Source organism: Nocardioides sp. NPDC004968 (assembly GCF_040608935.1).
Classification (GTDB): domain Bacteria; phylum Actinomycetota; class Actinomycetes; order Propionibacteriales; family Nocardioidaceae; genus Nocardioides.
On sequence record NZ_JBEXJF010000039.1, the window covers coordinates 1 to 49,999 of the forward strand.

Genomic DNA, 49,999 nt, shown 5'->3' on the forward strand with positions numbered 1-49,999 from the left:
GGCATGGGCCGCGAGGGCGGCCGCCAGGCAATCCACGATTATCTCAACGTCAAGCTGACGCATTTCATGGCGATGTGAGCTGGCCTCGACCGGGACACGAGCCTACGGATTGTCGAGATCCCGCGCCCTGAACGTGTCACAGCCGGCGATCGAGTCGGGGGTGGTCAGGCCCTTCCTGAACCAGGCGATCCGCTGCTCGGAGGAGCCGTGGGTGAACGACGAGGTGTCGACGCGGCCGGTGGTGCGGGACTGGATGTGGTCGTCGCCGACGGTCTTGGCGGCATCGATGCCCTCGGTGATGTCCTGGTCGGTGATGTCGTCGACGAACCCGTCGTCCTCGGCGGCGGCGGTCCACATGCCGGCGTAGCAGTCGGCCTGCAGCTCGAGGCGTACGGCGTCGGAGTCGGGGCCCTGCTGGGTGCGGACCTGGCCCATGGTGCCGAGCAGGTTCTGGATGTGGTGGCCGTACTCGTGGGCGAGCACGTAGGCGCGTACGAAGGTTGTGTCCTGGCCGCCGAGCTGCTCGAAGATGGAGTCGAAGAAGGTCGGGTCGAGGTAGATCGTCTGGTCTGCCGGGCAGTAGAACGGGCCGACGGAGCTCGACGCCGAGCCGCAGCCGCCGGTCTGGACCTGGTCGGAGAAGATCACGACCGCCTGCTCGGGCTGGAACCGGCCGGAGAGGTCGCGCTGGGAGTCCCAGTAGCCGGTCATCGAGTTCTCGAGGGCGACGAAGGCGCAGTTCTCGTCGTTGTTGGCGTCCTCGCCGGTCTGGCACGACCCGAAGTCGCCGGTCTCGCCGCCGTCGGCCGCCTGCATGCCGCCGAAGGTGCCGGTGCCGACGGATGTGGAGCCTCCGCTGTCGCCGAGGACCTGCGGGCCGACGCCGGTGCACTGGGTGATGAGGAAGAAGATCAGCAGCACGATGACGGTGCCGATGCCACCGCTCGCCTTGCCGCCGGGGATCGGGATCCGGCCGCCACCCCCACCACCGAACCCGCCACCGCCACCGCCGCCGGAGGTCCGGCTGGTGTCGAGTCTGGCCTTCGGGTTGAACCGCATCTTGTCCCCCTGGAGGTGGTGATGTGTGGGACCGAGTGCCCCGCCCATACACTAGTGACGGAGATGATCACTGCCCATGACCTAGAAGTCCGCGTCGGCGCCAGACTTTTGATGGAGAACGTCACATTCCGAGTCGGACCCGGCGACAAGGTCGGGCTCGTAGGCCGCAACGGCGCTGGGAAGACGACCCTGACGAAGGTGCTCGCCGGCGACCACTTGCCTGCCTCCGGAACGGTGTCCAACACCGGTGAGATCGGCTATCTGCCCCAGGACCCGCGGGTCGGTGATCCCGAGGTGATCGCCAAGGACCGCATCCTCTCCGCAAGAGGTCTCGACGATGCCGTACGCCGCATGCGGATCGCCGAGGAGGAGATGGGATCCGAGGATCCCAACGTCCGCGAGAAGGCGATGAAGCGCTACCAGCGCGCCCATGACGAGCTCGACGCGGGCGGTGGCTACGCGGCCGAGACCGAGGCCCTGCAGATCGCCCAGTCGCTCGGCATCCCCGACCGGATCATGACCCAGCCGCTGAAGACGCTCTCCGGTGGTCAACGACGCCGGGTCGAGCTGGCGCGCATCCTCTTCTCGTCGGCCGAGGTGCTGATCCTCGACGAGCCGACCAACCACCTCGACGCCGACTCGATCATCTGGCTGCGCGACTGGATGAAGTCCTACAAGGGCGGCTTCATCGTGATCTCCCACGACAACGACCTGCTCGCCCAGACGGTCAACAAGGTCTTCCACCTCGACGGCAACCGCGAGGTGATCGACATCTACAACATGCCGTGGAAGCAGTATCTGACCCAGCGTGAGACCGACGAGGCCCGGCGCAAGCGCGAGCTGATGAACGCGCAGAACAAGGCCAAGACGCTCACCGACCAGGCCAACAAGATGCGCGCCAAGGCCACCAAGGCGACCGCCGCGCAGAGCATGCTCAAGCGCGCCGAGAAGATCATGGCGGGCGTCGAGGGGGAGCGGCAGCAGGAGAAGGTCGCCTCGATCAAGTTCCCCTCACCCGCGCCGTCCGGCAAGACCCCGCTCACTGCCAACGACCTCTCGAAGTCCTACGGCGCGCTCGAGGTCTTCACCGCCGTCGACCTGGCCATCGACCGCGGCACCCGCGTGGTCATCCTCGGGCTCAACGGCGCCGGCAAGACGACGATGCTGCGCATCCTGGCCGGCGTCGACCAGCCCGACACGGGGCAGGTCGTGCCCGGTCACGGGCTCAAGGTCGGCTACTACGCCCAGGAGCACGAGACCCTCGACACCAAGCGGTCGGTGCTGCAGAACATGCAGTCATCGGCACCGCAGCTCACCGATACCGAGGCGCGCACCGTGCTGGGTGCCTTCCTCTTCAGCGGCGACGACGTGCACAAGCCGGCCGGGGTGCTCTCCGGCGGTGAGAAGACCCGGTTGGCGCTTGCGTCCCTGGTCGTCTCCGCGGCCAACGTCCTCCTGCTCGACGAGCCCACGAACAACCTCGACCCGGCTTCCCGCGAGGAGGTGCTCAACGCGATCCGCCGCTACGAGGGCGCGATCGTGCTGGTCACCCACGACGAGGGCGCCGTGCACGCGCTGGAGCCCGACAAGGTGCTCATCCTCCCCGACGGTGTCGAGGACCTGTGGAACGAGGAGTACGCCGACCTGGTCTCGCTCGCCTGACCCTCAGGTCAGCGTGCGGACGAACGTCACCGGCATCGAGGTCGGGTAGCGGTAGGAGAGCGAGTCGGTGTTGCGCTCGACCTGGTCGGCCGGCACCGCGAGGGAGACCTCGGGGAGGCGCTCCAGGACGGTGCGTACGGCCGCCTGGACGATGATCGTGCCCGGCCGCTGGGCGGGGCAGGAGTGGGGTCCGGCGCTCCACGACATGTGGGCGCGGTTGCCGATCTCCAGCCACGGGTCACCGCCGGTCATCAGCGGGTCGACGTTGGCGGCCGCGATGCACGGCACCACGGCGTCGCCCTTGCGGATCAGCTGACCGCCGAGCTCGACGTCGCGCAGCGCGAACCGCGGGGTGATGTTGTAGCAGGGTGGGTCGCGCCACATGACCTCCTCGATCGCCTGGTCGACGTCGAGGCGGCCGCCGCGCAGCCGACCGGCGAAACGCTCGTCGGAGAGCATCAGCAGCAGGGTCTGGGTGATGGTCGCGATGGTCAGCTCGTTGCCGGCGATGATCATCACGATCATCGCCTCCATGACCTCGTTGTCGTCCCACAGGCCCGGGTCGTCGATCAGGTGTGAGGTGACGTCGTCCTGGGGCTCCCTGCGGCGCTTGGCGATGTGGTCGACGATCTCCACGGCCAACTCGATGACCCCCTCCTGGGCGAGCTGGCCGCCCCCGAGGACCTTGTGGGCGGCCTTGCGCATCGAGTCGCCGACCTCGTGGCCCATGCCGAACATCGCGGCGACCGACAGCAGCGGGATCAGGACGGCGTAGTCCTGGACCAGATCGGCCTCGCCGCGTTCGAGCATGTCGTCGACGAGGTCGTTGCAGATGCTGCGTACCTTCGCGGCGTAGCCGTGCTCGTCGACCCGCGAGAGCGCCCGGTCGACCGGCGAGCGCAGCCGCCGGCGGAGCTCGCCGTCGTTGTGGAAGGAGTTCTGCCGAGTGGTCACGAAGGGATAGATCGGCATGTCCGGCAGGATCTTGCCCTCCTGCACCGCGCTCCAGTTGTCGCCGTTGCGGGAGAAGACGTCCTCGTTGCGGATGACCTCGCTGAACTCGGCATAGCCCATCGCGAACCAGAGGCGTACGCCGGGGGAGAGCTCGCCGGGGGCGACCGGGCCCCATTCGGCCCGGAGCCGTTGGTGCACCTCTCTCGCCCGAGGCCCGACGGTCTCGGGCGCCTGGACGAGGTCGGTGAGGTCGGCGAGCCGTACGGTGCGGGTGGGAGTCATCGCGAGGAGTGCCTGTCGGTCGTGGATCGGGGGTCAGTGCGTCTTCAGAGCGTGGCGCACGAGCGCGGCGAGCGCTCGGGCGCAGGCGTTGCGGTTCTTGGCGTTGCACACGACGATCGGGGTCTCGTCATCGAGGTCGAGCGCCGTGCGGATCTGGTCGGGCTCGTAGTTCGGCGCGCCGGGGAACTGGTTGATCGCGACCACGAACGGCAGGGACGTACGCGTCTCGAGCTGGTCCAGCACCTCGAAGGAGTCGGCCAGCCGGCGGGTGTCGACCAGGACCAGAGCGCCGGCGGCACCCTCGGCGAGGCCGGACCACAGGTCCCAGAAGCGGCGTTGCCCGGGGGTGCCGAACAGGTAGAGCGCGATCTCGTCGGTCAGGGTGATCCGGCCGAAGTCCATCGCGACCGTGGTCGTCGTCTTCTCCGGGGTCGCCGCGACCTCGTCGATCCCCTCGCTGGCCTGGGTGATCGTCTCCTCGGTGCGCAGCGGCTCGATCTCGCTCACCGAGCCGATCAGCGTGGTCTTGCCGACTCCGAAGGAGCCGACCACCAGGATCTTGACCGACTCGACGACCGTCGGCGCCAGATAGTGGTTGCCGTCAGAGGTGGTTGAGAGCATGCAGGACCTTCTGGAGGGTTTCGCGGGAGGGGCCGGCGGCGGCGTCGCTGTCGGGACGTACGCCGATCAGGCCGGCGTCGATCATGTCCGAGGCGATCACCGCCAAGACGCTGACCGGCTGGCCGAGATGGACGGCCATCTCGGCCATGGAGATCACGCCGAGGCACTGGGAGAGGATCTCGCGCTCCTGACGGCCCACCGACGAGTCCGTGGCCGCCGGGCTGGTGTGGCCGATCAGGAGCGTCGCCGGCGTCAGCCGATGGGTCGGACGGGCACGACCACCCGTCCGGACGTAGGACCGGATCGGGTGGTCGACGTAGTCGTCAGAAGCGTCGGGCATCGGCTCGGATCGGCTCAGATCGAACGTCTCGGGGTGCTCATCGCGCGCTCCCCGAGCATCAGGACGGTCGCCTGCATCTGCTGGGCGACCAGCGCCGGGTCGATGCTCATCTCGGTGACCACCGCGAGGCGGGAGCCGTCGCCGGCGCCACGGATGAACAGGAAGCCGCCGTTGAACTCGACCATCACCTGACGGGGGTGGGCGTCGGCGCCGAACTGGCGGCTGATCCCGTGACCGAGCGAGGTCAGGCCGGCGCACGCCGCGGCCAGCTTGTCGGCCTCCTCACGCGGGGTGTGGCTCGTGCGGACCCGGACGAGCCCGTCGGCGGAGAGGACCACGACATGACGTACGCCGCGTACTCCCGCGACCAGCTCCAGCATCCAGCTGTTCTCATCGGTCATGGTTCCTCCAGTGGTTCTCGGGTGCGGAATCGGTCTCCGCGGCGGTGCTGTCGTCCTTGGGCTCGACGGCCTGGTGCGGGATGGTCGTGCCGGCCGGGGGCGTGGCCGGGGTGCTGAGGAAACTGCTCATCCAGGCGCCCGCCTGTTCGGCTGTCGGCTCGGGGCGCGCCGGGACGGGTTGGCTCGTCGCGAGCTGCTGTCCGGTCGCGAAGCGCTGGCCGCGCTTCGAGCGGCGCTGCGGTAAGCCGTCGGAGGTGAACAGCGACGGCTCGCGCTGCTCGTGGTCCGGCACGGGATCGGGTGCGTTCGGGGTGCTGTGGACGGGCCAGGCGGGCGGCGGGGTCGTTGACGGGGGCGGTGCCTTGGGAGCCTTCGTCAGGAGCGCTGCGGGGATGGGGGTCGATGTCGGCGTACGCGGCGCGACCGGCTCGAGCGCGGCCGGGCTCAGCGGGGTGGTCATCGCCTCGGGGACCAGCACCGCGACCCGCAGGCCGCCGTGGACGGACTCGGTCAGGTCGACGCGGAACCCGTGACGGCGTACGTAGGTGCCGACCACCGCCAGGCCGGTCTGCGGGATCTCGCCGAGGTCGTGGAGGCGAACCTGCCGAGTGCCGGAGGCGATCTCGCGCATCCAGGCCAGGTTGGTCTCGTCCATGCCGACGCCCGCGTCATCGATCTCGAGGGCAGCGCCGCGGCGTACGGAACGGATCGTGACCAGCACCGCCGTCGCCGGCGGCGAGGACTGGGTCGCATTGGCGAGGAGCTCGGCGACGAGGTGGATCAGCGGCTCGACGTACGCACCCTGGACCGCGACCGGCGGGTCGCCCTCCACCCGGACCCGGCGATAGGCCGTGATCCGGCCCGCCGCGCCACGTACGACGTCGGCAATCGCGAGCGGGTCGCGCCAGTGCTGCCCGGGCTGCTCACCGCACAGCGTGGCGATGCTCTGCGCCAGCCGCGCCTGCTGTGCCGCCGCGTGGTCGACCCGCATCCCCGCCTCGAGCACGTCCGGCTCCGCCGGGAACTTGGCCACCATCCGCGTCGACTCCTCCTGGATCCGGTGCGCCGACGCCTGCACCTTGCGAGACAGCGACAGCACCGCCACCCGCATCCCGGCATCCCCACCCCGCCCAGCCGAGACGTCAGGTACGTCGGCCGAGACGTCACCCGCGTCGGTCGAAAGGTCGGGTACGTCGGCCGAGACGTCACTCGCGTCGGCCGAGGTGTCATCCGGTGCCCACTCGGCCGACGCAAGTGACGCTTCGGCCTGCGCGTCCGACTCTTCGACCGACGGGACTGACGCCTCGGCCGGCCGGGGTGACGCCTCGGCAGGGGTGGTGTCGTAGGCCATCGCGGTGAGCCACAGGGTGAGGGCGACGACGGGTACGCCGGCGAGGATCCACGGCCAGAACCACTGGTCACCGGAGGCGGTGACGAAGATGACGGGGGAGAGCGCGACGAAGAGGAGGATCGCGGTACTGCAGAACCATGGACCGGCTCGGTGGAGTCGGGCCGGGAGTGGTCGGGTCATGTCAGGGCACCTGGTGTGGGGGTGAGCAGTCATGGCATGAACCCGCGGGTTCAGGGCGGTCTGGACGAATCCTGATCCAGCCCCCGGAGACCGGCGCACACACGCGCTCCACTTCATACCACCAACAGAGCGCTTGGTCACCTACCCGAGGTGATTTTGACCATATTTCGACGAACCATCCCGAAGCGGCCGAACATCGCCGGGCGAACTAAGGTGACGGGGTGTCACAAATGGGTCCAGGCTTCGGTGCCGGCGGCGGGGCGATGGGCGGCGGCGGAATCATGCGCAACCTGCGTGCCGACCGGACGGTTCTCCAGCGTGGGTTGCCGAAGGGCACGCTGAAGCGCGTCATCTCCTACGCCGGGCCTCACCGCGCCCTGATCAGCGCGTTCCTGGTGTTCACCGTCTTCGACGCCGCGCTCGTGGTGGTGACCCCGCTGCTGACCCAGCGCCTCATCGACGACGGTGTGCTCGAGCAGAACGTCTCGCTCGTGGTCTGGCTCGCCGCGGCGATGGCGTTGGTGGCCGTGGTCGACATGGGCTTCGGGATCGTCTCGGGCTGGCTCTCGACCCGCATCGGCGAGGGACTCATCTTCGATCTGCGCACCCAGGTCTTCGGCCACGTCCAACGTCAGTCGCTGGCCTTCTTCACCCGGGCGCAGACCGGCGCGCTGGTCAGCCGCCTGAACACCGACGTGCTCGGCGCGCAACGAGCCTTCACCTCGACCCTGTCCAACAGCGTCTCCAACCTGATCTCGCTGGTCGTGGTCGGCGCGGCGATGCTGGTGCTGTCGTGGCAGGTGACGCTGATGTGCCTCGCGCTGTTCCCGATCCTGTTCCTGACCTCGCGCTGGGTCGGCCGCCGGCTGGCCGGCCTGACCCGCGAGCAGATGGACGGCAACGCGGCGCTGGCGACGACGATGACCGAGCGGTTCAACGTCGGCGGCGCCCTGCTGCTCAAGCTCTTCGGCCGTCGCGAGGAGGAGGACGCCGCCTTCGCCGAGCGAGCCGATGTCGTACGCCGCCTGGGCATTCGGATCGCGCTGCTGACCCGCCTGTTCGGGGCGACCATGCAGGTGGTCCCGGCGCTGGCGACCGCGCTGGTCTACGGCGTCGGCGGCTGGATGGTGATCCAGGGCGACGTCACGCTCGGCACCCTGACCGCGCTCGGTCTGCTGCTGGTGAGGCTGCTGGGGCCGCTGCAGGCGCTCTCCAACGTACGCATCGACGTGATGACCGCGCTGGTCAGCTTCGACCGCGTCTTCGAGGTCCTCGACCTGCCCTCGCTGATCAAGGAGAAGCCGGACGCGGTCGAGGTGCCGCCGGACGCCGCTTCGGTGCGGTTCCGCCATGTCGCCTTCACCTACCCGCGTGCCGACGAGGTCTCGCTCGCCTCGCTCGAGACGATCGCGCGCCCGGAGAGCCGGGAGGTGCGCGAGGTACTGACCGACATCGACTTCGTGGCCGAACCGGGGCAGATGGTCGCCCTGGTCGGACCCTCCGGTGCCGGGAAGTCGACGATCACCCACCTGATCGCACGGCTCTACGACGTACGCTCCGGGTCGGTCGAGGTCGGCGGCCTCGACGTACGCGAGGTGACCCTGGAGTCGCTCGAGGCCGCGGTCGGCTACGTGACCCAGGACGCCCACATGTTCCACGACACCGTGCGCGGCAACCTGCTCTACGCCCGCCCCGGCGCCTCCGACGGCGACGTCTGGGCCGCCCTGGAGGCAGCCCAGGTCGCCAACGTCATCAAGGGCCTCCCGGACGGCCTCGACACCGTCGTCGGCGACCGCGGCTACCGACTCTCCGGCGGCGAGCGCCAGCGGCTCGCGATCGCCCGGCTGCTGCTGAAGGCGCCCCACATCGTCGTGCTCGACGAGGCCACCGCCCACCTCGACTCCGAGTCCGAGGCCGCGGTTCAGACCGCTCTGGACGCCGCGCTGGAGGGACGTACGTCCATCGTCATCGCCCACCGGCTCTCCACCATCCGCGCCGCCGACCGAATCCTGGTCGTCGAGGACGGACGGGTCGTGGAGTCCGGTACCCACGAGTCGCTGCTCGCCGACGGCGGGCTCTACGCGGAGCTCTACGAGACGCAGTTCCGCCGCTAGGGCCTGTTGGGAACTCGGCGCCGAGCCAGACGTCGTCCAGCGTGCGGCCTGGCAAGGCGCCGCCTCGATGGCATACCGGGCGTCTGTTGAGAGGCGGCAACGCCGCCAGGGCGTGCGCTGGGCGGCGTCTGGCCGGCGCCTTCCGAGTTCTCAAACAGGCCCTGGGCGGTCAGGTCTTTCCGCTGCGTTCCTTCTCGTACGCCGCCTGGTAGGCCGCCTTCACGGCCTGCTTCTGGGCGAGCTTGGCGGCCTTCTTGCGGGCGCGCTCATCGGCCGGCTCGTCGCCGTCGGCGGTGTCATCGTCTTGTGCAGGGTGGTCCTGGCGCTGGGTGCGCCGCTCGTCGTACATCAGGTAGAAGAAGCCGGCGATGGCGAGGACGCCGAAGAACCACCACTGCAGCCCGTAGAAGAAGTGGGGGCCGTTGTCGAGCTCGGGCAGGTCGGCCTGGCGCAGTTGGGTGGCGGGCTCGGGGGACTCGGTGTCGAGGTGGAGCCAGCCGGTCAGGAGCGGCTCGTCGACCACCTGCGCGACCTGGGTCGAGGAGAGCGCGCGAGTGGCGTGGTAACCGTCGACCTGGGCGACGTCGGTGGAGTCGCCGGTGCCGTCGGCGCGGACCCAGCCGGTGATCGTGACCTCACCCGACGGCGGCGCCGGGAGGTCCTCGAACTCGTCCTGCGACTTGGTCTGCAGCCAGCCGCGGTCGACGAGCACCGCGCTCCCGTCGGCGAGCACCAATGGCACGACGATGTCGACACCCTTCGCGTCGTCGGGGGTGCGGTAGCGCCAGATGATCGTGTCGTCGACCGCGTAGGTCCCGGTCGCCGTCACCCGCCGCCACTCGTCCTTCTCGGCGACCTTCTGGCCCGGGGCCAGTACGTCGGAGACGGGCGCGGGCTCGGCGTCCTCGTTGACGCGGACGATCTGGTTGCTGGCCTTGCGGTCCTCGAGACGGTCGAACTGCCACTGGCCCAGCCACCAGGTTCCGTAGGCCAGGATCAGCACGAACACCGTGAAACCGGCCCAGCGTCGGCTGAGCAGGAAACGGAACGAACTCACCGTATGAGACTAACTGGCATGCGGTCCTCACTCACGATCCGGGTCGAGCCTGCCTAGACTGGTGTGATGACGACCTCCCCGACAGATCAGACCCAGCAGAGGCTCGTCGACCGGTTCGGCCGGGTGGCGACGGATCTGCGGGTCTCTCTGACCGACCGCTGCAACCTGCGGTGCACCTACTGCATGCCGGCGGAAGGGCTCGACTGGCTGCCCGGCGACGAGGTGCTCACCGACGACGAGGTGGTGCGGCTGATCGGCGTGGCCACCGGTCAGCTCGGCGTTCGCGAGGTGCGGTTCACCGGTGGTGAGCCGCTGGTGCGGCGCGGGCTGGTCTCGATCGTCGCGCGTACCCGCGAGGTCGCTCCCGAGGCGGAGCTCTCGATCACCACGAACGCGCTAGGGCTGGCCAAGATGGCCGGGTCGCTCGCCGAGGCCGGGCTCGACCGGGTCAACGTGTCGCTGGACTCGATCCGGCCGGAGATCTTCGCTGAGATCACCCGTCGCGACCGGCTGGCCGACGTGGTCGCCGGGCTGGAGGCCGCGGCCGACGCCGGCCTGGGACCGATCAAGATCAACGCGGTCCTGCTGCGGGGAGTCAACGACGACCAGGCGGCCGAGCTGCTCGGCTGGTCGGTCGAGCGTGGCTACGAGCTGCGGTTCATCGAGCAGATGCCTCTCGACGCCCAGCACGGTTGGTCGCGCGACAAGATGGTGACCGCCGACGAGACCCTGGCGGCGCTGTCGGCGGCCTTCGAGCTGACGCCCGCCGAGGAACCCCGCGGCAGCGCCCCCGCCGAGCTCTTCCACGTCGACGGTGGCCCGGCCAAGGTCGGCATCATCGCCTCCGTCACCCGCCCCTTCTGCGGCGACTGCGACCGGGTGCGCCTCACCGCCGACGGACAGGTGCGCGACTGCCTGTTCGCGCGCTCCGAGTCGGACCTGCGTACGCCGCTTCGTGCCGGCGCCTCCGACGCCGACCTCGCCGCCCGGTGGGTCACCGCCATGGCCGGCAAGCGCGCCGGCCACGGCATCGACGACCTCGGCTTCCTCCAGCCCGACCGCCCGATGAGCGCCATCGGCGGCTAGCCACCAGCCGAGACGTCACTCGCGTCGGCCGAGACGTCATTGCGGTGACGCCTCGGCCAGCGGGAGCGACGCCTCGGCCGACGTACCTGACCTCTCGGCAGGTCAGCTGCCGACGCGGTCGACGGCGTCCAAGACGAGATCCCAGTACCCCTCGACGTCGAGGGTGATCGCGACCTGGGCGTTGGGCGGCTCGTCGAGGCGTCCGTGCAGGTCGACGACGGTCGCGCCGCGGGTCCAGCGGCCCGCGGTCTCGGCAGCTACGAACGACTTGTGCCAGGTGATCAGGCCGGGGTCGATGAGGGCCACGATGGTGCAGGGGTCGTGGACCGGGGGAGAAGCGAAGTCGAAGACGTCGGAATAGGTGCCGCCGAAGAAGCCCATCAGGTCGGCGCACGCCCGGCCGACCGGATGATCCATGGCCCGCATCCGCGCGACGACCTCCGGAGTGGCGAGCGCCTGGTGGGACAGGTTGAGCCCGACCATCCGGGTCGGCAGGCCGCTGGTGAGGACGAGGTCGAGCGCCTCGGGGTCGGCGTAGGCGTTGAACTCGGCGGCCGGCGTGGTGTTGCCGCGCTCGGTCGAGCCGCCCATGAAGACGATCTCGGCGATCTTCGGACCGACCTCGGGATGGTCGCGCAGCAGCACCGCGACGTTGGTGATCGGTCCGGTGGCGACGACGGTGACGGGGTCCGGGGCGGCCAGGAGGGACGTACGCAGGAACTCGACCGCCCCGACCGCGGCAGGGGGAGCGAGCGGTTCGGGAAGGTCGGGCCCGTCGATCCCGGTCGCGCCGTGGATGAAGTCGCCGATGTGGGTCTCACCGGCCAGCGGCCCGGCGGCACCGGCGGCGACCGGGACATCGGGCCGGCGGGCCAGCGCCAAGATCCGCTGGGCGTTGTAGGTCGCCTTCTCCACCCGGCAGTTGCCGAACGTGGTGGTGATGCCGAGCAGGTCGATGTGCGGGCTGCCCAGCGCCAGCAGGATCGCGATGGCGTCGTCGTGGCCGGGGTCGCAGTCGAGGAGCACAGGGATCGGGTTCATCGCACGACCTCTCCGGGGGAACAGCTAGTGAGGGACGACGTCCTTGAGGAATCCGCGCGCGCCCAGGAAGTCGCTGAGCGACTCCTTGTGCGTCTCGCACGCGAGCCAGATCTTACGCCGGTCGGCCGTGTGGATCTTGGGATTGTTCCACTGCAGCTCCCACGAACCGGAGTCCTGGCAGCCCTTGGCCGAGCACAGGTCGGAGTCGAGCGCGCCCATCAGTCCTCGTCCTTCTCGCGCAGCTGCTGCTCGCGTCCGCTGGTGAGCTGGCGCGGGCCGTAGGGCGAGTCCATCAGGTTCATCTCGTCGCTCTTGGTGTTGGTCGCGTTGGCCATGACGACCGCGACGTAGGGCAGGATCAGGGCCGCCGCGATCAGGATCGGCCACAGCCAGCCGATACCGGCCAGACCGGCGATCACGGCACCGATGAAGCACAGCGAACGGATCGACATCGAGATGGCGTAGCGCTTCTGGCGGATCGCGATGTCCTCGGCGCGGCTACGGCCGGCTGTGGTGATCCTGATCGGTTGCGCCTTGGACATACCGCCAGTCTAGGTCGTGGCCGATGGCACCCGGTCAATGGTGTGGTCCCAACAGGGGCGCTCCGATGGACTTTGGATGGTTCTCACAAGCAAATCCAAGACATTGGTCGTACGCCGAAGTAATCGCTACCGTCGCGCCTGTGACTGACAGTGAAAACCCCACAACCAAGGCACCGCGCTCGGTGCTGGTGACCGGCGGCAGCCGCGGCATCGGCCGGGCGATCGCCGAGGCCTTCGTCGCCAACGGCGACAACGTTGCCGTGACCTCCCGCAAGGGCGGGGCTCCGGAAGGGGCCCTGGACCTGGTGTGTGACATCACCGACCCGGCCGCCGTCGAGGAGGCGTACGCCGCCGCCGAGGCCGCCCACGGACCCGTCGAGGTCCTCGTCGCCAATGCCGGGATCACGAAGGACACCCTCGTGCTCCGGATGTCGGAGGAAGACTTCACCTCCGTGATCGACACCAACCTGACCGCGTCCTTCCGGCTCGCCAAGCGTGCCTCGAAGGGCATGCTGCGGCTGCGCCGCGGGCGGATCATCTTCATCTCCTCGGTCGTCGGGCTGATGGGCAACCCGGGCCAGGTCAACTACGCGGCGTCGAAGGCCGGGCTGGTCGGCATGGCCCGATCGCTCGCGCGCGAGCTCGGCTCGCGTGGGATCACCGCCAACGTGGTCGCGCCTGGTTTCGTGGAGACCGAGATGACCGCGGTCCTCACCGATGAGCAGCAGAAGGCGATCACGGAACGGGTTCCGCTGGGGCGATATGCGTCACCGGACGAGGTGGCCACGGCCGTTACGTGGTTGGCTGATGCGGGTTATGTGACCGGGGCCGTGATCCCGGTCGACGGCGGACTTGGAATGGGGCACTGATCATGGGTTTGTTGGACGGCAAGACTGTTCTCGTCGCAGGGGTCACGATGGACTCCTCGATCGGCTTCGCGGTCGCCAAGGTGGCCCAGGAGCAGGGCGCCCGCGTCCTGATCTCCAACTTCGGCCGCGCACTGTCGATCACCAAGCGGATCGCGAAGCGGCTCCCCGAGGAGCCCCCGGTCCTCGACCTCGACGTGACCAACCAGGAGCACCTCGACGGCCTCGCCGACGCGCTCCGGGCCGAGGGCGTCGAGCGGCTCGACGGGGTCGTCCACTCGATCGCGTACGGCAACCCGCAGACGCTCCTCGGCGGCAAGTTCCTCGACGGTCCCTGGGAAGACGTCTCCCAGGCGGTCCAGGTCAGCGCCTACTCGCTGAAGTCCCTCGCGATGGCGACCCGGCCGCTCCTGTCTCCGGGCTCGTCGATCGTGGGGCTGACCTTCGACGCGACGATCGCCTGGCCGGCGTACGACTGGATGGGTGTCGCCAAGGCCGCGCTCGAGTCGACCTCGCGATACCTCGCCCGCGACCTCGGTCCCGACGGGATCCGCTGCAACCTCGTCTCCGCGGGTCCGCTCAAGACCCTCGCCGCCAAGGCGATCCCGGGCTTCGAGGAGCTCGACGAGGGCTGGGGCAGCCGGGCGCCGCTGGGCTGGGACAACACCGACCAGGCCCCGACCGCGAAGGCCGTCTGCGCGCTGATCTCGGACTTCTTCCCGGCGACCACCGGCGAGATCATCCACGTCGACGGGGGCTATCACTCGCTGGGTGCGTGAGGCCATAGGGTTGCCGCATGCGGACCCTCGTCATCATGCGGCACGCCAAGGCGGAGTCGTCGGCACCCACCGACTACGAGCGCCAGCTGACCGAGCGCGGCCATGCCGACGCGGTCGCAGCGGGGGCGTGGTTGGCCGAGCAGGGCGTGGTCCCGGACTACGTGCTGGTCTCGGCGGCCGACCGCGCCACCCAGACCTGGGAGGACGTCGCGGTCGGGGCGTCGTGGGACCTGACGCTGGCGGAGTACGACCAGGGTCTGTACGCCGCTGGCACCTCCACCGCCCTCGACCTCGTCCGCGGGGTCGATGAAGGCATCTCGACGGTCGTGGTGATCGGTCACAACCCGACCGTGTTCTCGCTCGTGCAGCTCCTCGACGACGGCGAGGGCGACGACGAGGCCGGCAACGAGCTCGCCCTCGGCTTCCCGACCGCCGCCGTCGCCGTACTCACCTACGACGGTGACTGGTCCGAGCTGGACGAGGCCGGGGCCTCCGTCACCGCCTTCCACGTCGCGCGCGCCTGAGGGCCGAGTCGACGGGCTCTCAGATGAGGGGCGGGGCGGGGGTGACGATGCCGGCTTCGGCGTCGGCGGCCTCGATCTCCTCGCGGGAGATGCCGAGGAGATACATGATCGTGTCGAGGTAGGGGACGTTGATGGCGGTCCCGGCGGCCGAACGTACTGCGGGCTTGGCGTTGTAGGCGATGCCGAGGCCGGCGGCGGCGAGCATGTCGAGGTCGTTGGCGCCGTCACCGATGGCGACGGTGGCGGCCTCGGGAATGCCGATCTCGGCGGCGAACTCTCGAAGCGCGCGGGCCTTGCCGGCCCGGTCGACGACCTCGCCGACGACCTCGCCGGTGAGTACGCCGTCGACGATCTCGAGCTCGTTGGCGCGGGCGTAGTGGATGCCGAGGTCGGCGGCCAACCGGTCGGTGATCTGTGAGAACCCGCCCGAGACGATGGCGAAGCGGTAGCCGAGGCGGCGCAGGGTGCGGACCATCGTCCGCGCTCCCGGGTTGAGCTGCAGGCCGGCGTACACCTCGTCCAACGCGGTCGCGGGAACACCCTTGAGGTACTTCACCCGCCCCCGGAGCGAGTCCTCGAAGTCGAGCTCGCCGCGCATGGCCGCCTCGGTGACGGAGGCGACCTCCTTCTCGTAGCCCGCGTGGGCGGCGATCATCTCGATCACCTCGCCGTCGATCAGCGTCGAGTCGACGTCCATGACGATCAGGCGCATGCCGCGGCGGACGAGGTTGGCGGGCTGGACCGCGATGTCGACGCCCTGGGCGGCGGCCTCGGCCGCCAGGGTGACGCGCAGCTCGTCGGGAGAGGCGCCGGAGACGTGCAGGTCGAAGGCGGTGACCGGGTAGCGTGCCAGCCGGATGATCCGGTCGATGTTGCCGCCGGCAGAGGCGATCGTCCGCGTCACCGACGCGAGCGCGGCCGCCTTCAGCGGGAGTCCCAGCACCGTCACCCGGGCGCGGTCGGACGGCTCCCGCGGGGTGTCGCCGACGCCCTCCTCGATCTCGACGGTCATGTCGAGAGCGTGGGCGGTCTCCTCGATCGCGTGCTTGAGCGCGTCGGTGCTCGCCGCGTCGGCCGGCGCGGTCACCAGGAGCCCGAGCACGAGCCGCGCCCGCAGCACGATCTGCTCCAGGTCGACCACGTCGACCCCTGCCAACGCGAGCGTCGCCAGGGTGGCCGAGGTCAGCCCGGGACGGTCGTTTCCGGCGAGGGTGATCAGCAGAGTGTCGGGACGGCGCTCGAGCGCGTCGAATTCCTCGGTCATCGCTGCAAAGGATAGTGGAGCCGGTGCCCGCGTCTTAGTTCGGCGGCCACACCTCGGGCGATCCCGCTGCGGTGAGCGCCCTCCGCGCGGCGCGGTCGAGGCCGACCAGGGCCTCTCGCCGCCGCAGCATCTCCGCGGCGGACACGGCGCCGCCCTCGTCCTCGAGCGCCACCGCGACGATCTCCCGGGCCTGTACGCCACGAGCGGCGAGCTCCACGCACCGCGGCGGCACCCCGGGAGCACCGGCCAGCGAGGGCCGGTGGCGGAGGTTCATCAGCCGGTCGGCGACCTCGGGCCGCCACCGGGCGACGTCGAGCTCGGCGAGCGCGGTCGCGGACTCGGTCAGTGCGAGCCGGAGGGCCCGGTCGGCCTCGCCGACGTCGGGGAGCTGACGGCGCTCGGCCGGGTACGCCTGCCACTCGACGACCGCGCCGACCCGGACCGGCACGAGCCCGATCCCGGCGTCGCTCACCACCGCCTCGCCGGCCTCCATCGCGGCCGCGTTGAAGGCCCGGGGTCCGCCCAGCCCGACCGGGTCGCCCTCGGCAGGGAAAGCGGCCCCGACACAGGTCGCCCCCTCCGTACGCAGCCGTCCCATCCCGCTGACGAAGGTGTCCGCGACCCCCTCGGTGCCACCGAGCCCGAGCATGGCCAGCCCGCTGACGGTGTGGGTCGCGTCGGGCCCGATCACCGCATCGAGCACCAGGTCGGTGACCGCCTCACCGCGCAGCCACGCCGTCACCCACCAGGCCACGCGCAGGGCCTCGGGGGTGGCCTCAACCGACTGGGGTTCGTCGACACTCACAGCGGCCTACCCTAACCCCGAGCCGGCCGACCCCTGCCGATAGATTTGCCGCCATGGCAGCCGTGCTGGAGTTCAACGACGTCACCGTACGCCGCGGGGGCAATGCCCTTCTCGACTCTGTGAGCTGGGTGGTCGAGGAGGATGAACGCTGGGTCATCCTCGGCCACAACGGCGCAGGCAAGACCACGCTGCTCCAGGCCGCCGCGGCCCAGCTCCACCCGACGTCGGGCGTCGTGAAGATCCTCGGCGAGCAGATCGGCCGGATCGACGTCTTCGAGCTGCGTCCGCGCATCGGCCTCACCTCCGCCGCGCTGGCCGACCGGATCCCGCGCCACGAGCTCGTCCGCGATGTCGTGGTGAGCGCCTCGTACGGCGTGGTGGGGCGCTGGCGTGAGCACTACGACGACCTCGACCACGACCGCGCCCAGGCGCTGCTGATCGAGGTCGGCATCAAGCACCTCGGTGAGCGAATGTTCGGCACCCTGTCCGAGGGCGAGCGCAAGCGCGTCCAGCTGGCCCGGGCGCTGATGGTCGACCCCGAGATGCTGCTCCTGGACGAGCCCGCCGCCGGGCTCGACCTGGGCGGCCGCGAGGACCTCGTCTCGACGCTTTCGACGCTCGCCTACGACCCCGACAGCCCAGCGACCGTGCTCGTCTCCCACCACGTCGAGGAGATCCCGCCCGGCTTCAGCCATGTCCTGATGATGCGCTCCGGCCGGATCACGGCCCAGGGGCTCATCGACGACACGCTGACCTCGGCCAACCTCTCCAAGACCTTCGGCATGCCGCTCGAGCTCGAGGCGAGCGATGGCCGTTACTGGGCCAAACGCCGCGCGCGCCACACCCGCTGAGTCGGCGTACGCGAAGGGCTGGCAGGCCGCCGACTACTGCTCGAGCGGCTCGATCGAGGACAGGAAGTCGTCCCACGAGTCGGCCAGCCGTTCCCGCGAAACCGGGCTGATCGCACCTGTTGCGTCGACGTCGGTCTCGCTGCTCTGATGCCAGACCGAGCCGCGGTCGACCCCTGCTACGGCCAACAGGAACAGACCGCCGCCGGCGTCGCTGCCGACCGGGATGAAACCCGCCGGAAGCACGTCGCTCTCCTTGTCGAGGAGATGCCACAGACTCGACCACCTGGGGACCTCGCCGATCCCAAGGATGATCTCGATGCCGTGGTTGTTGTAGCCCTCCAGCGCGCCACCGTCCTGCGTGCCCAGGTAGGCGCGGTACGGCTCGGGGAGCCGGGCACCCAGCCGCTGCTCGAGCTCCTCCAACCTGCTGGCCGGAGCGGCCGGGAACGTTTCCTCATAGGTCAGTGACGTCACTAGGAGCGTCCTTTCGCGATGGCGACGCCGCCGGCGTGCCGAACAGCGTCATGGATCTCTCTGGGTACGAGGAGCAACGTAGTGCCGTCCTGGTGATGGTGCCAGGTGAGCTCGTTCTCCCGCCGGTGGCGCGCGGTGACCCCGGCCGCGCGATCGGCAGTGGAGAAGTCGGTCGTGTGGTTTCCGTCGAAGTGCGGAGTGATCTTCGTCGTCTTCTCCGCGTAGGGCGAGAAGTCGGGATAGCCGTCGTCGGTGAAGCGGACTCCGTTCGGGTACTTCCTCTTCAGTTCCGCGGTCCAGCGGTCACCGTCATAGACCTTTCCGGCGTGGTGCCAGTTCGAGGGCAGCTTCCCGCTGGGCAGCCGCTGGACGCCTTCGGGGATCACGCGTCCACGGGAGTCCACCGATCGTTGGGGGACGGTGTTCGCGAGATCGTCGTCCTGGTCACGTCGCTGGTTCGCGTTGTCGCGGAGGTTGTCGGCCTCTTTGCGCTTGCGCTCGGCCAGCCTCACCATGACATCACGCAGCGTGCGTACCGCGGTCTCGCGGACGTCTTCGACGACGTCGTTCAGCTTGTCGGACACTTGAGCTCCTCAGGAGGCGAACAGCGGAAGCGCTGAGAGGCGGGCGGCGAAGGTGTAGCCGATCTCGAGCTGGTCTTGGCCACAGTCGTCGATGGCCTCGGCGATCTGGTCCATGAGGTCGAAGCTGAGCTCGATGCCGGCGACCTCGTCACCGCTGGTCACCAGCGGTGCTTCCATGGCCATGGTCGCGAAGTCGGTGATCGTGCCGGTGAGTGGTTCGATCACCATCGATGTGACCTGGCCGATCAGCTCGTCCATCGCGATGTCGGTGGCGATGTCGATTGCCTTCTTCCGCGCGGCGATGATCGCCGCGTTGGCCACCAGGCTGGCGCCAGCGGTGACCACCGCGGTGGCCGCGGCGGCGGCGATCTGCGCCGCTGTGATGGTCAGCTCGGCTATGACCTTGGCCTTCAGCGCAACGACTGCATCCGCCATGATGTCGATGCCGGACGCGACCTCGGGCAGCGCATCCAGCAACTGGTCGAGATTCGAGGTGCGGTTGTCGGCGTACGCCTGGATCAGTGCGTTGACCGACTTCGACTTGGCTCCCTCCTGAAGCTCGATCATCCGAGATTCGAGCCGATCCAGCGTGTCTCGCACATCAGCCTCGAGCTCCCGAACCAGATGTGCGGCGTCGCGGACCGCATCCTCATCGACGTTCGGCCACTCGTAGCCGAGCAGATCGAGGACATAGTCCAGCTCGGCCGGGATCGTCATCCCCATGCATGCACCTTCCCGAAAGATTCGCCCGGATCGAAGCCCAGGAACTCGGCTCCTGGGGGATGCGGAACGCTACCGGTAGTCGTCGGAACGACGCGACTGATTTCCGGTGCGCACGCCGGTGCGAAAACATCCCCACGTGACGAACACTGTGCCGCTAGGGTGGCGCCATGGACTGGCAGGACTGGGACTGGGCGATCTGGACGGCACTCGGAGCGCTGCTCGTCGTCGGAGAGCTCTTCAGCCTCGACCTGATCCTGCTGATGCTCGCCACCGGCGCCTTCGCGGGCGCGTTGACCGGCGCGTTCACCGACAGCTTCGTGATCCAGGCGATCGTCGCGCTGGTGGTCTCGGTCTCCATGCTCGCGGTCGTACGCCCGGGGCTGGCCAGGCGGCTCCACAACGGCCCGGAGATCCAGATCGGCGCGCAGAAGCTGATCGGCGTCCAGGCCATCTCGCCCGTCGAGATCAGCGCCCACAAGCCTGGGCAGCTCAAGCTCGACGGCGAGCTCTGGACCGCTCAGCCGTATGACGAGACGCTCGTGATCGCGGCCGGCACGCCGGTCGAGGTGCTCGAGATCAGAGGAGCGACGGCGTACGTCCATCCTCTTCCGGAGCTCGGGACTCCGTAGTTTCCGGGCAACCTGACGCACAACGAATAGACAAGGACTGATTGGCAATGGGTGGCATCATCCTGGCCCTTCTGGTCATCTTGGCGGTGCTGGTGATCACCACGCTGGCCAAGACGATCAAGATCATCCCGCAGGCGCGGGTCGGCATCGTGGAGCGCTTCGGCAAGTTCCAGTCGAAGCGTGACCCCGGCCTGAACGCCGTGATCCCGTTCGTCGACAAGGTGCGCTACATGATCGACATGCGCGAGCAGGTCGTAGCGTTCGCACCGCAGCCGGTGATCACGGAGGACAACCTGACCGTCTCGATCGACACGGTCATCTACTTCCAGGTCAACGACCCGGTGGCGGCGACGTACGAGATCGCCAACTACATCCAGGCCGTCGAGCAGCTCACCATGACCACCCTGCGCAACATCGTCGGTGGCATGACCCTGGAGGAGACGCTGACCAGCCGCGAGCAGATCAACTCCGGTCTCTCGATCGTCCTGGACGAGGCCACCGGCCGCTGGGGCATCAAGGTCAAGCGCGTCGAGATCAAGTCGATCGACCCGCCCATGTCCATCAAGGACGCGATGGAGAAGCAGATGCGCGCCGACCGCGACAAGCGCGCCGCGATCCTCACCGCCGAGGGTCAGCGCCAGTCCGCGATCCTCTCCGCCGAGGGAAACAAGCAGTCCGCCATCCTCAACGCCGAGGGTCAGCGCGAGTCGCAGATCCTCGCGGCGCAGGCCGACCGTGAGGCCGCGATCCTGCGCGCCCAGGGTGAGGGCCAGGCCATCCAGACCGTCTTCCAGGCGATCCACGACGGTCGTCCCGACCAGTCGCTGCTGGCCTACCAGTACCTCCAGATGATGCCGAAGATCGCCGAGGGCGATGCCAACAAGGTGTGGATCGTCCCGAGCGAGATCGGCAAGGCTCTCGAGGGCCTCGGCTCGACGATGAACAGCCTCCAGGGCATCCCGGACGAGGTCGAGGGCCCCGTAAAGCGCGTCGACATGGGTTCGGCCGAGCCGACGGTCGACCTCGAGCAGTCCTCCGCGGCCGCGGCCGTCCAGGAGGCGCTCGCCGAGGCCAAGCAGGCCGAGGCCCCCAACCGGCCGAAGCCTCCTGCCGAGCCGACCGCCTAGGTGGATCCACTTCAGTCCGCCCTCATCCTGATCGCCGGGGTGGGGGCGGGCACCATCAATGCTGCCGTCGGTTCGGGGACGCTGATCACGTTCCCGACGCTGCTGGCCTTCGGCGTACCTCCGGTCGTCGCCAACGTGTCCAACACGATCGGCCTGGTGCCGGGCTCGCTGGCCGGTGCCTGGGGCTATCGTCGCGAGCTCTCCGGGCAGCGCGGACGGATCCTGCGGCTCGGGGTCGCGGCCCTCATCGGTGGCGCGGTCGGCGGGATCCTGCTGCTGGTGCTTCCGCCGGGTGCCTTCGAGGCGATCGTCCCGGTGCTGATCGGGCTCGGTGTGGTCCTGGTGATCACCGGCCCGCGCATCTCCCGCTGGGTCGCCAAACGGCACGGCGACCTGCCCGACGATGGTAGCGAGCGCTGGTGGGTCTGGCCGGCGATCGCGATGCTCGGCGTCTACGGCGGTTACTTCGGTGCCGCTCAGGGCGTGCTGATGATCGCGATCATCGGCATCGGGGTCGCCGAGACGCTGCAGCGTCTCAACGGGCTCAAGAACGTCCTGGTCGCCATCACCAACGGCATCTCCGGGCTCATCTTCGCCCTCGTTGCCGACGTCGACTGGAAGATCGCCGCCCTGATCGCCGTCGGCGCGACGATCGGTGGTCTGCTGGGTGCCAGGATCGGCCGCCGGCTGCCGCCCAACGTGCTCCGTGGTGTGATCGTCGTGGTCGGTATCACCGCGCTGGTCGCCTTCCTGGTGGGCTGAGCCTGGGCTGAGTCTGCTGGGATGGAGCCATGGAGCTCTACGAGGCGATGCGGACCACCCATGCCGTACGCGACTTCACCGACGACCCGCTGCCCGACGAGATCCTCGCCAGGATCCTCGACAACGCCCGGTTCGCGCCCTCCGGCGGCAACCGGCAGGGCGGCCACGTCGTGGTCGTACGCAGCCAGGAGACCCGCGAGCGTCTGGTCGAGCTGACCGCGACGGGCGCCCGCAGGTACATGGCGCAGCAGAAGGCGGGGGAGATGCCGTGGAACACGGTGCACCCGACAGCAGTGACCGACGAGCAGATCGCCGCGACCCGGGTCCCGCACGCGATGACCGAGCCACTGCGTACGGCTCCGGCGGTGCTCGTCTTCCTCGTCGACCTCGGCGCGGTCGCCTCCATCGACTCCCAGCTGGACCGGGTGGGAGTCATCTCCGGCGCCTCGGTCTATCCGCTGGTGTGGAACACGCTCCTCGCGGCCCGCAACGAGGGCTTCGGTGGGGTGATCACCACGATGGTGGTCGCCGAGGAGCCAGCGGTGCTCGAGCTGCTCGGCGCCCCTGAGGGCTACGCCGTCGCCGCGGTCGTCCCACTGGGCAAGCCGGTCAAGCAGCTCACCAGGCTGCGCAGGCAGCCGGTCGAGGAGTTCGTCACCCTGGAGACCTACGCCGGGACCCCGCTGACAGACGACTGATGGCGGGGTCCCGGAGGACCCCGCCATCAGCTGCCGTGTCTTATCAGGCCTTGTCGGCAGGAACCGCGGTGGCGGTGCCGTCGGCCGAGGCCGGCTCGCCGCCGTTGCTGTGGTCGTCCTCGACGACCGCGAGCGCGAAGTCGTCACCATGCTCGGTGACGCCGGTGATGACGGCCTGCTCGACCGCCTCCGCGGCGTACTGACCACGCACGATCAGCGGGTCATGGGCCAGGTCGCGCTGCAGCGAGACCGCCAGCCCGACCATGATCACCACGAACGGAAGTGCCGCCACGATCGTGATCGTCTGCAGACCTGACAACGCATCCGCACCACCGGCGATCAGACCCAGGATGGCCACGACACCTGTCGCGACACCCCAGAAGACCACCGTCGGCCGGCTCGGCTCCTCGGCGCCACGCTCGGAGAGGGTGCCCATCACGATCGAGGCCGCGTCGGCGCCGGAGACGAAGAAGATCGCCACCAGGACCATGACCAGGATGCTCATCACGGTGGCCAGCGGGAACTGGTCGAGCGTGGTGAACAGCTGCGACTCGACCCCGCCGAGACCGGCGATGTCGACGGTGCCGTCACGCTGCAGGTCGATGGCGGTGCCGCCCATGATGCAGAACCAGATCACGCTGACGGCGCTCGGGACGAGGAGCACGCCGGCGACGAACTGCCGGATGGTGCGCCCACGCGAGATCCGCGCGATGAACATGCCGACGAACGGCGTCCAGGAGATCCACCAGGCCCAGTAGAAGACGGTCCAGGAACCGAGCCACGCGGAGGTCTCCTCGCCGCCGACACCGGTGCGGGCCGACATCTGGGCGAGGTCGCCGATGTAGGTGCCGAGCGAGGTCGGGATCAGGTCGAGGATGAAGACCGTCGGGCCGACCACGAAGAGGAACAGTGCCAGGAGCAGGGCCAGCACCATGTTGATGTTGGAGAGCCACTGGATGCCCTTGGCCACACCCGAGACGGCGGAGATCACGAAGCAGACCGTCAGGACCGCGATGATCCCGATGAGGACGTTGTTGCCGACCTCGCCGAGCCCGGCCACGATCTGCAGGCCGCTCTCGATCTGGATCGCGCCCGTGCCGAGCGAGGTGGCGGAGCCGAACAGGGTCGCGAAGATCGCGAAGATGTCGATCGCCTTGCCTGCCGGACCCTCGACTGTCTTCTTGCCGAGCAGCGGCGTGAAGGCCGAGGAGATCAGGCTGACGCGGCCCTTGCGGTAGGCGCCGTAGCCGATCGCCAGACCCACGACCGCGTAGATCGCCCACGGGTGCAGCGTCCAGTGGAACATCGTGGTCGCCATCGCGTGCTGGATGGCCTCGGGGTTGCCCGCCTCGCCGGTGCCCGGCGGCGGAGTGACGAAGTGCGAGATGGGCTCGCTGACGCCGTAGAACATCAGACCGATGCCCATTCCGGCGCTGAACATCATCGCGATCCAGGAAGCCGTCTTGAACTCCGGCTTCTCGTCGTCACGGCCCAAGGGGATGTTGCCGTACTTACTGACGGCGAGCCAGATGATGTAGATGACGAAGCCGCTGGCGGTCAGGACGAAGACCCAGCCGGCCTTGTCCAGCACCCAGGTGAGGGCGTCGCCGGCGACCTTGCCCATGCCGTCGGTGTTGATGAAGCCCCAGGCCATGAACGCGATGGCGATGGCCGCCGCGATGCCGAAGACCACCCAGTCGATTCCCTTGCGTTGGTCCTGTTCGCTCGAGATCGGCAGGTCCAGCGCGGGGTGCGGGACGACTTCGCCCGTGGGAGACTTGATGAGGCCAGAGGGGTTGTGCCCAGAGGGATTCTGGTTGGCGGATTTCGGACTGTCTGTCTTCTTCTCAGAAGTCACACTGTTGTCCTTCCGGTTGGGTTCGGGACCACAGCACCCTAACGCGCACTGTCTTTGCCTTCCGTTCACCGGGGTGGCGCGGCTGCCGATTGAAAACGAGTTCTGGATTGGTTGTGTCGGCTCGGTTCGGGAGTTGTTCCGTGCCTGTGGCCCGTCATGCCCCCGCGACGCCCGCGCCTCACGCCGTGGAAATATTGCGGCTCTACCGTTGGTCTCATGCGATACCGGCAGAGTCTCCACGGGCACGGCTTCGAGTTCGACGGTCTGGTGGAGGTGCTGGCGCGGGCGACGCCGCTGCGCTCCGGCGACGTCCTGGCCGGATGCGCTGCAGGGTCCGACACCGAGCGGGTCGCGGCGCGGATGGTGCTCGCCGACCTGCCGCTGAGCGTCTTCCTCGAGGAGCAGGTGGTTCCGGCCGAGTCCGACGACGTCACCCGGCTGATCCTGGAGACGCACGACAAGGACGCGTTCGCGCAGGTCAGCGGGCTGACCGTCGGGGCTCTCCGGGAGTGGCTGCTCGACGCCGCCGCGCGGCGGGACACCGCCGCGCTGACCGCCGTCGCGCCGGGGCTGACCCCTGAGATGGTGGCGGCGGTCTCCAAGATCATGCGCAACCAGGACCTCATCGCGGTGGCGGCGGCGACCGAGGTGGTGACCGGCTTCCGCACGACGATGGGCCTGCGGGGGCGCCTGGCGACCCGGCTGCAGCCCAACCATCCCACCGACGATCCGGGCGCCATCGCGGCCTCGATCCTGGACGGCCTGCTCCTGGGGTCCGGGGACGCGCTGATCGGCATCAACCCGGCCTCCGACAACCCGCGTACGGTCGCCGACCTGCTCCGGCTCGTCGATGACGTACGTCTCCGCTACGAGATCCCGACGCAGAGCTGCGTCCTGACCCACGTCACCACCACGATCGACCTGATCGAGGCGGGGCTGCCGGTCGACCTGCCGTTCCAGTCGATCGGCGGCACCCAGGGTGCCAACGAGGGCTTCGGGGTGACCCTGGCGATGCTGGCCGAGGCTGACGAGGCGGCCCGGTCGCTGGAGCGCGGCACCGTGGGGAAGGAGGTCATGTACTTCGAGACCGGCCAGGGTTCGGCGCTCTCCACCGGTGCCCATCTCGGCAGTGGTGGCAGGCCGGTCGACCAGCAGACCCTGGAGGCCAGGGCGTACGGGGTGGCGCGGGCGTTCCGGCCGTTCCTGGTCAACACGGTGGTCGGCTTCATCGGACCCGAGTACCTCTACGACGGCAAGCAGATCATCCGCGCCGGGCTCGAGGACCACTTCTGCGGCAAGGTGCTGGGCGTGCCGATGGGCGTCGACGTCTGCTACACCAACCATGCCGAGGCCGACTCCGACGACATGGACAACCTGCTCACCCTGCTCGGCATCGCCGGGTGCACGTACGTCATGGCCGTCCCCGGCGCCGACGACGTCATGCTCGGCTACCAGTCGACCTCCTTCCACGACGCCCTCTACGTCCGCCAGGTCCTCGGCAAACGCCCTGCTCCCGAGCTCGAGGAGTGGCTGGCCTCGGCGGGTCTGCTCGACCCGGACGGTTCCGTACGCGACATCGACCCGGCCGCCACGGTTCTGAAGGAGCTGGCCCGATGAGCGACTTTTGGGAGCCGCTGCGACGTGCGACGCCGGCGCGGATCGGTCTCGGCCGCGCGGGCAACGCCCTGCCCACTGCCGAGGTCCTCTCCTTCGGAGCAGCCCACGCATCCGCCCGCGACGCGGTCCATCTCCCGCTCGACGTAGACACGCTGGTCGAGGCGCTCGCCGGCCTGGGACTGGGTACGCCGATGGTGGTCGCCTCCGCGGCGCCGGACCGGGCCACCTACCTGACCCGGCCGGACCTCGGCCGGGTGCCCGGCAACGACCTGGAGCTCGGACCGATCGGGGCCGAGATCGCGGTCGTCGTCGCCGACGGCCTCTCCGCCGAGGCGGTGGCGAAGCACGCGGTTCCGCTCCTGGAGCACCTGGTCCCGCTCCTCGACGGCGCCACGACCCTCGCCGCGCCGGTGGTCGCGACCCAGGCCCGGGTGGCGCTGGGCGACCACATCGGCCGGGCGCTGGGCGCGCGGCTGGTCCTGGTGCTGATCGGGGAGCGGCCGGGGCTCTCGTCCAGCGACTCGCTGGGCGCCTACCTCACCTGGGACCCACGGCCGGGCGTGCTCGACTCCGCCCGCAACTGCGTCTCCAACATCCGCCCACCGCACGGTCTGGACCATGCGACCGCCGCGCGCACCATCGCCAGCCTGGTCGCCGGCGCCCGGGCGCTCGGCGCGACCGGGGTGGTGCTCAAGGATGGATCTTTCACAGCGCCGTTACCTGGCGCGACCACGACCGCCACGGACCGTTTCTAGCCTCAGGCACATCCACCCCCACGAATTCCGGAGGCGTGCCATGCCTGAGGCACCTGAAACCGTCGAGCCGGCCCAGCTCGACGACGAAGCACATCTCGCCCGGCTCGGCTACAAGCAGGAGCTGGCCCGCACCTGGTCGGGGTTCTCGAACTTCGCCATCTCGTTCTCGATCATCTCGATCCTGGCCGGTTGCTTCACCACGTTCGGCCAGGCCTGGAACAACGGCGGACCGGTGGCCATCTCGTGGGGCTGGCCGATCATCTCCGCGTTCATCCTGATCATCGGCTTCACCATGTCCGAGCTGGTCTCGGCGTACCCGACCTCGGGTGGCATCTACTGGTGGGCGGCCAAGCTCGGCGGCCCAGCCGCCGGCTTCTTCACCGGGTGGCTCAACCTGATCGGGCTGCTCGCAGTGACCGCGAGCGTCGCGTACGGCGCCGCCACCTTCCTCGACCTCACCCTCTCGACCCTGAGCGCGAGCTGGGCCGAGGGCTACACCCTGGGCCGGGTCTACCTGATCTTCCTGGCGATCCTGGTGCTGGCGGCGCTCGCCAACATCTACTCCAGCCATCTGCTGGCCATCATCAACAACATCTCGGTGTGGTGGCACGTCGCCGGGGCCGCGATCGTGGTCCTGGTGCTGGTCATCGTCCCGGACGACCACCAGAGCTTCGCCTATGTCTTCACCGAGCGGATCAACAACTCCGGCTACGCCGACGCGAAGTACTGGTTTCTCGTGCTCCCGCTCGGGTTCCTGCTGACGCAGTACACGATCACCGGGTTCGACGCCTCCGCGCACCTGTCCGAGGAGACCCAGGGTGCCGCCGACGGCGCCGCGAAGGGCATCTGGCGCTCGATCTTCTACTCCGCGGTCGGTGGGTACGTCCTGCTGCTGGCCTTCCTCTTCGCGGTTCAGGACCCCGAGGGCGTCAGCGCGGGCGGTGGCGCGGTCGACGTGATCTTCGGTCAGGCGCTGCCCGACTCCTGGCACTTCGTGGTGCTGCTGATCTCCACCGCCGGGCAGCTCTTCTGCGCCACCGCCTGTCTCACCAGCGCGTCCCGGATGACGTACGCCTTCGCGCGCGACGGCGCGGTGCCCGGCTCCTCGCTGTGGGCGAAGGTCAGCCCGACCAGGAAGGTCCCGGTGAACGCGGTGCTCCTGGTGGCGGTCGTCGGCGCGGTCATCACGCTCCCCGCGCTGTGGGGCGTCGGCGGCATCCCGCTGGCCTTCTATGCGATCACCTCGGTCGCGGTGATCGGCCTCTACCTCGCCTTCGCGATCCCGATCTTCCTGCGCTGGCGGGCCGGGGACTCCTTCGAGACCGGGCAGTGGACCCTCGGCCGGCACTACAAGTGGCTCAACCTGGTCGCCGTCGCCGAGATCGCGATCATCTCGGTCTACTTCATCCTGCCGTTCGTGCCGTCCGGATGGATCACCAGCGACGACTTCTCCTGGGCGTCGGTCAACTACGCGCCGATCCTCACGGTCGGCTCCCTGGTCGTCCTCGGCCTGTGGTGGAGGCTCTCGGCGCGGAGGTGGTTCAAGGGCCCGAAGACGACCCTCGACTGACCCGGCTCAGACGCCGTACGCCGCCAGCCACCGCTCGATCTCGGCGTAGGCCTGCTTGCGGACGTCGGGGCGCGACAGGATCACGTCGTGCTTCGCCCCGGGGACCGCGATGTAGGTGACGTGGCTGCCGATGGCGGTCGACCAGCGGCGGATCTGGCGTACGTCGAGCACGATGTCGGTGGAGTGGACGAGCTCGCCCATCGCCCTCGGCCTGCTGGAGCGGTCGGAGGAGAGCACCAGCACGGGCGCCTTCACATCCAGGCCGCGATGGAGCCGGGCGTGGCCGTCGCGGATCGCCTTGAGCCAGCCGAGCCGGATCGGGTTGGAGCCGACCGGCTTGAGACCGAGGTCGAACTCCCACTCGCCGTCGTGGTCGACGTGGAGCGACATGGTGTAGAAGCCGTTCACGTCGCGGCCGATCTCGCGCATCGGCGCCCGGTGTCCGATCCGGCGCACCACCGGGCTGGCGACCCCGCGCAGCAGGAACGAGCCCTGCAGGTCGAGCCACGGGGAGTTGAGCACCATCCCGGCCAGGGCGTCGGGCTGGCGGTCGTCGGCCCACAGCGAGACCGTGAGGCCGCCGGTGGAGTGGGCGCTGAGCATGATGTGCGAGTGGCCGTCGCGCTCGGTGATCCGCTCCCAGGCGGCGTCGATCTCATCGAAGTACTCGACCAGATCACCGACGTACGTCCCCGACTGGTGCTCCCGCAACGAGCGACCGTACTTGCGCAGGTCGAGGCCGTAGAAGTCGTAGCCGCGCGCGGTCCACCACTCGGCGTACTCCTTCTGGAAGAAGTAGTCGGAGAAGCCGTGGACGTAGAGGACGGCGCCCTTGGCGTCGCCGTCGGCCGGCCGCTTGACCAGCGTGGCCACGACCGTGCCCTCGAAGTCGTCCGCGAGCTCGATGGTCTCCACGGTGTAGGGCTCACCGAGTACGTCGATCGTCATGACCGCATCCTCTCACCAGAAGGTCGGCACCAGGCCCCAGCGTCCGTACACGGTGGTCACGATCTCCTTCAGCCGCTCGGAGTCGGGGACCGCGTCGGGGTCGAGCGCGCGGATGCCGAAGGTGCAGGTATCGCCCACCTCGCACCACCACGACGTCACCCCGCCCCGCATCCGGCGCAGCTCGCCGCGGGTCGCGCCGAGCGCGAGGGCGCGGAAGACGATCGAGTCGGCGGCCACGCCGAACGGCGCCACGAAGTCGGGGTCGGGCCGGCCCAGGTTGGAGGCGAGACCCAGCGGCGTGACGACCCCCTTGAGCAGCGGCTTGGCGAGCTTGTCCGGGATCATCTGGGCCAGCGGCGCGATGTGGGCGATCGGGTCGGGGCGGGTGCCCTTGAAGAGCGCTGAGAACTCCCTCTTCGACCGCTCCCGGATGTGAGCCAGGTCGGTGACCCGGCCGACGCCGTCGCGCACCTCTGTCTCGACCGCGATCGAGATGCCCGAGGTGGCGTTGGAGCGCAGGTCACCCTGGCCGCGCATCGAGACGGGCAGCGACATCTTGACCGGCTCGCCGGGGCGTACGATCCCGGCCTCGAGGAGCACCTCGACCGAGATCGCGACCTGCAGCGCGTTGGAGGTGCCACCGGCCCGCTCCGCGGCCGCGTTCCACTCCTCGACGGGGCAGTCGGCAGAGGCGTTGGCGACCTCGTGGACGACGTCGTCGTCGGCCTGCGGGCCGGGCAGCGGCCGCTTCTCGGAGGACTGGGCCTCCAGCTCGGGGACCTTCCCGGCCTTCCGGGCTTCCCGGAGGCCGCGAACGGCGGCGCGTGCCATCGTGCGCGCGTCGCGCCGGTCGTCCTTGCGGGTCACCTCGCGCTCCGCTTCGGAGGCGGGGAGGCGCGGCAGGTGCTGGCGGCGTACGGCCGCGATCACGGCGCCGAGCTTCATCCCGCCGTCGCAGACGATGTGGGAGGCGTTGTAGGCCACGACCGTGCCGCCGTCGGTGGTGTAGGCCATGAAGTACGCCCACAGCGGGCCCTTCACCGGGTCGAACGGTACCTCGTCGGCGGTGCTGTCGAGCCAGCCCACCACCTGGTCGGGCTTGATCCGGTCGGGATGCAGGCGGACCGGCTCGGCGGTCGTCGCCGGCACCCAGCGGGAGCGCGCGCCGATGACCTTCGGGCGTACGACGAGGCGGTTGAGCGGGCCCTTGGCCAGCTCGTCGACCAGGTCCTGGACCGCCTCGACCGGGATCTCGGTGGGGAACCTCCAGGCGGTCTGGGCCACGACCGGGACACCGATCACGGTCGCGGAGCGGAGGAAGACCTCGTCGTCGTACGTGAGTCGGTTGGTGGGATCGGGAGCGAACGGTGCCGGGCGGGCGCCGAGGCTCGCGGGCGGCAGCGCGGGCGGCATCTCGGGCTGGGGCACGTCACCACACCTCGGCGGTCAGACCCCACGAGCCGAGCTCCTCGACGACCAATCTCTTCAGGAAGTCCAGGTCGGGCACGCGGTCGGGCTCGGCGGCGACGAGGTTGAGCGTCGTACGTGGCCCCGACTGGATCAACCAGGAGATGATCCCGCCGCCGACGTCGTAGGCATCCTGCGCGGTCGCGTTCTGGTAGCCGGCGAGCCCGGCCACGAGGCGTACGTCCGCACCCATCGCGTAGCGGTAGTCGTCGGGGAGCTGCGGCAGGTTGGAGGCCATGCATGCCGCGGCCGGCGGCTGGGGGAGCTTGTCGAGCACGGCGTCGGGCAGCATCTGCATCATCGCCAGCGGCACCGGGACCAGCCCCGGGCCGGCCTGTCCGAGGCGGATGTAGGCCGCCTTGGAGAGCTTCTTGATCGCGGCGAGGTCGCGCTTGTCGAGCACGTCGCGCGGCACCTCGACCATGGCCACGCGCGTCGAGTTGGAGCGTACGTCCCCGGGCTGGAAGTCGCTCATCGGCAGCGAGACCGGGACGTCGCCCCGGTCGACCGGCACGTGGTCGATGCGGACGAGCAGGTCGGCGACCACGTTGATGAACCAGGCGTTGGTCGAGCCACCGTGCTCGGCGGCGATCTTCGTCATCGTCTCGGTGTCGAACTCGGCGATCATCCGCGGCATCCGCCAGGCCTCGGGCGTCGGGTTCGGGGTGGCTTCCGGGTAGACGCGGGGCGCCTTGGTGGCCAGGGCGGCGGTGCCGTCCCTCTTCGCCTGGCGACGGGCCTTGGTCCAGTCGCGTACGGCACGCCACTGGGCGCGACTGTCGGCGGCCTCGGCGCGGAGGCGATCCCAGCCCTTGGCGGGAGCGGGTGGCAACCGCAGTGGCTCGCCGCGAGAGGCCCGGGACACGGCGTCGAGGACGGAGCCACCGTCGCCGACCGCGTGGGCGAGCAGCATCGAGACGACCGAGGTGCCGTCGTCGAGGTTGATGGCCGTGAGCCGGTAGGTCAGGCCCTCATGCGGGTCGAGGTGGTCGCTGTGACGCTCCTGGAGCCAGTCGGTGATCTCGGCGACGGGGAGGATCTCCTCGTAGAGCTCGATCGACTCCCGGTCGGCGTTGGTCCACAGGTCGCGAGCCCCCGGGAACTTCGCCCGGTGCAGCCTCCGCGACAGCCCGCCCTCGGCCAGTCCGGCCGCGATGTAGCGCAGCCGGTCTGCGTCGTAGGGGCTGTTGAGCCGCCAGATCCACTGGTTGGCGATCGGACTTCCGAGGCCGCGATGGCGGCGGGCGAAGAGGTCGTCGGCGAACTGCAGACGGCCGGAGTTGTCGATCGGTGCACGGGTGGCAACGGGCATGGGGGAGTCCTCGAGATTGGCGGGCGGCCGGGCAGAGGCCCGGCGAGATCACACAGCGATAGCGCGCGCGGAGGGAGGAGTCAATCGGAGTTGATACGTCATGTAAACCCCCGGGGGCAATAAAGAAGTGTGGCGATTCCCACGTCCGGGGGCGGTCGAATTCGGGTGCGGACCTGTGTGCACAATAGGCCGCGACGTGGGACGACATCGCTGTCGTCCCAGGCTGGTCGCCTTCTCGGGCTACGGCGTTCTTGAGGTTCGTTCGGGTCCCCGAGATGGCGTTTTGCCGCAATGAGCCCCCACCTCAGAGAGGAACTCCACCTCCGATGGAGTACACCGAGCTGTCCGCGTACGACGTACCCCCGGGTGAGGTGACCGCGTGGATCCCCACCGCGGAGCCGAGCGCCTGGGTCGACGACGACCGCAGACTGTCCCACAACCACGAGCTGCACCTCGACACCGCCGAGGCTGGCTCCTGGATCGGCTCGATCATGCGGTTGCACGGGCAGCTCGACACAGAGGCGCTCGGCCTCGCGCTCCGCGCCTGGATCGGACGTCACGAGGCGCTGCGCGGGACCGTCGAGGAGAGGCCTGCCGGCCGGCGGCGCCGTGCGGTCGCCGCCGCTGACGTATCGATGACGACCACCGTTCTCGGCCGGTTCGACGGCGAGGACGCCCGGGGCTGCGTCTCGGACTTCCTCGCCGATCACATCGACCCGTCGGCCTGGCCCTACGTCGTCTTCGCGACAGTGGCCGACGCCGACGGCTTCACATTGGTCTTCGGCGCCGACCACGGCGTCATGGACGCCTACTCCCAGCTGCTCTGGTTCGAGGAGATCGCCTCGCTCTACGAGCGGGCACTGGCCGGCGAGCCGTTCGCGGAGCTGTCCGCGGCCACCACCGGAAGCCACGTCGACCATGCCGCCGAGGAGCGGGTCACCGGCGAGGCGATGTCGCTGGAGAGCGAGTCGGTGCGGGTCTGGCGCGACTGGCTGACCGGTCCCGACGGGAGACTTCGGTTCGCCGACTTCCCGGTGACGGGCATCACCGACGTACCCGCATCGGCGTCGCCGCTGACGCAGGCCAGCCTCTCGCAGTGGTTCGGCGACCCCCGTCAGGCCCGGGCCCTGGGCGAGCTGTGCAAGGGTGCCGGCGTCTCCTTCCAGGCCGGGATGATGGGCGCGATGGCGTATGTCCTGCGGGCCCAGCACGGCGTGCAGCGGATGCGTTTCGTGGCGCCGATGCACACCCGCTACACCGCCGAGCACGCCGCCGCGGTCGGCTGGTACGTCGGCCTCGTCCCGATCACCCTCGACATCACCGGCGCGACCACGCTGCCCGAGGTCGCCGGCCGCGTCCAGGCCGCGCTCGCCGCGGCGAAGCCGCTGGTCCCGCAGCCGTTCGCGCGGGTCGCCGACCTGCTCGGCGTCGACGACGCCCCGCACTTCGTCGTCACCTTCGTCGACACCCGCTTCATCTCCGGCGCCGAGCGCTGGAACGAGTGGGACGCCCGTACGCTGCGGGCCCCCGTCCGCGCTGACGACGAGGTCTACCTGTGGCTCGTGCGTGACCGGGACGGTCTCAACGTCTCGACGCGCTACCCCGAGACCGTCGCCGCCGAACGGGTCGTGCGCGACCTGATCGGCGGGATGAGCGGGCTCCTGGAGGAGATCGCGCAGCCCGAGACGGCCGAGCTGGAGGGCACGGCATGAGGATCGGGGCGCTCTCGGAGCTTTCACCGGCACCCGGCCGGGTGGTCGTACTGCGCCCGACCCGTGAGTGCCAGGCGGCGGCGGATGCCGCTCCGGTCTCTCCCGGAGCGCCCTCGTTCCTGCAGGCCGACCACCTGAACGCCTACCGCGCCAAGGTCGCCTCCGGCGGCGTGCACCGTGCCTGGACCGGGACCTGCGGCGAGTTCGACGTGGCCTTCGACGAGGCGGCCTACATCGAGGCGCTGACCACGTTCGTCGGTCGTCACGAGGGGCTGCGCACGTGGTTCGACCTCTCCGGCGCCAGGCCGGAGCGACACCTCGTGCCCGTCGAGGCGATCGCGTTCGAGGCAGTCGAGGTCGAGGCGCCGGCCGACTGGTCCGGTGGCTGGCAGGACCTGCTCGTCAGCCTGTGGGACGAGCAGTGCCGCCCCGACTCCTGGACGCCGTTCGTGCTCGGCGCGATCGTGCGCGAGGAGGGTTTCACCTACTTCTGGGGCTGCGACCACGCCTTCACCGACGGCGCCTCGCAGCTGATGGTCCCGGCCGAGCTCGGCGCCGCTTATGCCGCGGCCCTGGGAGCCCCGTCGCCAGAGCTGCCGGGGGCCGACAGCTTCGTGACGTACGCAGCCGCCGAGCAGCAGCTCGCCGCCGAGTGCGACGCGGAGACACCGGCGGTGCGCGAGTGGGTCGACATCGTCTCGCGCCACGGCGGGCGGTTGCCGCGGTTCCCGGTCGACCTCGGGCTGGCCCCGGGGGAGACCGCACCGGTCCGGATCCGGACCTGGACCGCGCTCGAGGGCGAGGCGGTGGATTCGCTCGAGGAACTCTGCCGTGCCGCCGGCGGCCGGTTCACCAGCGGCGTCTTCGCGCTCCTGGCCCACGTCGAGCAGCGCCTGACCGGCAGCTCGGACTACCTGGCGATCACCGTGCTGGGCACCCGGTCGCAGCAGACCGCGACGTCGCACGGCTGGTTCTGCAACTTCGCCCCCGTCTCGATGCCGCTGGGGGAGACCTTCCCCGAGACCGTGCTCGCGGCGGAGAAGGCCTTCGGTACCGCCCGCGAGCTGGCCCGCACCCCGGTCCACGTGCCGCTGGGCGCGATGGTCGCCGGTGGCGTGCTCGCGCCGACCGAGCTGGCCAGCCCGCAGATGGTCTCCTACCTGGACGTACGCAAGTTCCCCGGCGCCGGGACCACCCCCTTCGACACCGGGCTGCACTTCACCGGCGAGGGCCGCACCGCCAATGCCAGCCTGTGGGTCAACCGCTTCGCCGACCGATTCGAGCTGGCCACCCAGAGCCCCGACACCGAGCAGGGCGGACGGGCCGTGGCGACCTGCTTCGAGGCGCTCCACGACGTGCTCGCCGATCTCGGCCTGCCGGTGCGCCCCGTAGATGCCGACCAGATCATCGGGACCGGACATGCTGGTCACGACCGCTGACCTGTGGGAGCCCCGGCCGGGCACGCTGCTCCGCTGGGACCTCTCCGCCCCCGCCCACGGCGCGCCCGCCGAGCTCTCGCTCAACCAGCGCAACCATCTCGCCGGCGCGATGGCCGGAGCGCCGACCGTCTGGCTGGCCGCCGCCTTCGACGTCGACGGACCCATCGAGCCGGTCGCGCTCTCCCGCACCTGGCGCGCCTTCCTCGCCCGCCACGGCAGCCTGCAGCTCGAGGTCGTCGCCGGGTCCGAGGGGCTCCAGGCCCGCCGGCACCACCCCGGCACTCTCACTTGGTCGGTGACCTCCGTCGGCCACACCAGCACCGTCGAGGAGACCCGCGTCGCGCTGCACGCCGCCCTCGACGAGCGGTGCGGGCCGTTCGCCTACCCGGCCTTCCTGCCGGCCGCGATCTCCCGCCCCGATCGCTCCACGATCGTCCTCGGCATGGACCACCTGCACTGCGACGCCCACTCGGTCGCGGTCGCGGTCGAGGAGCTCGCCCACCTCTACGCCACGTTCACCGAGGGCGGCGACGAGCCGTCGCTGCCGCCGGTGAGGTCGTTTCTCGAAGCCGTCGAGCACGGAGCCGACGGCCCCGCCTGGGTCGGCGCCGACGACCCGCTCCTGCGCGGCTGGGGTGAGTTCCTCGGCAGCCGCGGCCACCGGCTGCCGACCTTCCCGCTGCCGCTCGGCCTCGAGCCGGGGGAGAGGGCCGCCCAGGCCACCGCTGTGGCCCCGCTGGCCGACGCAGACCTGGTGGACCGCATCGGCGCCCGCGCCCGCAACAGCGGCGCCTCGACGTACGCCGCCGTGCTCGCGGCCCTCGCCACCGCGATCTCCGACCTAGGTGGCGGTGACCGGCTGGAGACGATGGCGCCGGTCTCCACCCGCGCTGCAGAACCGCTGACCCGATCGATCGGCTGGTACACCACCACAGTCCCGCTCACCGTCCCGGCCTCGCTCACCGATCTGGGTCTGGCCGAGGCCGGCGACTCGGTCCGTCATGGCGTACGCCTCGGGTCGGTGCCGCTCGACCAGGTCCTCGGCTCCCTCACCGAGCCGCTGGTGCAGACCCGCAACGACGTCTTCGTCGTCTCCTGGGTCGACTACCGGCACGTCCCCGGCGGCTCGGCCCACCTCGACCGCGACGCGCAGCACATCTCCGCCTCGACCTTGGCCGACGACGTACAGATCTGGTTCTCCCGCACCCACGCCGGCCTCGCCGTCCGCGTCCGCTACCCCGACACCGTGGTCGCCGCGTCGTCCATCGAGTCCCTCCTCGACCGCCTCCGCCACACCCTCGCCGAGCTCTCCCGTCAGCCCGACGACCTCGCCGTCCTCCGCATGGAGTCCTGAATCAGGTTCGGCTGTTTGACGAGTAGCCGAGATTGTCGGTGCTCTGGCCTATGGTCAGTCGCACGGGCCCGAGCAAGGCGAAACCCCGGCGATGTGGCTGCTGCCAGGGATCGTTCCGGGGTCTTCGTCAAGTAACTCTACGGGGGATCGGCGGGATGTCAAACGTCAGTGGCGCGAACGCCGCCGAGTGGACGGATGCGACGCTACGCCACCTCCTGACGGCCGATAGGCTCGGTTCCTACCTGCGCGCCTGTGATGAGGATCTGAGTCGTGCACTGCGCCTCTACGAGTGGAACATGAGCGCGGGATCAGCAGTGATCGCGACGACGGGAACGGTCGAGGTCATCGTACGCAACGCCCTGGACCGACAGCTTGTCTCCTGGGCAGAGCGCAAGGGTCGCGGCGACTGGCTCGGCACCGTCCCGCTCGACCAACGTGGCCGCGACGATGTCGCGAAGGCACGATCCAGAGCGACGATGCGCGGGCGCAGAGTGGAACAGCACGGTCGGGTGGTCGCGGAACTGAGCTTCGGTTTCTGGCGTTACCTGATGTCTCAGCGCTATCACGCCTCGTTGTGGGTTCCCTCGCTTCATAAGGCGTTTCCAGGAGCGACCGAAGACCTTCGGACGAGGCGTCGGGAGGTTGAAAGCCGCCTGGTGAACCTGATGCTGGTCCGTAACCGGGCAGCCCATCACGAGCCCATCCATCGCCGCGATCTGCTGGCAGACCTGGAGGATGCAGTTGAGCTCGTTGGGTGGGTACATCCCGAGGCTGGTGCCTGGGTAGGTGCGATCTCGTCGCTACGCCAGGTGGCCAATGCGCGACCCGACTAGGTCTTGGCGCGGGCCACGACATACACGACGGCGGTGATCACCGAGCCGAACAGAATTGGCCGGAGAGCGATCATCCCGATGACGTCGCCTTTGGGGAGCAAGCAGGTGCACACGGCGATCGTGACGCCGGCGAGGCAGACGAACCAGTTCCACCAGGCGCCGAAGGAGCCGACGAGCCGGCGGCCGAAGTAGCCGCGCACCGAGCGGGGGACAACGCGTGCCGTCAGGACGGAATAGGCGCCGATCCCACCGAGGAGCAGGAGTGTGACAGCCCAGCTCGCCGGGTTCGGGCCATCGGAGATGCGCACGATCAGCAGGCCGGCGAGGAGCGCCATCACCGCGGCCGCGTAGAGCCGCAGAGGAAAGGCCACCGCCAGGTGGTCGAGGTTGCGGCGGGCGACCTCGGAGTGCGGGTCGCTGCGCAAAGACTGCGCCAAGCCGCGTAGGGCGCGCCCGAGGTTGACGGTGCCCTGCAGCACAGTGAGGTTGTTCAGTGCCGCGGACTGGCTGGGATCGATGGCGAGTGCCCGCTCGTATGCCGCCTTCGCAGTCGTGTAGTCGTTGCGCGACTGCGCCACGATCCCGAGCGTCGTGTGGCTGACGGCTTCGTTCGGGGCGAGGCGCACAGCCTCGTAGGCCGCGTGCAGTGCGTCGAGTGAGCGCTCTGGCACGTCCATTGCCGCCTCGGCGAATACCTTGTGGGTCCGCCACTCGTCGGGCGCCAGTCGGACCGCCTCGTCGGCCGCGCGGACCGCCTCCTGGTCCAGGTCCAACTCTCCGAGCACGAGGGCGCAGAGGCGATGGCCCCACTCGTCCTCTGGGGCGAGGGCGACGACCCGGTTCGCAGCCTTGAGCGCAGCGGCGTGGTCGCCCTGGCCGAGCAGGCACTGAGCCCGCAGGGCGTGCAGGCCCGCCTCATCGGGTTGCTGCGCCAACAGTGTCTCGACGAGCGGGCGGGCCTCGTTCCAGCGTCGCAGTTCGAGCAGCGACTCGATCCGAGCGCCGACCCGCCGGATGTCGTGCACGTCGTCGGTCACAGCCGGCGGTTCTTCCGCATGTATCTCGCCAGTTCGTCGTACGAACCGTCCTCGTTTGCGAACATCACGATGTTGCGGGCGGTTTCGAACCACGGCCCGACCGACGGCCGGATGTCCTTGAGTGCGGCCTCGATGTCGGCCTGAGAGATCATCCGGACGTCGCCGGTCTCCGCGGCCTCCATCAGCGCGATCTCGGCAGCACTGTTGCAGGCATGGGCGATGTCGGCGCCGGTGTAGCCGTCGGTCGCCTTGGCAAGGCGCTTGAGGTCGACCCCCGCCACCGGACGCTCAGTGAGGTGCAGTTGCCAGATCGCGGTACGTGCCTCCAGGTCCGGCGGGAGCACCAACAACGTACGGTCGAAGCGTCCTGGCCTCCGCAAGGCAGGATCGACGTCCCAAGGAGCATTTGTCGCGGCGAGCACGAAGACCCCTTCGTTGCTGGCCTGGACGCCGTCGAGCTCGGTCAGCAGTTGGTTGACGGCGGTACGCATCCCGTCGGAGTTGAGCCGGCTCCGCTTGTGCCCGATGGCGTCGACCTCGTCTAGGAAGACCACGCATGGGGCAGAGGCGCGCGCGGTCTCGAAGAGCTCGTGGACGTTCTTCTCAGAGTTGCCGATATACATGTCCAGCACGTCGGCGATCGAGACCGAGATGAACTGAGCGCCCAACTCGCCGGCCAGGGCTCGGGCGATGAAGGTCTTGCCGCATCCCGGAGGACCGTAGAGAAGCAGACCGCCTCGGAGGGACTTCTGATACATCGTCCGCAGCTTCTCGTTGCGCATCGGCGCCAGGAACGCAGCGTTGAGTCGCTTCTTCACCTCCTTCATCCCACCCACGTCGGCAAGGGTCATCCGGGAGCGCTCGACGTCGTACGCCGACACCTCTGACTCCGCTGCGGAGGACGTGGCGAACATCGGCGGCACTACATCGCCCAGGTCCTCGGCCGCCGCGGTCCAGTCGAACTCCGTCGAACTACGAGGTTCGGCTGGCTTCGACGGCACGGCCTGCCCGCCGAGCGCCCGCGCCATCAGCGCCCGGGCCTCTGCGGATGCTGGGTCCTGCTGAAGCACGGTCGCGGCATGTTCGATCGCATCCGGGCCCCGGCCTGCATCGACGAGCAGCTGTGCCAAGTGCAGTCGAAGGGTGACGTCGTCGGGCGACGCCGCAACGGCGCGGAGCAGGCTGTCGATCAGTGCGTCGGGCATGGGCAGATTGATACCACTTCAAGGAAACGAGCCGCATTCCCGTTACTGAGCCGCCAGCACGAGGATACGCATGCCGACCCACATCCCGAGGATGATCATCCCGACGGCGGCAAGGCTCGGAATGGTCTCGCCGACGGGGAGGAAGCAGGCCACCATGGTTGCGATCGGCGCCCACACCCACAGGGCTGCGTACCAAAGCTGCTCGGGGGTGACGAGCTGGCGGGCGAAGTAGCCGCGGATGGAGCGTGGGATGCAGCGGAAGAAGTAGGCGACGTACGCCGTTAGGGTCGCGATCATCCCGGCTCCGACGAGAGCCGACCAGATCGACGGCCCGTCAGCGGTCATGACGAGCAAGAACCCGGGTATGAAGAAGGCGACCGAGATGGCCATCAGCGGCAACGTGAACAACTGGGCGAGCTGATCGATGTTCTCCTTGGCGACCTCGAGATCAGGTGCCTGACGAAGAGCCTGTGCGTACCCGGTGACCGACTTGCTGAGCAGTAGCGGGTTGGTCATGGTCGTGAGGTTGTTGCGTGCCGGTGCGTGCTCGGGATCGAGGGCAAGCGTGGTCTTGTAGGCCTTCCGGGCGATGCGGGTGAGGCCGCGCTTCTGGCACACGACGCCCATGGTGAAGTGTGCGTCCGCCTCGTTCGGTGCGAGACGCACCGCTTCGTCCGCGGCACGGTGAGCGTCATATCGGTAGGCGGCGGCATCCTCGAAGGTCTTGGGTAGGTCACACGCGACTTGGGCGTAGATGTTGTGCGTCCGCCAGTTGTCAGGCGCGAGCCGGACGGCCTCGGACGCGGCGCGGATCGCCTCGGAGTGGCCGCCGAGCTCATCGAGGGCGATCGCGCAGATGAGGTATCCCCATTCCGCGTCCGGTGCGCTGCCGATCACTTGATTGGCGACCCTGAGGGCACCGCGATAGTCCTCGAGTCCGATGAGGCATTGTGCGAGCAGCCCGAGAAGGTCGGCATCTTGGGGGCGCACGGCAAGCTGCGCCTCGATCAGGGGACGGGCCTGACGCCAACGCCGCAGCTCGACCAAGGCGAGGAGCGAAGTGTCGGTTCCGGTGCTCACAAGACGATTGATACCACCAGGGGGATCAGCGCGAGTAGAGCTGCCGGATGACGTCCTCGATGTCGGGCTCGTGGATGGACAGGTCGGCGACGTCGTACGCGGCGGCGACCTGTGCGACCAGGGGCGCGGCGGAGGCGCCGGCGGGGAAGGCGAGCCATTGGCGGGGGCCTTCGACCTTGACGACCCGGGCGCCCTCGATGGCGATGGGGGAGGCCTCGTCGACGAGGTCGACGACGAGGGTGCGGGAGGCGTCGCCGTTGGCTCGCAGGGAGGGCAGGGGGCCGTCGAAGACGGCGGTGCCGTGGTCGATGACGATGACCCGGTCGCACAGCGCCTCGATGTCCTGCAGGTCGTGCGTGGTGAGCATCAGGGTCGTCCCACGCTCGTGGTTGAGGGCGCGCAGGAACTCCCGCAGCCGGCCCTTGGAGATGACGTCGAGACCGATGGTCGGCTCGTCGAGATAGAGGATCTCGGGGTCGTGGAGCAGCGCCGCGGCGATGTCGCCGCGCATCCGCTGTCCCAGGCTCAGCTGCCGCACCGGGGTGTCCATCAGCTCACCGAGGTCGAGCAGCGCGACGTGGTCCTCGAGGTTGCGGCGGAAGGTCTTGTCGGGGATCCGGTAGATCCGCCGCAGCAGCTCGAAGGAGTCGCGCAGCGGCAGGTCCCACCACAGCGACGTACGCTGCCCGAAGACCACCCCGATCCGCCGGGCCAGCTCCCGGCGCTGGCGGGAGGGCTCGAGGCCTGCCACCCGCGCCGACCCGCCGGAGGGCACCAGGATCCCGGTGAGCATCTTGATCGTGGTCGACTTCCCGGCGCCGTTGGGTCCGATGTAGCCGACCATCTCGCCGGCGTCGATCTCGAAGGAGAGGTCGTGGACGGCGTGCTTCACCACCGACGTACGTCTCAGCCGGCCCGCTCTCTTGCGGATCGTGAAGTCTCGGGACAGGTCCCGCACCTCGATCAGTGCCACATCAGCTCCCGGTGGATCGATAACGACGAAGCCCCTGGCGCCACACGAGCGCGGTCAGGCCGACCAGCACCAGCGCGGCCAAGGGCGAGGCGAACCGGAACCAGTCCGGGGCGCCGTACGGATCGGTGCGGCCGAGCAGGAACAGGCACGGATACCAGTTCACGAACGCCAGTGGCAGCAGGTAGGTCAGCGACCGGACGACCTCGCGCGGGAAGATCGTCATCGGATACTGCATGATCGTGTTGCCACCATAGGTGAAGGCGTTGGCGAACTCGGAGGCGTCCGTGGTCCAGAACTGGATCGTCGAGAAGATCACGAACACGCAGAAGTAGATGACCACACCCGAGACGAGCGCCACCACGAGCACCAGCAGGCGCTGTGGGTTCCAGTCCACGATCGGTGCCGCCCACGCGAAGACCGCGATGCCCTGGGCGATCTGACCGAGCCGGCGCAGCTCGAACCGGTCGGCGCACAGCTGCACCAGCACCGGGACCGGCTTGGTCATCATCGCGTCGAGATCGCCGCTCCGCACCTTCTGACCGATCTTCTCCACGCTCCCGACCAACATGTCGGCGATCCGGAACGCGATCGAGGTGACCCCGTAGAGCAGGGCGATCTCGCGCAGCGTGAAGCCGCCGTAGGTGTCGACGTGGCTGAACATCAGCCAGATCGCCACGAAGTCGAGGAAGGTGATCAGGATGCCGCCGACCGTCATCGTCCAGAACGAGAGCGGATAGGCCATCGCCGCCCGGATCCACAGCAGCGCGATGAGCCAGTAGGCGCGCACCGCGTGAGCAACGTGCTCAACCACCCTGGACCACCACCTTGCGGGTCGCGGCACGCAGCACGAGCGCGCAGATGCCCAGGAGGACGACCGCCCACAGGACCTGCAGCCCGATCGCGGCGAGCATGTCGAGCCCGGTGTGACGGCCCAGCCAGATGTCGGCCGGGGTCTGGATGTAGGAGGCGAACGGCAGTGCCAGCGCGACCTGGCGCAGGCCGTCGGGGAAGAGGTTGAGCGGCAGCGTCAGCCCGCTGAAGAAGGTGGCCAGCACGCTCAGCAGCACCCGTGGACCGGTCGCGTCCAGGAGCCAGAACGCGCTGGCGGCGAAGAGGAAGCGGACGGCGAAGCTGACCACCACCGCGAGCGTGACGCTGACGAGGAACCCGGCCGCGCCGGCGGGGGAGGGCATGACCAGCCCGAAGAGCAGCGCACCGACGATCGTCGGCGCCACGCCCCGGGTCGCGAAGTGGTAGAGCCCGCGGCCGAGGTCGGCGGCGAGATACCAGCCGAGGACGCTGACGGGACGGTAGAGGTCGACGGCGATGTCGCCGTTGCGGATCCGCTCGGCGAGGTCGTCGGTCGAGCCGCCGCTCCACAGCGCGATCGTCATCAGCAGCGCCTGCCCGATCCAGACGAAGGTGACCGCCTGGTCGGCCTCGTAGCCGCCGGCCGACGGGTTCTGCTCCCACAGCGCCAGGTAGGCGAAGCTGAGGATGATGCCGAAGACCGAGTTGGTGAAGATCCCGGCGAGCGTCGCCGCGGTGTAGGTGGAGTAGCGACGAAAGGAGCTGGTCGCGATCGCGGCGTACAGACTCATCTGTGAATGCAGCGCCCCGGACACCTGACGTACGTTGGCACAACGGGGCCTGCGTACGCCAAGGGGTTTCCTGGAATAACGTTGATCCAGCAACTGTTTGCCGAGTAGTTCGGATTTCAACTATCGTGGAAGAGTCCACGAAAGGGGCAGGGAACCATGGGTATGCAGTTCGGCATCTTCACCGTCGGTGACGTCACGATGGACCCGACGACCGGCAGGACCCCGACGGAGCACGAGCGCATCAAGGCGACCGTCGAGATCGCCAAGCACGCCGAGGAGGTGGGCCTGGACGTCTTCGCGACCGGTGAGCACCACAACCCGCCGTTCATCGCATCCAACCCGACCGCCACGCTGGCCTACATCGGTGCCAAGACCGAGAACATCATCCTGAGCACCGCGACCACGCTGATCACCACCACCGACCCGGTGCTGATCGCGGAGGACTACGCCAAGATCCAGCACCTCACCGACGGCCGCGTCGACCTGATGATGGGCCGCGGCAACACCGGCCCGGTCTACCCCTGGTTCGGCAAGGACATCCGCCAGGGCATCAACCTGGCGGTCGAGAACTACGCCCTGCTGCGCCGGCTGTGGAGCGAGGACGTCGTCGACTGGTCCGGCCGGTTCCGTACGCCGCTACAGGGCTACACCTCGACCCCGCGGCCGCTGGACGGCGTCGCGCCGTTCGTCTGGCACGGTTCTATCCGCTCGCCCGAGATCGCCGAGCAGGCTGCGTACTATGGCGACGGCTTCTTCCACAACCACATCTTCTGGCCGGCCTCGCACACCAAGCAGATGGTGCAGCTCTACAGGCAGCGCTTCGAGCACTACGGCCACGGCACCGCCGACCAGGCGATCGTCGGGCTGGGCGGGCAGTTCTTCATGCGGCACAACTCCCAGGACGCGATCAACGAGTTCCGGCCCTACTTCGACAACGCCCCGGTCTACGGCCACGGCCCCTCGCTGGAGGACTTCAGCGAGGCCACCCCGCTGACCGTCGGCTCGCCGCAGCAGGTCATCGAGCGGACGCTCTCGTTCCACGAGTACGTCGGTGACTACCAGCGTCAGCTCTTCCTGCTCGACCACGCCGGTCTGCCGCTGAAGACGGTGCTGGAGCAGCTCGACCTCTACGGCGAGATTCTGCCGACCCTGCGCGCTGAGTTCGCGAAGCTGCGCAAGCCCGGCGTCCCGGACGCCCCGACCCACGCCTCCCTGGTGGAGAAGGCCGGCGGCGCGAAGGACTCGACCGTCTACGCCGAGGGCGACGCCGCCACCGGCTCGTCCGACCGCGACCTGAGCGACCCGGAGGTCGCCAAGGTGCTCGAGGGGGAGCTGTGACCCGGATCGTCGTCGTCTCCGCGGGGCTGTCGGTCCCGTCCTCGACCAAGCTGCTCGCCGACATGCTCGGCGACGCCACGACCCGGGCCGTGCAGGCCCGGGGCGCGGAGGTCGAGGTCGAGCACGTCGAGCTCCGCGGCCTGGCCCACGAGCTGACCGACAACCTGCTCACCGGGTTCGCCAAGCCGGCGCTCCAGTCGGCGATCGACCAGGTGCGCCGGGCCGACGCCGTCATCGCGGTGACGCCGGTCTTCTCCGCGTCCTACTCGGGTCTGTTCAAGACGTTCTTCGACGTACTCGAGCAGGGCGTCCTGGACGCGAAGCCGGTCCTGATCGCCGCCACCGCCGGCACCGCCCGGCACTCGCTGGTGCTCGAGCACGCGCTGCGGCCGCTCTTCACCTACCTGCACGCGGTGGTCGTCCCGACCGGGGTCTTCGCCGCCACCGAGGACTTCGCCGGTGGCCCGGAGCTTCCCAAGCGGGTCGACCGTGCCGCCGCCGAGCTGGCTGCCCTGCTGGCCGTCGGTGGCGGCACGCCCTCCCCGGCGCCGCACCGGACGCTGGTGGAGGACGAGTTCGCCAACCCGACGTCCTTCGAGACGCTGCTCAAGCGGGCCTCGGAGGGGCCGCCGGAGTTCTGACCGGGCGGGGTTTCCTTCGGCTGCCGATGTGAACACGGGCGCGAGATACCGGGGGTTTGCGAGGATGTGCGACAGAATGCGTCTCGACCGCTACCCCCAGGACCGAGCGGAGCCGTTGTGCCCAGCTATGAGCCGAGCGTCGTCGTTGCCGACGAGTCGCCTCTTCTTCGTGCTGGACTCACGGCCCTGCTCGCGCGTGGTGGCTACCAGGTGGTCGCCGACGCCGGTGACGCCGAGGCGCTCGTCCAGGCCGCGACCGACACGCTGCCCACGTTGGTCGTGACCGACGCCCGGCTGGGCCCGGACGACGAAGGCATCAGCGCCACCCTCCGGCTGCACGAGAAGGTGCCGGAGATGGGCATCGTCGTGCTCGCCGACTCGGTCGACACGACCTACGCGGCCGCCGTCTTCGCCAGCACCGGCACCGGCGGTCTCGGCTACCTGCGCAAGTCCCGCGTACGCACCATCCCGCACTTCCTCGACGTCGTCGGCAGGGTGGCGTCGGGTGAGGTCGTCGTCGACCCGGAGGTCATCTCTCGGATGGTCGAGGTTTCGCCCGACGCCGATCCCGACGCGATCGCGAGACTGACGATGCGCCAGAGCGAGGTGCTGGGCCTGATCCACGCAGGGTTCCCCGACCGCGCCATCATCAGCAGGTTCTTCAGCGGCAGGCGGCAGTTCGAGCGGTGTCTGAGCGAGATGTTCCTCGCGTTCGGCCTCTCCGCCGACGTCGAGCATCGGCGTACGCCGACGCTGCTGACCCACCTGGCATCTGGATGACGTGGGAGTCCTGAGGTCACCCGGTGACCTCAGGACTCCCGCGTCGGAACTCAGTGCTGGTAGGTGCCCACCACGACGGCGCGGGCCAGTGCCTTGAAGGCCAGGTTGAAGGAGACGACGGCCGGGGTCACCCCGTCGTCCACACCCAGCGTCTCCTCGCCGACGGCATGGACCACGAAGTAGTAGCGGTGGACCTGGTCACCGGCCGGGGGAGCGGCACCGCCGAACTCCTTGGTGCCGAAGTCGGTCGCGACGTGGAACGCCTTGCCCGGGAGCTCGGCGGTGCCGGCCCCGGCACCTGCCGGCAGCTCGGTCACGTCGGCAGGGACGTCGACCAGGGCCCAGTGCCAGAAGCCGCTGGGGGTGGGCGCGTCGGGGTCGAAACAGGTGATGACGTACGACTTCGTCCCCTCCGGCGCGCCGCTCCAGCTGAGCTGCGGGGAGGTGTTGCCACCGTCGTAGACCTGGTCCTGCTTCAGCGGCTGGCCGTCGGTCACGTCCTGGCTCGTCAGCGTGAAGGAGGGGAGGGCGGGCATGAGCGAGTAGGGATCCGGCTTGACCGGACGATCGAGTGCCATGCCCACCAACCTAGTGGCGCGTCTCGGAAGTTCCTAGGCGCTTCGCGCCGCCATGGCACGCACCTCGCCGCGTTGGCACCGCTCGGAAGACGCCCGGTATGACTTCGCGACGCCGCCTTGCGATGCACGCACCCTGACGACGCCAAGCATCCAGGAACTTCCAAGACGCGCCACCAGTCCGCGAATCGACCCGTTGTCAGGCCGCGCCCCGGTGTTGGGCGAGGATGTACCCATGAGTTCAGAGCATGCCGTTCCCTACCCCGCCGGTCTCATCCTGGAGGGGCGGAGGGTGGTCGTCGTGGGTGGTGGCCGGGTGGCGCAAAGGCGCGTGCCGGCGCTGATCGCCGCGGGGGCGCGGGTCGAGGTCGTCTCGCCGTCGCTGACCCCTGCCCTGGAGGGGCTGCTCGGCTCGGGCGAGATCACCTGGCACCAGGCCCGCTTCTCGGCCGATGTGCTCGACGGCGCCTGGTACGTCATCGCCGCGACCCAGAACGCCGACGTCAACGAGGAGATCTCGGCCGCTGCCGAGGAGCGACGGATCTTCTGCGTACGCTCCGACGACGGCACGCAGGCCACCGCCTGGACCCCGGCGACCGGACAGGACGGCGACCTGACCATCGCCGTGCTGGCCAACCGTGACCCGCGGCGCTCGGCGGGCGTACGCGACCGGATCCTCGACGGGCTGCGCTCCGGTGACCTGATCGCTCCGCACGAGCGTCAGCGAGTGCCCGGAGTGACCCTGATCGGTGGCGGCCCGGGTGACCCCGGGCTGATCTCGGTCGCCGGCCGCAAGGCTCTGATGGAGGCCGACATCGTCGTCGCCGACCGGCTGGCGCCGCGAGAGCTGCTCTCCGAGCTGCCCGCCGACGTCGAGCTCGTCGACGTCGCCAAGCTCCCCCGAGGCCGCTCGGCCCAGCAGGAGGAGATCAACCGGATAATCGTCGAGGCTGCTCTGGCGGGGAAGGCGGTCGCACGCTTCAAGGGCGGCGACAACTTCATCTTCGGCCGTGGCTTCGAGGAGGTGCTCGCCTGCCGTGAGGCCGGCGTCCCGGTCCACGTCATCCCCGGCCTGACCTCGCCGGTGACGGTGCCCGGCGTCGCCGGAATCCCCGTGACCCACCGCGGCGTCGCGCACGAGTTCACCGTCATCTCCGGCCACGTCCCGCCGGGTGACCCCACCTCGCTGACCAACTGGTCCGCCGTCGCTCAGCTCGGTGGCACGCTGGTTCTCCTGATGGCCGTCCAGAACGCCCCCGCGATCGCGACCGCTCTTCTCGATGGTGGCCGCGAGCCCGGCACCCCCGTGGCGGTCATCTGCGACGGCACGATGCCCACGGAGCGTACGGTCCTGGCGACCCTCGAGACCCTCGAGAAGACCCTGGCCGACCAGAACGTCCAGCCCCCGGCGATCATTGTCGTCGGCGAGGTCGTCCGCGTCGCCCACCCGGACTTCTTCTAGGCCTGGTCGGGTCGGCGCGCCGTCGACTCGTTGCCATGAGTGATCTCCTACGGTCGTCTCATGAGCCTTGTGCTGTGCCAGCGCGGTGAACCGTCGTGTGATGATCGCAGTTGTGCGATGATCGCGTGGATGCGATCATGAGCATGGAGGTCGAGCTTCATGACGAGGTCGTGAAGTGGCTGGATGCTCTGAGCGATGAGGAGTGGGGTCGAGCCGTGGTGATCGTGGATCGGTTGGCCGATCTCGGATTTCGCGCTCGGATGCCGCTCTCGCGGAGCCTGGGGGACGGCCTGTTCGAGTTGCGTTTCACCCTGGGGTCGACTGCTCGGAGGATCACCTACAGGTTCACGAACGATGCACGGATCATCCTTCTGACGACGTTCCACAAACAACGAGACAACGAGCGCGGCGAGGTGGCCAGGGCCCGCAAGGCAGCGGCCGAGTGTGCCCGGCGCTATCCCTAGGAGGACAACCATGGCGAACTACTCCCGCTGGTCCGAGGTTCGGGCCGAGCGTCCCGCCCCGTCCGACGAGACGAGGGCCAGCGTCGAGCAGGATCTCGCCCTCGGGCAGTTGATCTACGACTTGCGTACGGAGGCAGGACTGAGTCAGCGCGAGCTGGCCTCGCGGATGGGTACGACGCAGTCGGTCATCTCCCGCCTCGAGGAAGGTGGAGGGGCGCGCAACCGGATCGACACCCTGGCTCGGGTCGCGACAGCGTTGGGGCGACACCTGGTCCTTTCGTTCCCCGAGGAAGTGCCGGGGGACATGAAGGACTCGGTGCAGGTCGCCTGACCATGGCTGAACTCATCGAGATCTCCGACCCCGACGATCCCCGGCTCGCGGACTACCGCGACCTGCGCGACGTCGAGCTGCGCAAGTCCCTCGAGACTTCGGAAGGGCTGTTCCTGGCCGAGGGGGAGAAGGTCGTACGCCGCGCCGTGGCCGGTGGCTTCGAGCCGCGCTCGTTCCTGATGGCGCCGAAGTGGCTCGACGGGCTCGCCGACACGCTCGCCACGACGGATGCGCCGTGCTACGTGATGAGCGAGAAGGCGGCCGAGGAGGTGACCGGGTTCCATGTGCACCGCGGTGCGTTGGCGTCGCTGAAGCGTAGGCCGCTGCCGTCGGTCGAGTCGGTGCTCGAGGGTGCCCGCTCGGTCCTGGTGCTCGAGGACATCGTCGACCACACCAACGTCGGCGCGATCTTCCGGTCGGGCGCCGCGCTGGGTTTCGACGCCGTACTGCTTGCGCCGCGTTGCGCCGACCCGCTCTACCGCCGCTCGATCAAGGTCGCGATGGGCGCGGTCTTCGCGCTGCCGTGGACCCGCCTGCCGGACTGGTACGAAGCGCTACCCTCCCTCTCCGCTGCCGGCTTCACCACCGTCGCCCTGACCCTCGCCGACGACGCCGTCGACATCGAGAAAGCCGTCGAGGGCGTCGACAAGGTCGCACTGGTCCTGGGCTCCGAGGGCCACGGCATCTCCCCGCGCTGGCAGCAGGCTGCCGACCGCCGCGCCATCATCCCGATGTCCGCCGGCATCGACTCCCTCAACGTAGCCGCCGCCACCGCCGTCGCTTGCTACGTCACCGCCCGCCGCTAGCGCCGAGGCGTCAGCCGCGTCGGCCGAGCCGTCACGCACGTCGGCCGAGTTGGCACTGATGTGCC

General features: G+C 69.3%; 51 protein-coding genes. 25 read left to right on the plus strand and 26 right to left on the minus strand.

Going from position 1 to position 49,999, the window contains the following annotated elements; genetic code table 11:
• Positions 1-102 precede the first annotated feature (102 nt).
• Complete coding sequence (locus ABZU72_RS24250) at positions 103-1,059, minus strand: neutral zinc metallopeptidase (protein WP_355021345.1); 957 nt, start codon at positions 1,057-1,059, stop codon at positions 103-105.
• Between the two features lie 63 nt (positions 1,060-1,122).
• Between ABZU72_RS24250 and ABZU72_RS24255 the strand changes: the two genes are divergently transcribed.
• On the plus strand, positions 1,123-2,721 hold the full coding sequence (locus ABZU72_RS24255; RefSeq protein ID WP_355021346.1) for an ABC-F family ATP-binding cassette domain-containing protein: 1,599 nt from the start codon (positions 1,123-1,125) through the stop codon (positions 2,719-2,721).
• 3 nt (positions 2,722-2,724) lie between these two features.
• On the opposite strand, the gene ABZU72_RS24260 is transcribed toward ABZU72_RS24255, so the two are convergent.
• The 5 genes from ABZU72_RS24260 to ABZU72_RS24280 are packed head-to-tail and all read right to left on the minus strand — an operon-like array spanning position 2,725 to position 6,850.
• Positions 2,725-3,957 (minus strand): cytochrome P450, encoded by a 1,233-nt coding sequence (locus tag ABZU72_RS24260; protein WP_160022659.1) that lies wholly within the window; start codon positions 3,955-3,957, stop codon positions 2,725-2,727.
• A 33-nt stretch (positions 3,958-3,990) separates the two neighbouring features.
• Positions 3,991-4,578 carry an ATP/GTP-binding protein gene (locus ABZU72_RS24265; protein WP_355021347.1) on the minus strand — a complete coding sequence of 196 codons (588 nt, stop codon included), beginning with the start codon at positions 4,576-4,578 and terminating at the stop codon, positions 3,991-3,993.
• Positions 4,559-4,918, minus strand: coding sequence for a DUF742 domain-containing protein (locus ABZU72_RS24270; protein ID WP_355021348.1), 360 nt, complete (start codon positions 4,916-4,918; stop codon positions 4,559-4,561). Before ABZU72_RS24270 ends, ABZU72_RS24265 begins: the two co-directional genes overlap by 20 nt.
• A 14-nt stretch (positions 4,919-4,932) precedes the next feature.
• A complete protein-coding gene (locus tag ABZU72_RS24275; RefSeq protein WP_160022665.1) occupies positions 4,933-5,319 on the minus strand; it encodes a roadblock/LC7 domain-containing protein in 387 nt (128 codons plus the stop codon).
• On the minus strand, positions 5,309-6,850 hold the full coding sequence (locus tag ABZU72_RS24280; RefSeq protein ID WP_355021349.1) for an ATP-binding protein: 1,542 nt from the start codon (positions 6,848-6,850) through the stop codon (positions 5,309-5,311). The genes ABZU72_RS24275 and ABZU72_RS24280 overlap by 11 nt, the downstream gene beginning before the upstream one ends.
• Before the next feature lie 230 nt (positions 6,851-7,080).
• Here ABZU72_RS24280 and ABZU72_RS24285 point away from each other — a divergent pair, with 230 nt between their 5' ends.
• The gene (locus ABZU72_RS24285) at positions 7,081-8,964 is read left to right on the plus strand and encodes an ABC transporter ATP-binding protein (RefSeq protein WP_355021350.1); all 1,884 of its coding nucleotides are present in this window, start codon (positions 7,081-7,083) and stop codon (positions 8,962-8,964) included.
• 169 nt (positions 8,965-9,133) lie between these two features.
• On the opposite strand, the gene ABZU72_RS24290 is transcribed toward ABZU72_RS24285, so the two are convergent.
• A complete protein-coding gene (locus ABZU72_RS24290) occupies positions 9,134-10,021 on the minus strand; it encodes an SURF1 family protein (RefSeq protein WP_355021351.1) in 888 nt (295 codons plus the stop codon).
• Positions 10,022-10,087: 66 nt separating this feature from the next.
• Between ABZU72_RS24290 and moaA the strand changes: the two genes are divergently transcribed.
• Complete coding sequence (moaA, locus tag ABZU72_RS24295; protein ID WP_355021352.1) at positions 10,088-11,107, plus strand: GTP 3',8-cyclase MoaA; 1,020 nt, start codon at positions 10,088-10,090, stop codon at positions 11,105-11,107.
• A 102-nt stretch (positions 11,108-11,209) separates the two neighbouring features.
• Here moaA and ABZU72_RS24300 read toward each other — a convergent pair whose 3' ends face one another.
• The 3 genes from ABZU72_RS24300 to ABZU72_RS24310 are packed head-to-tail and all read right to left on the minus strand — an operon-like array spanning position 11,210 to position 12,690.
• Positions 11,210-12,148, minus strand: coding sequence for a nucleoside hydrolase (locus ABZU72_RS24300; protein WP_355021353.1), 939 nt, complete (start codon positions 12,146-12,148; stop codon positions 11,210-11,212).
• A 24-nt stretch (positions 12,149-12,172) separates the two neighbouring features.
• Positions 12,173-12,367, minus strand: a complete 195-nt coding sequence (locus ABZU72_RS24305; protein WP_355021354.1) for an acetone carboxylase — start codon at positions 12,365-12,367, stop codon at positions 12,173-12,175.
• Positions 12,367-12,690, minus strand: a complete 324-nt coding sequence (locus ABZU72_RS24310) for a DUF3099 domain-containing protein (protein ID WP_355021355.1) — start codon at positions 12,688-12,690, stop codon at positions 12,367-12,369. The genes ABZU72_RS24305 and ABZU72_RS24310 overlap by 1 nt, the downstream gene beginning before the upstream one ends.
• A 140-nt stretch (positions 12,691-12,830) precedes the next feature.
• Between ABZU72_RS24310 and fabG the strand changes: the two genes are divergently transcribed.
• From fabG to ABZU72_RS24325, 3 genes are read left to right on the plus strand one after another with little or no spacing between them, the layout of a single operon-like run.
• Positions 12,831-13,559: a 3-oxoacyl-ACP reductase FabG gene (fabG, locus tag ABZU72_RS24315; protein WP_355021356.1), complete on the plus strand. Its 729-nt coding sequence runs from the start codon at positions 12,831-12,833 to the stop codon at positions 13,557-13,559.
• A 2-nt stretch (positions 13,560-13,561) separates the two neighbouring features.
• Complete coding sequence (gene fabI / locus ABZU72_RS24320; protein WP_355021357.1) at positions 13,562-14,335, plus strand: enoyl-ACP reductase FabI; 774 nt, start codon at positions 13,562-13,564, stop codon at positions 14,333-14,335.
• A gap of 17 nt (positions 14,336-14,352) precedes the next feature.
• The gene (locus ABZU72_RS24325; protein WP_355021358.1) at positions 14,353-14,859 is read left to right on the plus strand and encodes a histidine phosphatase family protein; all 507 of its coding nucleotides are present in this window, start codon (positions 14,353-14,355) and stop codon (positions 14,857-14,859) included.
• 19 nt (positions 14,860-14,878) lie between these two features.
• On the opposite strand, the gene serB is transcribed toward ABZU72_RS24325, so the two are convergent.
• A complete protein-coding gene (serB, locus tag ABZU72_RS24330; protein WP_355021359.1) occupies positions 14,879-16,123 on the minus strand; it encodes a phosphoserine phosphatase SerB in 1,245 nt (414 codons plus the stop codon).
• Between the two features lie 34 nt (positions 16,124-16,157).
• Entirely contained in the window at positions 16,158-16,928 is a 771-nt protein-coding gene (locus ABZU72_RS24335; protein WP_355021360.1) for a hypothetical protein, read from the minus strand.
• Between the two features lie 53 nt (positions 16,929-16,981).
• Here ABZU72_RS24335 and ABZU72_RS24340 point away from each other — a divergent pair, with 53 nt between their 5' ends.
• On the plus strand, positions 16,982-17,779 hold the full coding sequence (locus ABZU72_RS24340; protein WP_355021361.1) for an ABC transporter ATP-binding protein: 798 nt from the start codon (positions 16,982-16,984) through the stop codon (positions 17,777-17,779).
• 33 nt (positions 17,780-17,812) lie between these two features.
• Here ABZU72_RS24340 and ABZU72_RS24345 read toward each other — a convergent pair whose 3' ends face one another.
• The 3 genes from ABZU72_RS24345 to ABZU72_RS24355 are packed head-to-tail and all read right to left on the minus strand — an operon-like array spanning position 17,813 to position 19,560.
• Entirely contained in the window at positions 17,813-18,253 is a 441-nt protein-coding gene (locus ABZU72_RS24345) for an SMI1/KNR4 family protein (protein WP_355021362.1), read from the minus strand.
• Positions 18,253-18,837, minus strand: coding sequence for an HNH endonuclease (locus ABZU72_RS24350; protein WP_355021363.1), 585 nt, complete (start codon positions 18,835-18,837; stop codon positions 18,253-18,255). Before ABZU72_RS24350 ends, ABZU72_RS24345 begins: the two co-directional genes overlap by 1 nt.
• A 9-nt stretch (positions 18,838-18,846) precedes the next feature.
• On the minus strand, positions 18,847-19,560 hold the full coding sequence (locus ABZU72_RS24355; protein WP_355021364.1) for a hypothetical protein: 714 nt from the start codon (positions 19,558-19,560) through the stop codon (positions 18,847-18,849).
• 167 nt (positions 19,561-19,727) lie between these two features.
• Between ABZU72_RS24355 and ABZU72_RS24360 the strand changes: the two genes are divergently transcribed.
• From ABZU72_RS24360 to ABZU72_RS24375, 4 genes are read left to right on the plus strand one after another with little or no spacing between them, the layout of a single operon-like run.
• Positions 19,728-20,189, plus strand: a complete 462-nt coding sequence (locus ABZU72_RS24360; RefSeq protein WP_355021365.1) for an NfeD family protein — start codon at positions 19,728-19,730, stop codon at positions 20,187-20,189.
• Between the two features lie 47 nt (positions 20,190-20,236).
• Positions 20,237-21,316 (plus strand): SPFH domain-containing protein, encoded by a 1,080-nt coding sequence (locus ABZU72_RS24365; RefSeq protein ID WP_355021366.1) that lies wholly within the window; start codon positions 20,237-20,239, stop codon positions 21,314-21,316.
• Complete coding sequence (locus ABZU72_RS24370) at positions 21,317-22,078, plus strand: sulfite exporter TauE/SafE family protein (RefSeq protein WP_355021367.1); 762 nt, start codon at positions 21,317-21,319, stop codon at positions 22,076-22,078.
• A 29-nt stretch (positions 22,079-22,107) separates the two neighbouring features.
• Positions 22,108-22,776 carry a nitroreductase family protein gene (locus tag ABZU72_RS24375; RefSeq protein ID WP_355021368.1) on the plus strand — a complete coding sequence of 223 codons (669 nt, stop codon included), beginning with the start codon at positions 22,108-22,110 and terminating at the stop codon, positions 22,774-22,776.
• 43 nt (positions 22,777-22,819) lie between these two features.
• Here the strand turns inward: ABZU72_RS24375 and ABZU72_RS24380 are convergent, their stop codons facing one another.
• Positions 22,820-24,634, minus strand: coding sequence for a BCCT family transporter (locus ABZU72_RS24380; RefSeq protein WP_355021369.1), 1,815 nt, complete (start codon positions 24,632-24,634; stop codon positions 22,820-22,822).
• A gap of 216 nt (positions 24,635-24,850) precedes the next feature.
• On the opposite strand from ABZU72_RS24380, the gene ABZU72_RS24385 reads away from it, so the two are divergent.
• From ABZU72_RS24385 to ABZU72_RS24395, 3 genes are read left to right on the plus strand one after another with little or no spacing between them, the layout of a single operon-like run.
• Positions 24,851-26,251, plus strand: a complete 1,401-nt coding sequence (locus ABZU72_RS24385; RefSeq protein WP_355021370.1) for an ethanolamine ammonia-lyase subunit EutB — start codon at positions 24,851-24,853, stop codon at positions 26,249-26,251.
• Entirely contained in the window at positions 26,248-27,006 is a 759-nt protein-coding gene (gene eutC, locus ABZU72_RS24390) for an ethanolamine ammonia-lyase subunit EutC (protein ID WP_355021371.1), read from the plus strand. The genes ABZU72_RS24385 and eutC overlap by 4 nt, the downstream gene beginning before the upstream one ends.
• A gap of 40 nt (positions 27,007-27,046) precedes the next feature.
• Entirely contained in the window at positions 27,047-28,576 is a 1,530-nt protein-coding gene (locus ABZU72_RS24395; protein WP_355021372.1) for an amino acid permease, read from the plus strand.
• 6 nt (positions 28,577-28,582) lie between these two features.
• Here the strand turns inward: ABZU72_RS24395 and ABZU72_RS24400 are convergent, their stop codons facing one another.
• From ABZU72_RS24400 to ABZU72_RS24410, 3 genes are read right to left on the minus strand one after another with little or no spacing between them, the layout of a single operon-like run.
• Positions 28,583-29,524 (minus strand): alpha/beta hydrolase, encoded by a 942-nt coding sequence (locus ABZU72_RS24400; RefSeq protein WP_355021373.1) that lies wholly within the window; start codon positions 29,522-29,524, stop codon positions 28,583-28,585.
• 12 nt (positions 29,525-29,536) lie between these two features.
• Positions 29,537-30,952 carry a hypothetical protein gene (locus tag ABZU72_RS24405; RefSeq protein WP_355021374.1) on the minus strand — a complete coding sequence of 472 codons (1,416 nt, stop codon included), beginning with the start codon at positions 30,950-30,952 and terminating at the stop codon, positions 29,537-29,539.
• A gap of 1 nt (position 30,953) precedes the next feature.
• Positions 30,954-32,303, minus strand: coding sequence for a hypothetical protein (locus ABZU72_RS24410; RefSeq protein WP_355021375.1), 1,350 nt, complete (start codon positions 32,301-32,303; stop codon positions 30,954-30,956).
• Between the two features lie 326 nt (positions 32,304-32,629).
• Between ABZU72_RS24410 and ABZU72_RS24415 the strand changes: the two genes are divergently transcribed.
• The 4 genes from ABZU72_RS24415 to ABZU72_RS24430 all read left to right on the plus strand — a co-directional run bounded on the left by ABZU72_RS24415 (position 32,630) and on the right by ABZU72_RS24430 (position 37,641).
• Entirely contained in the window at positions 32,630-34,015 is a 1,386-nt protein-coding gene (locus ABZU72_RS24415) for a condensation domain-containing protein (RefSeq protein ID WP_355021376.1), read from the plus strand.
• Complete coding sequence (locus ABZU72_RS24420) at positions 34,012-35,454, plus strand: condensation domain-containing protein (protein ID WP_355021377.1); 1,443 nt, start codon at positions 34,012-34,014, stop codon at positions 35,452-35,454. Before ABZU72_RS24415 ends, ABZU72_RS24420 begins: the two co-directional genes overlap by 4 nt.
• Entirely contained in the window at positions 35,435-36,808 is a 1,374-nt protein-coding gene (locus ABZU72_RS24425; RefSeq protein ID WP_355021378.1) for a condensation domain-containing protein, read from the plus strand. The genes ABZU72_RS24420 and ABZU72_RS24425 overlap by 20 nt, the downstream gene beginning before the upstream one ends.
• Before the next feature lie 155 nt (positions 36,809-36,963).
• Positions 36,964-37,641, plus strand: coding sequence for a hypothetical protein (locus ABZU72_RS24430; protein ID WP_355021379.1), 678 nt, complete (start codon positions 36,964-36,966; stop codon positions 37,639-37,641).
• On the opposite strand, the gene ABZU72_RS24435 is transcribed toward ABZU72_RS24430, so the two are convergent.
• Genes ABZU72_RS24435 through ABZU72_RS24460 form a run of 6 tightly spaced genes read right to left on the minus strand, consistent with a single transcriptional unit; the run spans position 37,638 to position 43,537 of the window.
• A complete protein-coding gene (locus ABZU72_RS24435; RefSeq protein ID WP_355021380.1) occupies positions 37,638-38,678 on the minus strand; it encodes a tetratricopeptide repeat protein in 1,041 nt (346 codons plus the stop codon). The two genes, ABZU72_RS24430 and ABZU72_RS24435, sit on opposite strands and share 4 nt — an antisense overlap.
• The gene (locus ABZU72_RS24440) at positions 38,675-39,883 is read right to left on the minus strand and encodes an AAA family ATPase (protein ID WP_355021381.1); all 1,209 of its coding nucleotides are present in this window, start codon (positions 39,881-39,883) and stop codon (positions 38,675-38,677) included. The genes ABZU72_RS24435 and ABZU72_RS24440 overlap by 4 nt, the downstream gene beginning before the upstream one ends.
• A gap of 42 nt (positions 39,884-39,925) precedes the next feature.
• Positions 39,926-40,963 (minus strand): tetratricopeptide repeat protein, encoded by a 1,038-nt coding sequence (locus tag ABZU72_RS24445; RefSeq protein ID WP_355021382.1) that lies wholly within the window; start codon positions 40,961-40,963, stop codon positions 39,926-39,928.
• A gap of 25 nt (positions 40,964-40,988) precedes the next feature.
• Positions 40,989-41,936, minus strand: coding sequence for an ATP-binding cassette domain-containing protein (locus ABZU72_RS24450; RefSeq protein WP_355021383.1), 948 nt, complete (start codon positions 41,934-41,936; stop codon positions 40,989-40,991).
• A gap of 1 nt (position 41,937) precedes the next feature.
• Positions 41,938-42,747: an ABC transporter permease gene (locus ABZU72_RS24455; protein WP_355021384.1), complete on the minus strand. Its 810-nt coding sequence runs from the start codon at positions 42,745-42,747 to the stop codon at positions 41,938-41,940.
• Entirely contained in the window at positions 42,740-43,537 is a 798-nt protein-coding gene (locus ABZU72_RS24460) for an ABC-2 family transporter protein (RefSeq protein WP_355021385.1), read from the minus strand. Before ABZU72_RS24460 ends, ABZU72_RS24455 begins: the two co-directional genes overlap by 8 nt.
• A 162-nt stretch (positions 43,538-43,699) precedes the next feature.
• Between ABZU72_RS24460 and ABZU72_RS24465 the strand changes: the two genes are divergently transcribed.
• From ABZU72_RS24465 to ABZU72_RS24475, 3 genes are all read left to right on the plus strand, one after another.
• Positions 43,700-44,875 carry an LLM class flavin-dependent oxidoreductase gene (locus ABZU72_RS24465; RefSeq protein WP_355021392.1) on the plus strand — a complete coding sequence of 392 codons (1,176 nt, stop codon included), beginning with the start codon at positions 43,700-43,702 and terminating at the stop codon, positions 44,873-44,875.
• Positions 44,872-45,516, plus strand: a complete 645-nt coding sequence (locus ABZU72_RS24470; protein ID WP_355021386.1) for an FMN reductase — start codon at positions 44,872-44,874, stop codon at positions 45,514-45,516. Before ABZU72_RS24465 ends, ABZU72_RS24470 begins: the two co-directional genes overlap by 4 nt.
• A 117-nt stretch (positions 45,517-45,633) precedes the next feature.
• The gene (locus ABZU72_RS24475) at positions 45,634-46,296 is read left to right on the plus strand and encodes a response regulator transcription factor (RefSeq protein ID WP_355021387.1); all 663 of its coding nucleotides are present in this window, start codon (positions 45,634-45,636) and stop codon (positions 46,294-46,296) included.
• Between the two features lie 50 nt (positions 46,297-46,346).
• Here ABZU72_RS24475 and ABZU72_RS24480 read toward each other — a convergent pair whose 3' ends face one another.
• Positions 46,347-46,874 carry a YbhB/YbcL family Raf kinase inhibitor-like protein gene (locus ABZU72_RS24480; protein WP_355021388.1) on the minus strand — a complete coding sequence of 176 codons (528 nt, stop codon included), beginning with the start codon at positions 46,872-46,874 and terminating at the stop codon, positions 46,347-46,349.
• Positions 46,875-47,106: 232 nt separating this feature from the next.
• Here ABZU72_RS24480 and cobA point away from each other — a divergent pair, with 232 nt between their 5' ends.
• The 4 genes from cobA to ABZU72_RS24500 all read left to right on the plus strand — a co-directional run bounded on the left by cobA (position 47,107) and on the right by ABZU72_RS24500 (position 49,934).
• Positions 47,107-48,333, plus strand: coding sequence for a uroporphyrinogen-III C-methyltransferase (cobA, locus tag ABZU72_RS24485; protein ID WP_355021389.1), 1,227 nt, complete (start codon positions 47,107-47,109; stop codon positions 48,331-48,333).
• A gap of 125 nt (positions 48,334-48,458) precedes the next feature.
• Complete coding sequence (locus ABZU72_RS24490; RefSeq protein ID WP_355021390.1) at positions 48,459-48,797, plus strand: type II toxin-antitoxin system RelE/ParE family toxin; 339 nt, start codon at positions 48,459-48,461, stop codon at positions 48,795-48,797.
• Between the two features lie 10 nt (positions 48,798-48,807).
• Positions 48,808-49,128 (plus strand): helix-turn-helix transcriptional regulator, encoded by a 321-nt coding sequence (locus tag ABZU72_RS24495; RefSeq protein ID WP_141805005.1) that lies wholly within the window; start codon positions 48,808-48,810, stop codon positions 49,126-49,128.
• 2 nt (positions 49,129-49,130) lie between these two features.
• Positions 49,131-49,934, plus strand: a complete 804-nt coding sequence (locus ABZU72_RS24500; RefSeq protein WP_355021391.1) for an RNA methyltransferase — start codon at positions 49,131-49,133, stop codon at positions 49,932-49,934.
• Positions 49,935-49,999 lie beyond the last annotated feature (65 nt).

Excerpts from the sequence above, each read along its gene's own strand:
- cobA (WP_355021389.1), top strand. The coding sequence starts at position 47,107 with ATGAGTTCAGAGCATGCCGTTCCCTACCCCGCCGGTCTCATCCTGGAG.
- ABZU72_RS24425 (WP_355021378.1), top strand. The coding sequence starts at position 35,435 with ATGCTGGTCACGACCGCTGACCTGTGGGAGCCCCGGCCGGGCACGCTG.
- ABZU72_RS24310 (WP_355021355.1), bottom strand. The coding sequence starts at position 12,690 with ATGTCCAAGGCGCAACCGATCAGGATCACCACAGCCGGCCGTAGCCGC.
- ABZU72_RS24325 (WP_355021358.1), top strand. The coding sequence starts at position 14,353 with ATGCGGACCCTCGTCATCATGCGGCACGCCAAGGCGGAGTCGTCGGCA.
- ABZU72_RS24360 (WP_355021365.1), top strand. The coding sequence starts at position 19,728 with ATGGACTGGCAGGACTGGGACTGGGCGATCTGGACGGCACTCGGAGCG.
- ABZU72_RS24480 (WP_355021388.1), bottom strand. The coding sequence starts at position 46,874 with ATGGCACTCGATCGTCCGGTCAAGCCGGATCCCTACTCGCTCATGCCC.
- ABZU72_RS24260 (WP_160022659.1), bottom strand. The coding sequence starts at position 3,957 with ATGACTCCCACCCGCACCGTACGGCTCGCCGACCTCACCGACCTCGTC.
- ABZU72_RS24410 (WP_355021375.1), bottom strand. The coding sequence starts at position 32,303 with ATGCCCGTTGCCACCCGTGCACCGATCGACAACTCCGGCCGTCTGCAG.
- ABZU72_RS24305 (WP_355021354.1), bottom strand. The coding sequence starts at position 12,367 with ATGGGCGCGCTCGACTCCGACCTGTGCTCGGCCAAGGGCTGCCAGGAC.
- ABZU72_RS24440 (WP_355021381.1), bottom strand. The coding sequence starts at position 39,883 with ATGCCCGACGCACTGATCGACAGCCTGCTCCGCGCCGTTGCGGCGTCG.
- ABZU72_RS24365 (WP_355021366.1), top strand. The coding sequence starts at position 20,237 with ATGGGTGGCATCATCCTGGCCCTTCTGGTCATCTTGGCGGTGCTGGTG.
- serB (WP_355021359.1), bottom strand. The coding sequence starts at position 16,123 with ATGACCGAGGAATTCGACGCGCTCGAGCGCCGTCCCGACACTCTGCTG.
- ABZU72_RS24270 (WP_355021348.1), bottom strand. The coding sequence starts at position 4,918 with ATGCCCGACGCTTCTGACGACTACGTCGACCACCCGATCCGGTCCTAC.
- ABZU72_RS24385 (WP_355021370.1), top strand. The coding sequence starts at position 24,851 with ATGCGATACCGGCAGAGTCTCCACGGGCACGGCTTCGAGTTCGACGGT.
- ABZU72_RS24495 (WP_141805005.1), top strand. The coding sequence starts at position 48,808 with ATGGCGAACTACTCCCGCTGGTCCGAGGTTCGGGCCGAGCGTCCCGCC.
- ABZU72_RS24460 (WP_355021385.1), bottom strand. The coding sequence starts at position 43,537 with ATGAGTCTGTACGCCGCGATCGCGACCAGCTCCTTTCGTCGCTACTCC.
- ABZU72_RS24255 (WP_355021346.1), top strand. The coding sequence starts at position 1,123 with ATGATCACTGCCCATGACCTAGAAGTCCGCGTCGGCGCCAGACTTTTG.
- ABZU72_RS24415 (WP_355021376.1), top strand. The coding sequence starts at position 32,630 with ATGGAGTACACCGAGCTGTCCGCGTACGACGTACCCCCGGGTGAGGTG.
- ABZU72_RS24340 (WP_355021361.1), top strand. The coding sequence starts at position 16,982 with ATGGCAGCCGTGCTGGAGTTCAACGACGTCACCGTACGCCGCGGGGGC.
- moaA (WP_355021352.1), top strand. The coding sequence starts at position 10,088 with ATGACGACCTCCCCGACAGATCAGACCCAGCAGAGGCTCGTCGACCGG.
- ABZU72_RS24265 (WP_355021347.1), bottom strand. The coding sequence starts at position 4,578 with ATGCTCTCAACCACCTCTGACGGCAACCACTATCTGGCGCCGACGGTC.
- ABZU72_RS24275 (WP_160022665.1), bottom strand. The coding sequence starts at position 5,319 with ATGACCGATGAGAACAGCTGGATGCTGGAGCTGGTCGCGGGAGTACGC.
- ABZU72_RS24375 (WP_355021368.1), top strand. The coding sequence starts at position 22,108 with ATGGAGCTCTACGAGGCGATGCGGACCACCCATGCCGTACGCGACTTC.
- ABZU72_RS24400 (WP_355021373.1), bottom strand. The coding sequence starts at position 29,524 with ATGACGATCGACGTACTCGGTGAGCCCTACACCGTGGAGACCATCGAG.
- ABZU72_RS24465 (WP_355021392.1), top strand. The coding sequence starts at position 43,700 with ATGCAGTTCGGCATCTTCACCGTCGGTGACGTCACGATGGACCCGACG.
- ABZU72_RS24355 (WP_355021364.1), bottom strand. The coding sequence starts at position 19,560 with ATGGGGATGACGATCCCGGCCGAGCTGGACTATGTCCTCGATCTGCTC.
- ABZU72_RS24300 (WP_355021353.1), bottom strand. The coding sequence starts at position 12,148 with ATGAACCCGATCCCTGTGCTCCTCGACTGCGACCCCGGCCACGACGAC.
- eutC (WP_355021371.1), top strand. The coding sequence starts at position 26,248 with ATGAGCGACTTTTGGGAGCCGCTGCGACGTGCGACGCCGGCGCGGATC.
- ABZU72_RS24500 (WP_355021391.1), top strand. The coding sequence starts at position 49,131 with ATGGCTGAACTCATCGAGATCTCCGACCCCGACGATCCCCGGCTCGCG.
- ABZU72_RS24280 (WP_355021349.1), bottom strand. The coding sequence starts at position 6,850 with ATGACCCGACCACTCCCGGCCCGACTCCACCGAGCCGGTCCATGGTTC.
- fabI (WP_355021357.1), top strand. The coding sequence starts at position 13,562 with ATGGGTTTGTTGGACGGCAAGACTGTTCTCGTCGCAGGGGTCACGATG.
- ABZU72_RS24250 (WP_355021345.1), bottom strand. The coding sequence starts at position 1,059 with ATGCGGTTCAACCCGAAGGCCAGACTCGACACCAGCCGGACCTCCGGC.
- ABZU72_RS24285 (WP_355021350.1), top strand. The coding sequence starts at position 7,081 with ATGGGTCCAGGCTTCGGTGCCGGCGGCGGGGCGATGGGCGGCGGCGGA.
- ABZU72_RS24430 (WP_355021379.1), top strand. The coding sequence starts at position 36,964 with ATGTCAAACGTCAGTGGCGCGAACGCCGCCGAGTGGACGGATGCGACG.
- ABZU72_RS24420 (WP_355021377.1), top strand. The coding sequence starts at position 34,012 with ATGAGGATCGGGGCGCTCTCGGAGCTTTCACCGGCACCCGGCCGGGTG.
- ABZU72_RS24395 (WP_355021372.1), top strand. The coding sequence starts at position 27,047 with ATGCCTGAGGCACCTGAAACCGTCGAGCCGGCCCAGCTCGACGACGAA.